Origin of the sequence: Janthinobacterium sp. GMG1 (assembly GCF_034427795.1) — a bacterium.
Taxonomy (GTDB): domain Bacteria; phylum Pseudomonadota; class Gammaproteobacteria; order Burkholderiales; family Burkholderiaceae_D; genus Janthinobacterium.
Genome location: NZ_JAXQNT010000003.1, coordinates 1 through 55278, shown reverse-complemented (window position 1 = coordinate 55278; position 55278 = coordinate 1). Strand labels below are relative to the sequence as shown.

General features: G+C 61.4%; 56 protein-coding genes (1 of these 56 only partly in view). 27 read left to right on the top strand and 29 right to left on the bottom strand.

Annotated features, from left to right (window positions below):
- Positions 1-460: the end of a low temperature requirement protein A gene (locus SJI03_RS09175; protein ID WP_099376790.1), read on the top strand. It extends 731 nt beyond the left edge of the window; the window shows 460 of its 1191 coding nt (coding positions 732-1191); its start codon lies off the left edge, out of view; it ends in the stop codon at positions 458-460.
- A gap of 13 nt (positions 461-473) precedes the next feature.
- Here SJI03_RS09175 and SJI03_RS09170 read toward each other — a convergent pair whose 3' ends face one another.
- Entirely contained in the window at positions 474-1004 is a 531-nt protein-coding gene (locus SJI03_RS09170; protein ID WP_322426934.1) for an N-acetyltransferase family protein, read from the bottom strand.
- Between the two features lie 91 nt (positions 1005-1095).
- Here SJI03_RS09170 and SJI03_RS09165 point away from each other — a divergent pair, with 91 nt between their 5' ends.
- On the top strand, positions 1096-1668 hold the full coding sequence (locus SJI03_RS09165) for an XRE family transcriptional regulator (RefSeq protein WP_322426933.1): 573 nt from the start codon (positions 1096-1098) through the stop codon (positions 1666-1668).
- Here the strand turns inward: SJI03_RS09165 and SJI03_RS09160 are convergent.
- Positions 1665-2540: a LysR family transcriptional regulator gene (locus tag SJI03_RS09160; RefSeq protein ID WP_322426932.1), complete on the bottom strand. Its 876-nt coding sequence runs from the start codon at positions 2538-2540 to the stop codon at positions 1665-1667. The two genes, SJI03_RS09165 and SJI03_RS09160, sit on opposite strands and share 4 nt — an antisense overlap.
- Positions 2541-2624: 84 nt before the next feature.
- Between SJI03_RS09160 and SJI03_RS09155 the strand changes: the two genes are divergently transcribed.
- From SJI03_RS09155 to SJI03_RS09145, 3 genes are all read left to right on the top strand, one after another.
- On the top strand, positions 2625-4121 hold the full coding sequence (locus tag SJI03_RS09155) for an MFS transporter (RefSeq protein WP_322426931.1): 1497 nt from the start codon (positions 2625-2627) through the stop codon (positions 4119-4121).
- Between the two features lie 92 nt (positions 4122-4213).
- Positions 4214-5782, top strand: coding sequence for an EAL domain-containing protein (locus SJI03_RS09150; RefSeq protein ID WP_322426930.1), 1569 nt, complete (start codon positions 4214-4216; stop codon positions 5780-5782).
- On the top strand, positions 5779-6132 hold the full coding sequence (locus tag SJI03_RS09145; RefSeq protein WP_322426929.1) for a hypothetical protein: 354 nt from the start codon (positions 5779-5781) through the stop codon (positions 6130-6132). The genes SJI03_RS09150 and SJI03_RS09145 overlap by 4 nt, the downstream gene beginning before the upstream one ends.
- Before the next feature lie 3 nt (positions 6133-6135).
- On the opposite strand, the gene SJI03_RS09140 is transcribed toward SJI03_RS09145, so the two are convergent.
- Positions 6136-7488: a serine hydrolase gene (locus SJI03_RS09140; protein ID WP_322426928.1), complete on the bottom strand. Its 1353-nt coding sequence runs from the start codon at positions 7486-7488 to the stop codon at positions 6136-6138.
- Between the two features lie 136 nt (positions 7489-7624).
- Positions 7625-8548, bottom strand: coding sequence for a VirK/YbjX family protein (locus SJI03_RS09135; protein ID WP_322426927.1), 924 nt, complete (start codon positions 8546-8548; stop codon positions 7625-7627).
- Between the two features lie 182 nt (positions 8549-8730).
- On the opposite strand from SJI03_RS09135, the gene SJI03_RS09130 reads away from it, so the two are divergent.
- Genes SJI03_RS09130 through SJI03_RS09105 form a run of 6 tightly spaced genes read left to right on the top strand, consistent with a single transcriptional unit; the run spans position 8731 to position 11495 of the window.
- Positions 8731-9330: a hypothetical protein gene (locus SJI03_RS09130; RefSeq protein ID WP_322426926.1), complete on the top strand. Its 600-nt coding sequence runs from the start codon at positions 8731-8733 to the stop codon at positions 9328-9330.
- A gap of 29 nt (positions 9331-9359) precedes the next feature.
- Complete coding sequence (locus tag SJI03_RS09125; protein ID WP_322426925.1) at positions 9360-9794, top strand: DUF1801 domain-containing protein; 435 nt, start codon at positions 9360-9362, stop codon at positions 9792-9794.
- Positions 9791-10342, top strand: a complete 552-nt coding sequence (locus SJI03_RS09120) for a hypothetical protein (RefSeq protein ID WP_322426924.1) — start codon at positions 9791-9793, stop codon at positions 10340-10342. Before SJI03_RS09125 ends, SJI03_RS09120 begins: the two co-directional genes overlap by 4 nt.
- Before the next feature lie 21 nt (positions 10343-10363).
- A complete protein-coding gene (locus tag SJI03_RS09115; protein WP_322426923.1) occupies positions 10364-10807 on the top strand; it encodes a GNAT family N-acetyltransferase in 444 nt (147 codons plus the stop codon).
- Positions 10804-11319 (top strand): DUF3592 domain-containing protein, encoded by a 516-nt coding sequence (locus SJI03_RS09110; RefSeq protein ID WP_322426922.1) that lies wholly within the window; start codon positions 10804-10806, stop codon positions 11317-11319. The genes SJI03_RS09115 and SJI03_RS09110 overlap by 4 nt, the downstream gene beginning before the upstream one ends.
- Complete coding sequence (locus SJI03_RS09105; protein WP_322426921.1) at positions 11316-11495, top strand: hypothetical protein; 180 nt, start codon at positions 11316-11318, stop codon at positions 11493-11495. Before SJI03_RS09110 ends, SJI03_RS09105 begins: the two co-directional genes overlap by 4 nt.
- Before the next feature lie 156 nt (positions 11496-11651).
- Here the strand turns inward: SJI03_RS09105 and SJI03_RS09100 are convergent, their stop codons facing one another.
- Positions 11652-12668: a DNA-binding protein gene (locus tag SJI03_RS09100; protein WP_322426920.1), complete on the bottom strand. Its 1017-nt coding sequence runs from the start codon at positions 12666-12668 to the stop codon at positions 11652-11654.
- Between the two features lie 257 nt (positions 12669-12925).
- On the opposite strand from SJI03_RS09100, the gene SJI03_RS09095 reads away from it, so the two are divergent.
- Positions 12926-13909, top strand: a complete 984-nt coding sequence (locus SJI03_RS09095; protein ID WP_416208742.1) for a tyrosine-type recombinase/integrase — start codon at positions 12926-12928, stop codon at positions 13907-13909.
- Between the two features lie 55 nt (positions 13910-13964).
- Here the strand turns inward: SJI03_RS09095 and SJI03_RS09090 are convergent, their stop codons facing one another.
- The 4 genes from SJI03_RS09090 to SJI03_RS09075 form a co-directional block, all read right to left on the bottom strand.
- The gene (locus SJI03_RS09090; RefSeq protein WP_322426918.1) at positions 13965-14297 is read right to left on the bottom strand and encodes a hypothetical protein; all 333 of its coding nucleotides are present in this window, start codon (positions 14295-14297) and stop codon (positions 13965-13967) included.
- A 162-nt stretch (positions 14298-14459) separates the two neighbouring features.
- Positions 14460-14912 carry a PaaI family thioesterase gene (locus SJI03_RS09085; RefSeq protein WP_034748275.1) on the bottom strand — a complete coding sequence of 151 codons (453 nt, stop codon included), beginning with the start codon at positions 14910-14912 and terminating at the stop codon, positions 14460-14462.
- 33 nt (positions 14913-14945) lie between these two features.
- Positions 14946-15437, bottom strand: a complete 492-nt coding sequence (locus SJI03_RS09080; protein WP_322426917.1) for a MarR family winged helix-turn-helix transcriptional regulator — start codon at positions 15435-15437, stop codon at positions 14946-14948.
- Between the two features lie 45 nt (positions 15438-15482).
- The gene (locus SJI03_RS09075) at positions 15483-16655 is read right to left on the bottom strand and encodes a citrate synthase family protein (protein WP_322426916.1); all 1173 of its coding nucleotides are present in this window, start codon (positions 16653-16655) and stop codon (positions 15483-15485) included.
- 100 nt (positions 16656-16755) lie between these two features.
- Between SJI03_RS09075 and SJI03_RS09070 the strand changes: the two genes are divergently transcribed.
- Positions 16756-17301 carry a GNAT family N-acetyltransferase gene (locus SJI03_RS09070; RefSeq protein ID WP_099376772.1) on the top strand — a complete coding sequence of 182 codons (546 nt, stop codon included), beginning with the start codon at positions 16756-16758 and terminating at the stop codon, positions 17299-17301.
- A gap of 18 nt (positions 17302-17319) precedes the next feature.
- Positions 17320-18384, top strand: coding sequence for an FAD-binding oxidoreductase (locus SJI03_RS09065; protein WP_322426915.1), 1065 nt, complete (start codon positions 17320-17322; stop codon positions 18382-18384).
- A 3-nt stretch (positions 18385-18387) separates the two neighbouring features.
- On the opposite strand, the gene SJI03_RS09060 is transcribed toward SJI03_RS09065, so the two are convergent.
- Positions 18388-18846, bottom strand: coding sequence for a hypothetical protein (locus tag SJI03_RS09060; RefSeq protein WP_322426914.1), 459 nt, complete (start codon positions 18844-18846; stop codon positions 18388-18390).
- Positions 18847-19994: 1148 nt separating this feature from the next.
- On the opposite strand from SJI03_RS09060, the gene SJI03_RS09055 reads away from it, so the two are divergent.
- The 5 genes from SJI03_RS09055 to SJI03_RS09035 all read left to right on the top strand — a co-directional run bounded on the left by SJI03_RS09055 (position 19995) and on the right by SJI03_RS09035 (position 25451).
- Positions 19995-20180 (top strand): hypothetical protein, encoded by a 186-nt coding sequence (locus SJI03_RS09055; protein WP_158301091.1) that lies wholly within the window; start codon positions 19995-19997, stop codon positions 20178-20180.
- 153 nt (positions 20181-20333) lie between these two features.
- On the top strand, positions 20334-21074 hold the full coding sequence (locus SJI03_RS09050; RefSeq protein ID WP_322426913.1) for a CPBP family intramembrane glutamic endopeptidase: 741 nt from the start codon (positions 20334-20336) through the stop codon (positions 21072-21074).
- A gap of 18 nt (positions 21075-21092) precedes the next feature.
- Positions 21093-21308 (top strand): hypothetical protein, encoded by a 216-nt coding sequence (locus tag SJI03_RS09045; RefSeq protein ID WP_099376767.1) that lies wholly within the window; start codon positions 21093-21095, stop codon positions 21306-21308.
- A gap of 657 nt (positions 21309-21965) precedes the next feature.
- Positions 21966-23273: an HlyD family secretion protein gene (locus SJI03_RS09040; protein WP_322426912.1), complete on the top strand. Its 1308-nt coding sequence runs from the start codon at positions 21966-21968 to the stop codon at positions 23271-23273.
- Between the two features lie 42 nt (positions 23274-23315).
- Positions 23316-25451, top strand: a complete 2136-nt coding sequence (locus tag SJI03_RS09035) for a peptidase domain-containing ABC transporter (protein ID WP_322426911.1) — start codon at positions 23316-23318, stop codon at positions 25449-25451.
- A gap of 37 nt (positions 25452-25488) precedes the next feature.
- On the opposite strand, the gene SJI03_RS09030 is transcribed toward SJI03_RS09035, so the two are convergent.
- Positions 25489-26370, bottom strand: a complete 882-nt coding sequence (locus SJI03_RS09030) for a LysR family transcriptional regulator (RefSeq protein WP_322426910.1) — start codon at positions 26368-26370, stop codon at positions 25489-25491.
- A gap of 97 nt (positions 26371-26467) precedes the next feature.
- On the opposite strand from SJI03_RS09030, the gene SJI03_RS09025 reads away from it, so the two are divergent.
- Both SJI03_RS09025 and SJI03_RS09020 read left to right on the top strand, forming a co-directional pair.
- A complete protein-coding gene (locus SJI03_RS09025; protein WP_322426909.1) occupies positions 26468-27052 on the top strand; it encodes a GNAT family N-acetyltransferase in 585 nt (194 codons plus the stop codon).
- A 128-nt stretch (positions 27053-27180) separates the two neighbouring features.
- Entirely contained in the window at positions 27181-28665 is a 1485-nt protein-coding gene (locus tag SJI03_RS09020; protein ID WP_322427328.1) for an MFS transporter, read from the top strand.
- 4 nt (positions 28666-28669) lie between these two features.
- On the opposite strand, the gene SJI03_RS09015 is transcribed toward SJI03_RS09020, so the two are convergent.
- From SJI03_RS09015 to SJI03_RS09005, 3 genes are all read right to left on the bottom strand, one after another.
- Positions 28670-29713 (bottom strand): alpha/beta fold hydrolase, encoded by a 1044-nt coding sequence (locus tag SJI03_RS09015; RefSeq protein WP_099376760.1) that lies wholly within the window; start codon positions 29711-29713, stop codon positions 28670-28672.
- Between the two features lie 28 nt (positions 29714-29741).
- Positions 29742-31181, bottom strand: coding sequence for an alpha/beta fold hydrolase (locus SJI03_RS09010; RefSeq protein WP_322426908.1), 1440 nt, complete (start codon positions 31179-31181; stop codon positions 29742-29744).
- 85 nt (positions 31182-31266) lie between these two features.
- Complete coding sequence (locus SJI03_RS09005; RefSeq protein WP_322426907.1) at positions 31267-33540, bottom strand: heavy metal translocating P-type ATPase; 2274 nt, start codon at positions 33538-33540, stop codon at positions 31267-31269.
- A 99-nt stretch (positions 33541-33639) separates the two neighbouring features.
- Between SJI03_RS09005 and cadR the strand changes: the two genes are divergently transcribed.
- Both cadR and SJI03_RS08995 read left to right on the top strand, forming a co-directional pair.
- Complete coding sequence (cadR, locus tag SJI03_RS09000) at positions 33640-34071, top strand: Cd(II)/Pb(II)-responsive transcriptional regulator (RefSeq protein ID WP_034787498.1); 432 nt, start codon at positions 33640-33642, stop codon at positions 34069-34071.
- Between the two features lie 10 nt (positions 34072-34081).
- On the top strand, positions 34082-35164 hold the full coding sequence (locus tag SJI03_RS08995; protein WP_322426906.1) for a hypothetical protein: 1083 nt from the start codon (positions 34082-34084) through the stop codon (positions 35162-35164).
- Here the strand turns inward: SJI03_RS08995 and SJI03_RS08990 are convergent.
- The 5 genes from SJI03_RS08990 to SJI03_RS08970 form a co-directional block, all read right to left on the bottom strand.
- Positions 35161-36711: a methyl-accepting chemotaxis protein gene (locus SJI03_RS08990; RefSeq protein ID WP_322426905.1), complete on the bottom strand. Its 1551-nt coding sequence runs from the start codon at positions 36709-36711 to the stop codon at positions 35161-35163. The genes SJI03_RS08995 and SJI03_RS08990 overlap by 4 nt on opposite strands.
- A 69-nt stretch (positions 36712-36780) precedes the next feature.
- Positions 36781-37248 (bottom strand): cache domain-containing protein, encoded by a 468-nt coding sequence (locus SJI03_RS08985; RefSeq protein WP_322426904.1) that lies wholly within the window; start codon positions 37246-37248, stop codon positions 36781-36783.
- Between the two features lie 239 nt (positions 37249-37487).
- Positions 37488-37925, bottom strand: a complete 438-nt coding sequence (locus SJI03_RS08980; protein ID WP_322426903.1) for a hypothetical protein — start codon at positions 37923-37925, stop codon at positions 37488-37490.
- 13 nt (positions 37926-37938) lie between these two features.
- The gene (locus SJI03_RS08975; protein ID WP_099376755.1) at positions 37939-38325 is read right to left on the bottom strand and encodes a hypothetical protein; all 387 of its coding nucleotides are present in this window, start codon (positions 38323-38325) and stop codon (positions 37939-37941) included.
- 103 nt (positions 38326-38428) lie between these two features.
- The gene (locus tag SJI03_RS08970; protein WP_322426902.1) at positions 38429-38980 is read right to left on the bottom strand and encodes a DUF4142 domain-containing protein; all 552 of its coding nucleotides are present in this window, start codon (positions 38978-38980) and stop codon (positions 38429-38431) included.
- Positions 38981-39271: 291 nt separating this feature from the next.
- Between SJI03_RS08970 and SJI03_RS08965 the strand changes: the two genes are divergently transcribed.
- Complete coding sequence (locus tag SJI03_RS08965) at positions 39272-39442, top strand: hypothetical protein (RefSeq protein ID WP_322426901.1); 171 nt, start codon at positions 39272-39274, stop codon at positions 39440-39442.
- A 104-nt stretch (positions 39443-39546) separates the two neighbouring features.
- Here SJI03_RS08965 and SJI03_RS08960 read toward each other — a convergent pair whose 3' ends face one another.
- Positions 39547-40197, bottom strand: a complete 651-nt coding sequence (locus tag SJI03_RS08960) for an SMI1/KNR4 family protein (protein WP_099376752.1) — start codon at positions 40195-40197, stop codon at positions 39547-39549.
- A gap of 3 nt (positions 40198-40200) precedes the next feature.
- Positions 40201-40593 carry a MerR family DNA-binding protein gene (locus tag SJI03_RS08955; RefSeq protein ID WP_322426900.1) on the bottom strand — a complete coding sequence of 131 codons (393 nt, stop codon included), beginning with the start codon at positions 40591-40593 and terminating at the stop codon, positions 40201-40203.
- 71 nt (positions 40594-40664) lie between these two features.
- On the opposite strand from SJI03_RS08955, the gene SJI03_RS08950 reads away from it, so the two are divergent.
- Positions 40665-41456, top strand: a complete 792-nt coding sequence (locus SJI03_RS08950) for an SDR family oxidoreductase (protein ID WP_322426899.1) — start codon at positions 40665-40667, stop codon at positions 41454-41456.
- Between the two features lie 6 nt (positions 41457-41462).
- Here SJI03_RS08950 and SJI03_RS08945 read toward each other — a convergent pair whose 3' ends face one another.
- The 3 genes from SJI03_RS08945 to SJI03_RS08935 all read right to left on the bottom strand — a co-directional run bounded on the left by SJI03_RS08945 (position 41463) and on the right by SJI03_RS08935 (position 45966).
- Complete coding sequence (locus tag SJI03_RS08945) at positions 41463-42764, bottom strand: divalent metal cation transporter (RefSeq protein ID WP_322426898.1); 1302 nt, start codon at positions 42762-42764, stop codon at positions 41463-41465.
- A gap of 83 nt (positions 42765-42847) precedes the next feature.
- Positions 42848-44845 carry a c-type cytochrome gene (locus SJI03_RS08940; RefSeq protein ID WP_322427327.1) on the bottom strand — a complete coding sequence of 666 codons (1998 nt, stop codon included), beginning with the start codon at positions 44843-44845 and terminating at the stop codon, positions 42848-42850.
- Between the two features lie 209 nt (positions 44846-45054).
- Complete coding sequence (locus tag SJI03_RS08935) at positions 45055-45966, bottom strand: LysR family transcriptional regulator (protein WP_322426897.1); 912 nt, start codon at positions 45964-45966, stop codon at positions 45055-45057.
- Between the two features lie 101 nt (positions 45967-46067).
- Between SJI03_RS08935 and SJI03_RS08930 the strand changes: the two genes are divergently transcribed.
- On the top strand, positions 46068-47504 hold the full coding sequence (locus tag SJI03_RS08930; RefSeq protein WP_322426896.1) for an amidase: 1437 nt from the start codon (positions 46068-46070) through the stop codon (positions 47502-47504).
- 19 nt (positions 47505-47523) lie between these two features.
- On the opposite strand, the gene SJI03_RS08925 is transcribed toward SJI03_RS08930, so the two are convergent.
- The 3 genes from SJI03_RS08925 to SJI03_RS08915 form a co-directional block, all read right to left on the bottom strand.
- Complete coding sequence (locus SJI03_RS08925; RefSeq protein WP_322426895.1) at positions 47524-47946, bottom strand: DUF2061 domain-containing protein; 423 nt, start codon at positions 47944-47946, stop codon at positions 47524-47526.
- 238 nt (positions 47947-48184) lie between these two features.
- The gene (locus SJI03_RS08920; RefSeq protein WP_322426894.1) at positions 48185-49537 is read right to left on the bottom strand and encodes a chitinase; all 1353 of its coding nucleotides are present in this window, start codon (positions 49535-49537) and stop codon (positions 48185-48187) included.
- A 269-nt stretch (positions 49538-49806) separates the two neighbouring features.
- A complete protein-coding gene (locus SJI03_RS08915; protein WP_416208737.1) occupies positions 49807-51387 on the bottom strand; it encodes a M28 family peptidase in 1581 nt (526 codons plus the stop codon).
- Between the two features lie 203 nt (positions 51388-51590).
- Between SJI03_RS08915 and SJI03_RS08910 the strand changes: the two genes are divergently transcribed.
- Positions 51591-52229: an SDR family oxidoreductase gene (locus SJI03_RS08910; protein WP_322426892.1), complete on the top strand. Its 639-nt coding sequence runs from the start codon at positions 51591-51593 to the stop codon at positions 52227-52229.
- A 290-nt stretch (positions 52230-52519) separates the two neighbouring features.
- Here the strand turns inward: SJI03_RS08910 and SJI03_RS08905 are convergent, their stop codons facing one another.
- Together SJI03_RS08905 and SJI03_RS08900 are read right to left on the bottom strand one after the other, a co-directional pair.
- The gene (locus SJI03_RS08905; RefSeq protein WP_322426891.1) at positions 52520-53815 is read right to left on the bottom strand and encodes a hypothetical protein; all 1296 of its coding nucleotides are present in this window, start codon (positions 53813-53815) and stop codon (positions 52520-52522) included.
- A 425-nt stretch (positions 53816-54240) separates the two neighbouring features.
- On the bottom strand, positions 54241-55146 hold the full coding sequence (locus SJI03_RS08900; protein ID WP_322426890.1) for a hypothetical protein: 906 nt from the start codon (positions 55144-55146) through the stop codon (positions 54241-54243).
- Positions 55147-55278: the final 132 nt, after the last annotated feature.

Sequence of the window (55278 nt, the reverse complement as noted above, 5' to 3'; positions counted from 1 at the left end):
GGTGGGCAGCATCGCCATGTGGTGGATATATTTCGACACGGGCGCCGAGGCGGGCCACCACCGCATCGCCCACTCGAAGGATCCGGGCCGCATCGCCCGCAAGGCTTACACGTATATCCACGTGCTGATCGTGGGCGGCGTGATCGTCAGCGCCGTGGCCGATGAACTGGCCCTCGTGCACCCGGATGAAGCGAGCTTCGCCGGCATCAGCGCCTTGCTGGGTGGCCCGATCCTGTATCTGCTGGGCAATGCATTATTTAAATGGGTGAGCAATGACCGTTCCACGCCGCCGCTGTCGCATCTGCTGGGCATTTTGATCATCCTGGCGCTGATCCCGATGGCCTACGGAAGGCTGTATGCGCCCCTGACCCTGGCCTGCATCACCAGCTGCGTGCTGGTCCTGGTGGCCGTGTGGGAACATATGGCGCTGCGCCGTCCGCCACCGGAGATCGATCCTTGATGTCAGTTTGACCTTAACCGGGCGGCGCAATGCCGTCCGGATCGCTGCGCGTGTCGAGCTGCAGCTGCAGGAACGCCAGGTCCAGCCAGGCGCCGAACTTGGTGCCGACTTGCCGCATCAAGCCCACTTCCGCGAAGCCCAGCTGCTTGTGCAGAGCGATCGAGCCGGCATTGCCCGCCTCGATGCCCGCCACCATCACGTGCTTGCCCAAGCCGCGCGCCCGCGCGATCAATTCCCCCATCAAGGCCTTGCCGACGCCGGCGCCGCGACTATCGGCGCGCACGTACACGGAATGCTCGACCGTATGCCGAAAACCCTCGAACGGGCGCCAGTCGCCGAACGAGGCGTAGCCAGCGACAGTTCCTTGCGCATCGATGGCGACCAGCACGGGATAGCCGGCCTTTTCGCGGTCGGCCAGCCAGGCGGCGCGGTTGGCCGCATCGACCGTCCGTTCATTCCAGATGGCCAGGGTATGGCTGACGGCATCGTTGTAGATGGCCGTGATGGCCTCGATATCGGCCGCGTGGGCATCGCGTATCTGCATGTTGCTCTCCTTGCTAATCGTCTACTATAATGGACAAATCATAGATTGCCGCTCACGCCTTGTCCAATAAAATCCGAATGGAAGCTGAAATATGTCCACTAAACCAGACGAATTGAACCAGCGGATCGGCGCCAGGGTGCGCCTTGAGCGGGAAAACCTGGGCTGGTCGCTGACGGACCTGGCGGCCCGCTCGGGCGTGTCGCGCGCGATGGTGCACAAGGTGGAGCGGGGCGACTGCAGCCCCACGGCCACCTTGCTGGCGCGGCTGTCGGGCGCCTTTGACCTGAGCATGTCCGAACTCATCGCCCGCGCCGAAATGCGCGCGGGGCGCCTGCTGCGCCAGCTTGATCAGCCCGTGTGGGTCGATCCGCAGAGCGGCTATGTGCGGCGGCACGTGTCGCCCGCGTCCGACATGCCGCTCGACCTCGTGCATATTACCTTGCCGCCCGGCGCCGTGGTGGCCATGCCGGCCGCCGCCTATGCGTCGCGGCGGCAACTCATCTGGTCGCTCAGCGGCAGCCTCGTGTTCATCGAAGGGGCGACCCGCCACGTGCTGGACGAAGGCGACTGCCTGGAACTGGGGCCACCGGCCGACTGCGTGTTCCGCAATGAAACGGCCACCGCCTGCACCTACGCCGTGGCGGTATTGAAGAACCGAGATTAAGCCAGTGCCGCCGCGCGCAACTGGGCAATGAAGGCGCGCGCGGCGGGCGCCTGTTCGTGGCGGCGGAAGGCCACGGCGATTTCCGAGCTGATCTGCGGCCCGTCCAGCTCGCGGAATACGACGCCGGGCAATTGCACGCTGGCCATCACGGAATGGGGCACGATGGCGCAGCCCACGCCCAGCGACACTTCCGTCAGCACGGCCACCAGGCTGCCCGGGCGCGACACCACCTGCGCCGCAAAACCGCCGCGCCGGCTCACTTCCAATGTGCCCAATTCCTGTTCCGGCACGATGAACGCCTGCTGTGCCAGCGCGGCCGGCGCCGCCACATCAAACAAAGCCGACGGGCTGTCCGCCTGCACGGCCAGCACGAAACGGTCGCGCAGCAAGACCACGCTGTCCAAGCCGTCCGGCAAGTGCAGGGGCGGGCGCACGAAGGCCAGGTCGACCCGGCCCTGGTCCAGCAAGGCGGGCAGGGCATCCATCGCGTATTCGCGCGCGCTGATGTGGATGCCGGGGTGGCTGGCGCGAAAGCGGACAAACTGGCCTTGCAGCACGCCTGAGTAGGCAGCCGAGGCCACGTAGCCGATTTCCAGCCGTCCCAGTTCGCCCCGTCCCGCTCGCCGCGCCACCTCCTGGGCCTGCGCCAGTTGCCCCAGCGCGCGCGCAGCCTCGATGACGAACAATTCTCCGGCGGCCGTCAGGGACACGGCGCGCTTGCTGCGCTGGAACAGCCGCGTGCCCAGCAACTGTTCCGTTTCCTGCACCTGCTTGGTCAGCGCGGGCGGCGAAATGCCCAGTTCCGCAGCGGCCCGCGCAAAGTGCAGGCTGCGCGCGACGGCCAGCACGCAGCGGAAATGCCGCAGTTCCATGTCTTTATCTGTATTCACCATCAGTGAATTATAAGGCGGCTGTCTTATAACAGGAAATAATACAAGCCTGCTTACAATCGAGGCATGAAGAATACTAACTGGACCTTATATACCTGCTCGGGCGTCTGCGCGCTGATCATGCTCGACACCAACGTCGTGGCCGTCTCGCTGCCGTCGATCGCCCGTTCGCTGAACGCCAGCTTCGTCGATGTGGAATGGGTGGTCAGCGCCTACATGTTGGCGTTCGCCTCATTTCTGCTGCCCGCCGGCAGTATCGCCGACCGCCTGGGACGGCGCAGGGTGATGCTGTTCGGCTTGGCCGTGTTCGCGCTGGCGTCGCTGCTGTGCGGCCTGGCGTGGACGCCGTTCGTGCTCAACGTGGCGCGCGCCGTCAAGGGACTCGGTGCGGCGCTGCTGCTGACGTCCGCGCTGGCCGTCATCGGCCACACCTTCCATGCGGAAAAGGAGAGGGCGCGCGCCTGGTCCGTGTGGGGCGCGGCCATGGGCGTGGCCATGACCGTGGCGCCCCTGCTGGGCGGCCTGATCACGAGCGCCATCAACTGGCGCTGGATTTTTTATCTGAACCTGCCCGTTGTCGCCATCCTGATGTGGTTGGTAGGCAAGCACGTGGACGAGTCGAAGGATGTTTCCAACGCCAGTTTCGACCCGCTCGGGGCGCCGCTGTTCTCCGCCGGCCTGTTCTGCATTATCTGGGGCTTGATCGACGCCAGCGTGGCGGGCTGGTCCAGCCGCGCCACCATGCTGCGCTTTGTGGCTGGCGCGGCGCTGCTGTTGGTCTTCGTGCTGGTGGAACGGTGCCAGCGCGTGCCGATGGTCGATTTGTCGCTGTTTGGCCGGCGCGTATTCGTCGGCGCCGTGCTGGGCATGTTCGGCTACGCCACCGCCGCGCAAGTGATGATGACCTTTTTGCCCCTGTATTTGCAGAACGCCTTCGGTTTTTCCGCCGTGCTGGCCGGCTGCGCCATGCTGCCGTTTGCCGTCGCCATGGTGGTGCTGTCGCGGCTGGCGCCGCGCGCCATGCGCCACCTGGACGACCGCGGCATCTTAGTGACGGGCTTGCTGATTGTCGCTGTCGGCAACGTGGCCACGGCCCTGGCCGCCGCCAGCCTGCAGTACGGCTGGGTGGCGGCCGGCATGCTCGTCACGGGAGCGGGAGCGGGATTGCTCAACGGCACGACGCAAAAGGCCATCCTTGCCTGCATTCCCCGCGAACGCACGGGCATGGGTTCCGGCATCAGCACCACGACGCGCTTTGTCGGCATCGTGCTGGCCGTGGGCGCGCTGGGCGCCGTGCTGGCCATGCGCACGGCCGCATCGTTCAACGAGCTGGCGTGGCTGCACGGCTTGAAGGCCTCGCCTGAAATGATCGGCCGCATCGTCGCCGGCAACGCGGCCGAGGCCTTCGGCCAGTTGCCGCCCGCGATGCAGGCCGTGGCGCAGGAAGCGGCGCGCCACGCCTTCATCGATGGCTTTGCCAGCGTGCTGTACCTGGCTGGCGGACTGGCGGCCGTGGTGGCGGCGCTGGTGTTCGTGCTGGCCAGGCCGCCGGGAAAAGTGTAACTGTTCAGCAAGTTCCGCGTGCGCGGCCAGCACATGTAATATGATGCCATCGAGAAATACATGGCATTCATATAACTACCGCAGGGAACTGTATGCGCAGAAAACGCATCATCATCACGAGCGTGCTGGTCGCAGTCATCGGCGTGGCTGCTCCACTGAGCCTGGCCTTCTACCTGTCGTCGGTGCGCGCTGAGCAGGGTGAGCAGGAACGCCTGCGCCTGCTGGCCGGCTACGCGCTCGAGCGGGCACACCGTTCCATCGCTTCTGCCAGCGCCGCCCTGCGCAGCGCCGATGCGCTCGACCTGGCGCCATGTTCGGAAGCGCATATCCAGCAACTGCGCCGCATCACCATCACCACGCGCAGCATCGACGATATCGGCTATGTGGAAAACGGCTTGCTCAAATGCACGTCCACGGGTATCGAAGAGGCGCGCATCACCGTCACGCCCGCCGACTTTACCCTGGACAATGGCATCGGCCTCGATTTCAACCTGCGCCCCGTCGTCAGCGGCGGCAAGCGCATGGTGGGGCTGTCCTACCGTGCCTATAAGGTGCTGATCGATCCCGTGCGCTTTTCCGACGTCATCGTCGACAGCGATATCCAGATGGCCGTGGCCATCGGCAAGGAAGGCGTGCTCGACACCTTGCACCATCCGGACCCCGCACAAGTGCAAGCCTTGCTTGCCGGCACACCCATGGCGAGCGACATCAGGCACGATGGCAGCATCCACGCGATGCTGTACCGCGACGGCTTGACGGCCGTCATGATCGAGCCGCGCAGCAAGCTGAACGACAGGCTGCGGCGCGAGCAGTTGCTGCTCTTGCCGCTGGGCCTGCTGATGGCGGCATTCATCGTCGGCATCGTCGTGTGGCTGTCGCGCCGTCGCCTGTCGCTGATGGGAGAGTTGCGCATCGCCATCGACCGGCGCGAATTCTTTGTCCATTACCAACCCATCATCGCGCTCGACACGGGCGTGTGCGTGGGCGCCGAGGCGCTGATACGCTGGCGCCGTCCCGACGGCAGCATGATACGGCCCGACCTGTTCATCCCCGTGGCCGAGGAAAGCGAACTCATTTTGCCCATCACCGACCAGGTGATCGCTTGCGTCATCGCCGACATGCGCGCCGCGCTGCTGGCCGACCGCGAACTGCACATCGCCATCAACCTGTGCGCCAGCGATATCGAAACGGGCCGGGTGCTCGACGTGCTGGAACGGGCATTGGCCGGCACGGGCATCGAGGCGCAGCAGATCTGGCTGGAAGCGACGGAGCGGGGCTTCATCAACGTGGAAGCGGCCCGCGCCACCATCGAAAAGGCCAGGGCACGGGGCCATGCCGTGGCCATCGACGACTTCGGCACCGGCTATTCCAGCCTGTCTAGCCTGCAAAACCTGCCGCTCGACGCCCTGAAAATCGACAAGTCCTTCGTCGACACCATCGGCACGGACGCGGCCACCAGCAGCGTCACGCCGCACATCATCGCCATGGCGCGCACCTTGAACATGCTGATCGTCGCTGAAGGCATCGAAACGCAGCAGCAAGCCGACTATCTGCTGGAACGCAACGTGGAATTCGGCCAGGGATGGCTGTTTGCCAAAGCGCTGCCAGCCGCGGAATTCCTTGCCTTTTACCGGGCGCGCCGCGCGCCATCTTCCACATGAAGCAGCCACGCTTTCCCTACCCATTGCAGCCGCTGCGCGTACCGGGCGGCTGGCATATCACCGTCAATACCCTGTTCGAAGTGGAGCCAGGTCCCGAGACCATGCAATGGTTCAGCAGCGCATTGCTGCTGTGGGGCAGCTGCCGCGACACCGGCTACTGCTTCAATTCGCACTTCGAGCCGGAAGACGATCCGCAAGGCGAATTCGTGCTGGAGATGGGCAAGGTGGCATACGACCGCCACGGCAAGATCGTCCAAGGCAGCGATGCCTTCCTGGGCGAGTTTCGCACGCGCAGCAAGGCGGAATTTGTTGCCCGGGTCGAACAGTTCATGCAAGACCCGGCAGCTTGATTTTTACGGCTTGCGCGGCAGGACCACGTCCTGCCCGCCTTGCTTGAGCACGGCGCTGGCGACCTTGCCCGCGGCATCGCGTGTAAAGGCCAGGTCCGCATCGATGGCGCGGAAGAAAAATTGGTCTTTCGCGCTGGCAAACAAGGGCGCCGATCCCATGCCCGTGCCGGCCGCTTCCAGTCCCTGCTTGCCCAGGGTCACCGTCAACGTGAAATCCTTGTCCAATGGATACTCGCCAACGTACTCGGCCAGCGCGGCGCGCGGTACTTCGATGGCGGCCTGCGGCTTTTTCAGCGGCGGCAGGGGCGTGCCGGGCAGTAAGGTGGACAGGCCCAGCGCATCGACATCGCGCGCCGTATTCGTCAGCACCATCACGCCCCGCTTGCCGTCCGTGGTAAACGCCGCATAGCTGGCGTAGCCGCCCGTCTGGCCGCTGTGCCAGGCGTAGCTGCGGCCCTGTTGCTGCTCCAGCAGCCAGGACAGGCCGATTTTCGTGTCGCCGTCGGGTGCCAGCGGGCGCTGTGGCTTGATCGCCAGCGCATACGGGCGCAGCGGCTTGAACATGTACGCTTGCAGGTAAGCCACCATGTCGCGCGCGCTCGAATACACGCCGCCGGCCGGCGCCACCACGTTCAAATCCCAGGCCGGCGTAGGCTCGCGCGACAGCAGATGGCCGGGCGCCAGGCGCGCCAGCATGCCGTGCGTGGGCTGGTTCGAGGTGGAACGCATGCCGAGCGGCACGGCGATGCGCTTTTGCAGCAGTGCTTCATAGCTGCTGCCGGCCTGTGCGGCCAGTGCCGTGCCCAGCACGGCGTAGCCGATGTTCGAGTAGTCAAATTTCGTCCCCGGTGCGTGGGGCAGATGGTAGGCGGCGAGAAACTGCCGCTGTCTGGCTTCCGTGTAGTCGGCATACGGGTTGGCCGGGTCCTTCGGCGCGAAGTTGTCGGGCAGGCGCGGCAGCGAAGAATAATGCGTGGCCAGGTCGAGCAGGCTGATCTTCTTGCCGTCGAAGGCGGGCAACGTATAGCCCGGCAATAATGTGGCCACCGGCTCGTCGAGTTTGACCTTGTTTTCGGCGACGGCGTCGGCCAGCAGCAAGGCCGTCATGGTTTTGGTGACGGAGCCGATCTGGTAGACGGTGTCGGCGCCCGGCTTGATGTTCTTGCCGGCATGCACGCTGCCAAAGCCGTACACGGCGCTGTGCTTGCCGTCGATCACGGCGATGACGATGCTGGCGTGCATGCCCGTGCGCGTGAGTTCTTCCGCGCGCTGGCGCACGGCGTCATCGAGTGCAGGGGCGGCCAGTGCAGCGGTGCCGGCGAGACAAAGGGGGAGGAGGGCGAAAGTGGGTGTCATGGGAAACCTTGTCCAGGGTGGGCCGAATGCACGCCAGTGCCTGGATAAGGTCTCTGGCATGTCAAGTGAAGGATACGGCGCCAACATGAAGGCTGCCTGAGTTTTATGGCTCGGGCATGGCAAGGCTTGCGCTGGCTCAATTTTCAGCCATCGGCGCTTCCAGCAAGCCCGCCAGTTGGGCGCGCATGTCGGCGGACATGCATTGCAACAAGTCGCCGCGCCGGCGCGCATCGGCGCGTTTCTTTGACGGCACGTCGGCCAGGTCCGGCGCCCGGTAGGGCGCACAGGGCAAGTGATAATTACCGTCGCGCATGCGCAAGGCGTGCAATTCCTGCCACGCCAGGTCGTAGTCGGCCGCGATATGGCGCCGGCGCCGCGCATTCAGGGCGATGCGGTTGTCATTGCTGATCAAAAACACGTTATTGCAGGCAAAAAAATCACCGAAATCGCGCAGGGCTGTCACCATCAGGTTTTTCGGACGGCAACCGTGCAGCGCCCGCGTAGCCGCCTTCACGGCTTGCGCGCCCGCTTCCGAGCGCAAGCCTTGCAGCGCGCCCAGCTGCAGGGACACGCCGTCGGCGCGCGGCAGGAACAAAAAGCTGGCCAGGTAGAAAGGCTGGCCGTCGCGCGTCAGGCGCAGGCACAGTTCGCCTTCGCGGTGGCTGTCGTGGATGGCCGTCAGCTGCAGGCGGTACAGCGCCCCATCCTTGCCTTCGAACGCGGCCAGCACCACGGGCTGGCGCGCGGCCAGTTCGACCAGGGCGCGCGCGCCCGCTTGCCACAGGAAACGGTAATGTCCTTCCAGCAAGGCCAGGCGATCCGTGCAACCGAGATGGCGCGAGGCGTACGGGCGGTAAATCTTGAAGCGCAGACAGGGATGCAGCTGCGCCAGCGAGCTCAAGCCGGGCATGCTGCCCAGGAAGGCTTGCCAGCGCGTGCGCTGGCGGGGAAAGAAGAGGGCGCCCAGCGCCGCTTTCAGGCGGTGTCCGCTGGCAGGCGGTGGTCGCACGGCGGGTGGCACGGCGGCGCCGTGGCGCAAGGTTAAAGCGATGTCATTCATGGTTCAGCCGGTGAGGGCAGGCGCTGCACAATGAGAGCCTTGCCAAGCTGAATGCTACGTGGACCAGGTGAAGTTCATATTAAGAAGCTGTTTCCATTTAGAGGATGACAACTAAACATTTGCCTTCTGGCAATACGGACGGTTATGCTCGCCGCATCCTGACTCGATCACTGACGCCTTTCATGCACCATCGCCAATTGCTTGCCATTCCCCTGCTCGTTGCCGCTCTGGCCGCCCAGGCGCAGGACCGCACGGCCGATCCCTTGGCGCAATGCATCAACCGCAGCGCGTTCCAGTTCAGGCAGCAGGACCGCTTGCCCGCGCAGGTGACGACGCGCAGTGTCAAGCTGGCAACGGGTGAAGGGCAGGTATCGGTGGCCGACGGCTATCGGCTGATGTTGTTCCACAAGAGCAGCTTGCCCTTCGTGAATCTGAAAATCGAACGCAGCGCCGAAGGCAGGTTTGCCGCCGACCGCGACACCATCGTGGCACAGCTGCAGCAGATGGCGGCCAACAGCAAGGCTCCGCATCTTGTGTCGCTGGAAACGGACACGCGCCAGGGCGTGGAAGTGCTAGGATTGAACAACCCGAATATCACGCAATCGGCCGGCGTGATCAGTCTATACACCTTGCTGCAGGCCGCCAGCGGGACGGTCGCCACCGCCTATCTGCTCAACCAGCCGGCAGATAAACGGGAATTCGCGACGGATGCGCAGTACCTGGTCTTGCGCGACCAGTTCATCGCTGCGCTGGCCGCCTGCATGGCCGATGCGGCGCAGTAATGCGTGTATGCATGAAGGAGATGCCAGCCATGAAAAAAACAGCACCGGGCACGCCACCCGATGATGAAGCGGCGAGCAGCGCCTCCGCCGCCAGCCTGATCGATGCGAAAATCGCCTCGCTGGCGGACTGGCGCGGCAAAACCCTGGCCAGCGTGCGCGCGCTGATACGCCAGGCGGACCCGGACGTGGTCGAAGAAGTCAAATGGCGCGGCGTACCCGTCTGGTCACATGCGGGCATGATTTGCACGGGCGAAACCTATAAACTGGCCGTGAAACTCACTTTCGCCAAGGGCGCCGCCTTGCCCGATCCGGCCGGCCTGTTCAATGCCAGCCTGGACGGCAACACGCGCCGGGCCATCGACCTGCACGAAGGCGCGCACCTCGATACCGCGGCATTCAAGGCGTTGATACGCGCCGCCGTGGCGCTAAACACGACGCCGAAACCAAAACGGACGACGACTTGAGACAATATCTGTATATCTGGCACGACCCTGCCGAGCGCATGCTGATCGCTTCCGGCATCGAATTCAAGGATTTTCTTCCGGCCCTCGGCGAGTCCGGCGGCATCGTGCTGCGCAGGGGCAGCGCCGGCACAATCAAAAAGCCTGCCGCATGGCAGACCTTGGCGGGGCAACAATTGGCGGCCCTGGCCCAGGAAGACCTGCACGCCTGCGGCAGCCATGCCTGGGCCGATTGGCAAGGCGCAGCACCCGCTGTGCATGAAGTGGAAGTGGCCGCAATGCTCGACCACCGTGGCGCGCTCGCGCCGCTGCCTGCCTTGCGCGGCCGCTTCCTCGCCTTTGCCCATGACGACGGCTGGTATCTGAAACTGTTTTACGGGGAATGGGACGACGCGGCCGCTTTGCTCGCCGGCGCCATCCCGCCAGGCTTGGGCACGCTCGACCTGGAGGCGCTGCAACAGGGTGGTAACGGCTACTGGCTGCAAGACGGCATGGTCGACCTTGAACTGACAACCCACGACATCGACAGCGTGCTGAACCGCCGCCTGTAATGAATGAATAACGCGCCAGCCATGTGCCTGATTCGGTCCTTTACCAGCGCGGACACGCCGTTCTGCACCGCCATCCTGGCCCTGGCCGGGCGCGACGCCTTCGGCCCTGTCGCCGACAGCGCCGTTTTCACGGCGGCCACGCAGGGCGAAGAGATCCTCGTTGCCGAATCCGATGGCAGCGTCGCCGGCTTTGCCGCCGTGTACACGGGCGATGCCCCTGATTATTTCCTGCACCATCTGTACGTGCACCCGGCGCACAGCGGCCTGGGCATCGGCGCGCACCTGCTGGCGGCCGTCGTGGCCCGTTTCGGCCCGCACCTGAGCCTCAAGACGCAGCTGGCCAACACGGGCGCGCGGCGTTTTTATGCGCGCGCGGGCTGGATCGAGGACGAAGGCGACGGCGGCATGGACCGCCTCGGCGCGTGGATACGTGTGCGCTGCCAGGCCGGGGCACCTGTGCGATGAAGGATCCTGGCGCGATAGACCCGGCCCTGGCGAGAATGATGGGCTGGTTCCTGATCCTGCTTGCCATTCCGGCAGGCTATTTTTCCTTCTGGCGCGCGTACGACAAGCTCACATCGCCCGCCTGGCCCGTGACGAGCGCCGAAATCGTACGCAGCAGCATGTATCAGCGCACGGGCAAGTCGCAGGACTGGTGCGTCAAACTGAGCTACCGCTACAGCGTGGAGGGCGAGGCCTACCGCAGTTCGCGCATCGGCGTCTCGCGCATCGGCAACGCCGGCTGCCACCGCGACCAGTCCGTCACCGCGTGGCGGCTGGCCAGCATGGCGCCGGGCGCGCGCATCCGCGTGCATTACCGGCCGAGCGACCCGAACGAGACCGCCGTGTTTCTCGCCGGCCTCGATTTCCTCGATTATTTTGGCGTTGCCGTGGCGCTCGTCCTGTTCGTGGTCGGCGTATCGGAAGCGCGCAAGCGAGAGCCAGCCGCTGACCCGCTCCGACAAGGCCGGTCATGATACCGGGCGCATCGGCAACGACCTGTTCGCAGATAGGCAGCGATGTCTGTCAGCATGCCGTTGTTGCCACCGTGGCTGACAAGGATGCGCAAGGCAACCATGGCGCTTCGCAAGCGCGCAGCACGCCGTCAGGCAGCGGTTCCTGCCCCGGCAGTTCCTGGAACGCGGCCGTGTAGCAGGGGCGCCGGCGCTAGCGTGCGCCAGCAGCGGCGCGCCGATCGGCGTCAAGGTGAAATGTTGCGCATACGCAGGCGAAATAGTGGGACGAACCCTGGAAACTGGCGATGCCCGTCCGGGGGCCATCATAGATATCCCAGGCCATGTAAACGGGTTCAGACATCGCGTTGCTCCTTGGTGTGCAGCGCCAGGCGCGCCGCCATGCCGGCGTTGTCGCGCAACAAGCCGTCGCGCTCCTGCGCCAATGCGTCCATTTTCTGCTGCGATAGTTGCCCATGCTCCGCCAGCATGTCGAGCTGGCGGTCTTGCGCGGCCAGGGCCACCTTGGTATCGTTCAGCGCCAGCAAGGCCGTATCGAGCTTGGCCAGCAGGGCGTCGGCGGACGCGGCGGCCTGCAAGTATTGAAATTCGAACTGGTCGCGCTCCGGGCGCACGGTGGCCAGCGCTGTACGGTCGGCCGCCGCGTCGTCAGCCAGGCGCGCGTGTTCCGTCTGCAGCTGGTTCAGGCGCATGTCTTGCTGCACCAGCGTCGCTTGCTGGCCCTGCAAACGCTGCTGCAGCTGGGCGTTGTCCTGTTCCAGCCGGCTGATCCGTTGCTGCGCCTGCGCCCGTTCCTCGCTGCGCTGGGTGGCGGCCGCTTCCTGGTAATGGTCGAACTGCGAACGCACCTGCGCCAGCTGGCGATTCAGCGCCGCGATTTCCTCGCCCCGGTCGGCCAGGCGCTGCGCCAGTCCCGCGTTATCGCTGTGTAAGGTGGCCAGCGTAACGGCGCGAAAATGGTGCTCTTCTTTCAGTTGCGCCAGCGCATGCTGCGTGGCGCGCAATTCCTGGGTGAGGGCGGCGCGCGCCTCCGTCAGTTTCAAGCGCTCCGTTTCCGTCTTCTTCAGCTTTTCCAGCGCCGCATCGAGTTCGGCGCGGTTTTGCTGCATGCCCGTTTCCAGCTGCTGCGCCACGTCGCGCTGCTGCTTGTCATACACGCCGCGCATCGCTTCCATCAGCTCGGCCGGCAAGCCTGCCTCCGTTTTGACGGCCCCCGCGCCCTGGAACTCTTCCTTCCAGCGCTTGAGCAGGGGGGCGATGGTGCTCTTGCTGCCCGTGCTGCCCAGCGCTTCGCGCACGCTGTCGACCGTGGGATTGCGGCCATCGGCAGCGACGATTTGGGCTGCTTTCATAACATCAGAGTACAAAATGCCGGTGCGGGCCATAAAATCACCTATGAACGAAATTTAGTAACGTATTACATGATACGTAATATGAAATAATATTACGATATAAATTTTCGAAATTTTTTCAAAATATAAGTCGCGATAAGATCGCTTATCGCGTGTTATGGGGGTGGTTTGCATGCTATTCTGTGACTCTCCCAGTACAAAACCGCGATTTCGCCACCGCCATGCCCGATTTGCCCCTCTCGAAACGCCGTGCCGCCATGCCCAAAAGCACCGCCGTCGCCGCCGCGCCATTACATGGCGCCCTGATCGATGCCGAGCTGGCCGCGCGCTATCATGCCTTTTTAGCCGCCGCCACGTCCGATAACACGCGCCGCACCTACCGTTCAGCCATCCGCCACTTCCAGGCCTGGGGCGGAGCGCTGCCCGCCGACGAGTCCACCGTCATCCGTTACCTGATGGCGTATGCGGACAGCCTGAACGCGCGCACCCTGGCCCTGCGCCTGACGGCCCTGTCGCAATGGCATGTGTACCAGGGCTTCGCCGATCCCGCATCCACGCCCACCGTGCGCAAGACCCTGGCCGGCATTGCCCGCCTGCACGGCAAGCCAAAAAAGAAGGCCAAGGCGCTGCCGCTGGAAGACCTGGAAACGATCGTGTCCAGACTGGCCGCGCTGGGCAACGTCAAGGCCTTGCGTGACAGCGCCTTGCTGCAGCTGGGCTTTTTTGGCGGTTTTCGCCGCAGCGAACTGGTGGGATTGAGGGTGGAAGACGTGAGTTGGGAGCCGCAGGGGATGGTGATCACCTTGCCCCGCTCGAAAACGGATCAATTGGGGGAGGGCATCGTCAAGGCGATCCCGTTCGGCGACGGCGTCTGCTGTCCGGCCACGGCCTTGCGCGCCTGGCTGGCCGCGGCGCATATCCGCACGGGGCCGCTCTTGCGCAAGGTGAACCAGTGGGGCCATGTGAGTATGAAAGCGCTGCACGCGAGCAGCATCAACACGATACTGGAAGGCTGCGCCAGGCTGGCGGAGCTCGATTACGTGCCGGAACTATCGAGCCACAGCCTGCGTCGCGGCATGGCTACCAGCGCCCACCGGGCCGGCGCCGATTTCCAGGCCATCAAGCGCCAGGGCGGTTGGCGCCACGACGGCACCGTGCATGGCTATATAGAGGAGGCAGGGCGTTTCGAGGAAAATGCGGCCGGGAGTTTGTTGAAGGCGAAGAAGAAGGCGGCGGGCTGAAGCGCCCGACGATACCTTGCGGCGGACCGCCGGTTGACCGACTGTTATCCCACATTCAACTGATGACATACCCGAGCAAATACAGTACAACCGTAAAGACTGCCAGCAGCAAGAGTCTGCTCAGTTTTTTAGATGTGGTAACGCCGGGCCTTGCGCTAAGCCATCCCGTCACCATAAAAATGAACGATGGGCCAAGAAGATAGGCGACAAGCGCGGCAGTGACCCACCAGGATACCGAACACGGCCCTATTTCGTAGCAAGCGCTGGAGTCGTGGCGCAACAGCTTGACATGAAACCAGAACGGCAGGTGACTGCCGGCGACCATTGCAGCCCAGCTTGTTAGCAGTCCAGCAATAAGAAACCCTAGTGATAAGCCAATACGTTTCACTTGACCTCCAAACCAATCAGGGGTGTTGCTGCTTGTAGAGAAACCAGGTCAAGACTGCCATGATAAACAGCGAGAATAGCGTGCTGATACACACTATCCACGTTGCGTGATGCTTTCAAGCCTGCAGCACGCGTCAGACTTCTGCAATGGTGCCAGTGTGGCTCATGCGGCCGCCTGCTCCCGGGGGCGGATGATCATGCAGGTGGCCGTCGCGTGCGCGTACACTTTACCGGCTTCGTCGCGGATCGTGCCTTCGGAAATGACCAGGTTGCGTCCCGCATTGATGACTTTGCCTTCGGCGTAGACCGTCACGTTGAAGGGCAGGGGACGGCACATCTTGATGTTCAGGTCTGTCGTGCCGTAGCTTTCGCCGGCCGGCAAGACTGTGTGCGTGGCGCAGCCCGTGACCGTGTCGAGCACGGTGGCCGCGAAACCGCCGTGCACGCCGCCCATGGGATTGGTGTGCGTTTCATTCGCCGTCGCCGTGAAGATGACACGGCCATGTTCGACCGTGTGCGCATCCATGGGCATGGTCTTGGAAATGCCAGGCCGGGGGAACAGGCCTTGCGCGAAAGCTTGCATCAGTTGCAAGCCGGTCATGTCGTTCGGGTGCATGGGTAACTCCTGTGGTGGTGGTGTGGGGGTGGGTCAGACGTCCTGCGCAAAACGCAGGCGCGAGGCGTGCAGCAGGAAGCGGGCGACGACGGCCAGTTCTTCCTCGCTGAAACCTTGCTTCAGTTGTTCATTCAGGCTGTCGAGCAGGGGCAGGGCGGCGGCCAGCACCTCGCCGCCCCTGGGCGACATGTGCAGGGTGCCGGCGCGCGCATCGAGCGCCGACTGGCCGCGCACGATCAGGCCGTTTTCTTCCATGCGCGCCACGAGGCCCGTGACGGCCGAGTTTTTCAGTTGCAGCGCCCGTCCCAGATCCTTGAGTTGGCAGCCTTCCTCGCCCTTCAGGGCGAACAGGGCGACCACTTGTGTGCCGGAAAAACCCAGTTCGCTGGTAAAGACGGCATCGGCCGAGCGGAACAGGTTCTGGCGCGCCAGGTTGAGCAGATTGAACAGGCGCGGCGAACGCTCGCCCAGCGGGCAAGCGGCGGCATCGGGAACGTCTGTGGTAGAGGGAGTATTGGTACGCATGCGAAGTATACTACTACGTATGCGTAATAAATCAAGTGTCAATTGCTAGTCGCGCTGGTGGCGTCCGATATAGCGGGCGCGTGGCCGTATCAGCGCCGCGCTGGCGGCTTGCTCGGCGGCATGCGCTATCCAGCCGGCGGAGCGGGCCAGGGCAAACACGCCCATGCCAGCGCCCTCGGGCCAGCCGAACGCCAGCTCCATGGCCGCCAGCGCCAGGTCGGCGTTCGGACGCGCATCGAGCAGTTCGCCCGCCACCGCGCACGCCGCCAGGATGGCGCGCAACTGCGGGTACCCATGCGACAGCGCCGACAGATGGTCCAGCAGATACGCGGCGCGCGGGTCGCCCCGCGGATACAGCGGATGGCCAAAGCCGGCGAATTCCGGCGCAATGTTCTTGTAAAAGGCATTGATGTTATCCCTGGCGTCTGGCGCGGCCAGCGCCTGCGTCAACATGCACCGGGCCGCCGCGCTGCCGCCGCCATGTCGGTCTCCGGACAATGCTGCCAATCCTGCACTGAGCGCCATGGGAAGGCTGGCGCCCGTCGAAGCGACGCAGCGCACGGCAAAAGTGGACGCATTCAATTCATGGTCGGCCAGCAGCACGAGGGCGGCACGCAGCAATTCCGCCTGTTCCGCGTCAGCCTGCCATGCCAGCGCCAGTTGCAGGTGCAGCGGCAGGGCGGATGGCGCCGTCTGCAGCAGGGCGGCGGCCAGCAGGCGCATCAAGGCGGGGCCGGACTGCAGTGAGTGCGGAATGGCCGCTGGTGTCAGCATGGCCATGGCCAGCATGGCGCGTGCCAGCGGCTTCGCATCGGATGCGCAGGCCAGTCCTGGCGGCAGGGCAGGCGCGTCTTGCTGGAAATAGTCGCTCGCGTTATCGTCCCACAGCAGCCCGGCGGCCGCTTCCAGGGTCGCGTGCCGGGCCAGCGCTGTCGCATCGCAGCCCCGGTACAGCAGTCGGCCGTCGAGAATGTGGGAAATCCGCGTTTCCAGCACGGGCAAGCCCCAGTGCATCGCAGCCACGGCCGTCTGGCCACCGCGCTTCGCGTCATTTCTACGGGCCGCCAGGCGCAGCACGTCTTCCTGCGGATAGCGCTTGCCGCGCGATGCTCCATTGCTGACGGAAGCCAGCAAGCCCCGGCTGACATAGGAATACAGGGTGGGCAGGCTGACGCCCAGGAGGCGCGCCGCCTCAGAGGCGGATAAATCGTTGTTCATGGCGGCCATTGTAGCGTTTGTCACTTTATATTGATTGATGGAATCAAGATTGACGGGCCGGGCCGCGCCTCACTAGACTCATGCCTTTCCAGGAGTATCCATGAGCACACACACCATTCGCACCCTGCGCCCGGACGACGCCGGGTCCCTGCTGGCTTTCGAGCAAGCCAACCGGGCCTGGTTCGAACGCCATATCGACCGGCGTCCGGACGCTTTTTACAGCATCGACGGCATCAAGGCCCACGTCGCGCAATTCCTGGACGAGCACGCACAGGGCCGCATGCACCCCTGCGTCATCGTCGACGAACACGGCAAGCTGATCGGACGCGCCAACCTCAAGGACATTGACCGGCAGCAAGGCGTGGCCGAAGTCGGCTACCGCATCGGCGAGCAGCAAGCGGGCAAGGGCCTGGCCACGGCCGCGCTGCACCACCTGATCGCCTTGGCGCAAGACGAGTGGCGGCTGGCCAGCCTGTGCGCCTACGCCATCGACGGCAATGCGGCATCGATCCGCGTGCTGGAACGCTGCGGTTTTGTGCAGGGAATTGCCGTGCCCGATATTGCCATCGTGGCAGGCAACGTTGTCGATGGCCATGCGTATGCGCTGGATTTGCGGGCGGCTGGGGTAGACTCTATCCTGTTATAAAAAACAAAGTTGTCAAATATGAATCGTGAAGTCCCAAAACGCCCAAAACACATCGTCGTCATCGGCGCCGGCATCGTCGGCGCGTCGCTCGCATACCACCTTGCCAGCAAGGGAACACAAGTTACCGTGGTGGAGGCGGACGGCATCGCTTCCGGTGTGACGGGCACCTCGTTTGCCTGGATTAACACGTCCTGCGCCGGGATTGACCCCATTGCGGCCCTGCGCGGCGGCGCCATCGCCGCCTGGCGCCGGCTGGAAACGCAGGTGCCCGGCTTGACGGTGCGCTGGCATGGCGCCTTGTCGTATGGCACGCAGGATGGGCGCGTGTCGCCCGAGTCCCTATTGATTGACCGCTCGCGCATCGCCCAGCTTGAACCGCAGCTGCGGCAGCCGCCGGGACAGGCCGTCCACGAGCCGGAGCAGGGCGCGCTCGACGCCGTTGCCGCGACGCATGCCTTGCTGGCAGCGGCCCGGGCGCTGGGCGCGACGGTCCTCACGCATATGCCCGTGCTGGGCTTTGTGGTCCAGGACGCGCAGGTGACGGGCGTGGAAACGACTGCTGGCATCATTGAAGCGGATGTGGTCGTGCTGGCGGCAGGCACGGGTACCGCCGCGCTGGCGGAAAAACTGGGCGCCAGCCTGCCGATTCTCGCCTCGCCCGCCATCTTCCTGCGCTACCAGGCACCGCCTGGTCTGGTGCGCGGCATTATTTCCAGTCATGCAATGGAGGTGCGGCAGGGTGAGGATGGCACCGTGCTGGCAGCGGAAGACTATGTGGACGACGCGCCGGACAACCAGCCCGCCGCCATGGCGCTGCGCACGGCCAGAGCGATCCGCAACGAACTTGCGGGCGCCGACGCCATCGCGCCGGAATTTGCCGCTGTTGGCCTGCGGCCCATGCCCTTTGACGGCGTGCCCGTCATCGGCTATTTGCTGCAGGTGGGAGGCGTATATGTGTGCGCCATGCATCCGGGCGTCGTGCTGGCCGCCATCGTGGGCCAACTTGCCAGCGAGGAAATCGTCACTGGCGAGCCAGCATCAGCCCTGGAGGCTTGCCGGCCTGCGCGCTTTCTTGCGTCCTGATTCTTAAGGCACAGGTATTACAAACACGGGCAGGATGAACGGCGCCGGCTCCTGCTCATCGCCTTCCTCCGGCGGAGCCTGCATATAGTGCTCATTGCGCCAGTCCCCGTTCACCACGCGGTCGGCGATCAGCGCCAGATCCTGCGTTTCGCGCAGCTCGCAGCGAAACGGCAGCCGGCCATGCGAGCGTGACACCAGGCTGTAGCGCAACTGGCGGCATTGCGCATCGTGCCAGCAATAGAACAGCATATCCTCGCCAATGAGCGCGCTGCTGCATGCCGCGATCAACTCTCCAATGAATGCAACGATGTCCGCCGCATGGATCTGCGGCGTTTCCTCCTCCGTCGGCGAAAAGCTCCACATATTGGTGTTCGCTTCGTGATTGATGTCGTCGGCATCAACGAGCACCTCATCGCTTCGCGCCATCTCCAGCCAGGTATTGACTGTCTTGCAATTCATCATGTCATTGTTCCAGTAAGTAATTCAGTAAATAACTCAGTAAGTCTCCACGCATGGCTTCGATCCCCGCCTCCAGCACGTCGCCAGCACCGCCTGGCGTTCCGCGCCCTTCGCGCACGGGAGGACAGGGGGCATCAGTTTAACGTGCTATCGCTCTTCGCGGCAGTGAGGTGGCGTCTCGGCGAGTGGATGGACATGTCCGATTTCTTGAGTACCGCGAGTGGAACCGCCTGGCGCGCAGCTTTTGGATGCATCCAGGCGTTGCCGCAAGACCCCTGAGAAAATTTTTAGGACCAATCTTATATACGGTGGAAATGATTGGTTTTACGATAAAAATATAGCAAGACACTTGCGTAGTTGATGACTTATTTTTTGGGAGAACGGTGAAGCACGGCGTTGTTTCTGCCGGCATGTGGGCGACGGGCGCTTTGAGCGATATTGGTTACTTTGAAAGAACCCGAGTACCGATGGACAAGCGCTAGCGTGAATATTTATAAACATCAAACACTCTTGATGATATATGAGAAATATTGATAAATGTGAAATAATTTCAGTAATTTTTTTCGTGACATCGATTGCCTTGCTATATTTTTTATTGAGTAAATGCGTATTGATTTCCTATTGGCTGCTTGATTTCTCAATGCGCCATCCTTTTATTTTTCACGGAATCATCATATCTTCCATCTTCTTGACTTTTGTTTTTTTGTATATTTACAAGTCAAGAAAGGGAGCAGTTGAAAAGATCGAGAAATGCAACTAGGGAGCCGCTGATTTACTCGGATTTTCGACCAACACTCGTATGTAATTCTTTGATTTTCAATGTGATGAATTTCCGAAAATTGAATTAGCAAGCGCTTCTCCAGGAATGTAATGGTTGATGATTAATTTTCCGTCTTTAAGAAGTTTCGAATGGTTATTGATTAGATCGTGAGTTTTTGTCATTGCATGTTTATAGCATTAAAAATTTTTATATTCCACGCATTATTTATGATGAAAAATTCTTAGGAGTGACTAACAATATATGATATGCGTTACAAAAAATTTTTACCAAAAATGCGTTAGGTAGAATGTTTCGCGCGGCATGAGCGGGCGCCACGCGAGATGGCGGGGGAGCTGAACGTATTATTCAGCTAATTTATTGAGGAGATTTGATGCAAATTTTGACAATGGAAGAAATAGGATTGATCTCTGGTGGCCGACCTATTCAGCAAGTCGTCATCAGAGCAAACAAGATGAGTCAGGAAGAAAAAGATCAGTATGATTGGGATAATAGTTGGTATGGAAGTGCTCTTAATAAAGGCCTGGAGTTTCTCTTTAGTGATTGGAATGAACATTGATTCAATAGTATTTTCTTGGTAATTTCGTCAAAAAATCAGTCGATTTTCAATAAATAGGAGGGGGCTAATGTCTCCTCTTATTTTTTAAAAATATGTTTTTCAAATAAAAGATGCAGAATGGCGGAGCATTGCTAAACGATTACCGGAGAGATAATGCCAAGTAAAATTAATTTTTATTATTTCGCGTTTAGTGCAACCATGGCGCTGCTCTATTTCTTTTATCGACTTTACCGTGAAAAATCGAGGCTGTCGATAATTTTGTTTGCCAGGCAAACAGCTAAATCATTTTTTTCTGGAACTTTGACAGCCTTTTTACTTAAAATCGTCATTTTCATATTCTGTGCGTTAATCGGTGGCTTCAAATTCATCGGATTTGACATGAATGTATATTCGGCATTCTCGGTCATTCTCTATTCATTAACGGCGGCATTATTTGAGGAGATAATTTTCCGTGGAATTTTAATGTCAGCTCTCCTGATTTTGTCGCAAAAATTCGTTCCTCGCTACTTTGCAGTTATTGTGCAGGCATTGTTTTTTTCCGGGCTACATCTGCAGTCATCATTTCAAATCAATCCGTTTATTCTGTCTACGTTTATCTTTTCCTTATGGATGGGACTTGTTGCGATTCGAACAAAAAATTTATGGTGGCCAATCGGATTTCACTTTACCTGGAATCTAAATCATCTGCTTTTAATGGGTAATAGATCGGAATTTATGCCGAAGTTTGGCCCTATATTTGAGTTTCAATATAGGCAATCAGTCTTCGGTTTATTTTTTATCAGCGCGGCTTTAATTTTCTATTTTATTTTTCTTATTTTCAAGGATGCTATTTTCATGAAATCAATGGGATTTTCTGACCGAATTTTCAGAAAACCGACTGTTTCATCTGAGTGAATATGGCAAGAACTTACCATGATGGAAATTGATGAAGTCAATGGCGGTAGAAAAATGGTCTCTTGGGACTGGGATGGCATGGCCTCAGGAGCTATCGGTGGTGCCATCGCGGGCACCATAGGTGGCGCATTTTCCGGTGCCCCCGGTATGGCTGCGGGTTTCTTGGGCGGCTTGGTTGGTGGAGCTGTCGCCGGCGGTCTGAAATTCTCCGATAACGGCTCTTATTGTAATTAAATCGCTTAAAAAAAAGGAGCCTCTATGGCAAAGAACTTATTAATGGCTTTGGTGGCAACTTTGATTTTTTCTTTTGTGTTTCCATTGATCTACCCATTGGTGAACGGCGCCGATGGGAAGGCATCGTCGGTAGTAATTTCGTCTGTGTTCTTCTTCATCGCGATGATGGCTGCATTCACTCTTTACTCTCGTAACAAAAAGTAGTTTTTAGAGCGTTCGGGGTTCAATTCGAACGCTCTATTATTTTATATATCAAGAACTTCCTAGTTATAGATGCGTTTAAAGAATAAATTCGGCTTCTTCTCCTGCCATATTTTCATCGCCTGAATCAGTATTTTATTATCCAGGGTGTGTTGGGGGATTTTGTAATTTTCTATTTTCAGATAGTTTCGTCGCGTCGATTCCAGTTCGCCCCTAAGTAACCCCCACTAAATTATTGTGATTTCTGACTTCCATAACCGGCGCTCTGCGGCGTTGCCCGCTGCTAGCAGTGCTCGCACTGCGTCGCAGCGGGCGCCTTGCATAGCATCTGGTTCTGTTCGTCATAATTTCACAATAATTTCCTGAGGATTACTTAGAGCCGAAACGGGTCTGATTGACAATCTCGCTGATACGGCCATTGAAGCACTCAACCATGCCATTGAAAAGTTCATTATTTTGAATGACCAGTTAATCTCTTCAGCTATTGTTGCGGCATCCGCCCACACAATTAAGCCCCTGTTCCGCCAGCAAGCAATCGAGCATCTGGGCAACAAGCAATACGGCACGGTGCTGCTGGCGCGGCCCGTCAGCCATCTGTTCCTGACCTGGCTGTTCCTCGCCATCGCGCTGGCCATCGTCGCTTTCTTTATCTTCTTCAGCACCACGCGCAAGGCGCAGTCGCAAGGTGTGCTGTTGCCGACCAGCGGCGTGATCCGCGTCATGCCAGGCCAGGCTGGCGTCATCGCTGGGGTGCGCGTCAAGGAAGGGCAGGCCGTGCGCGCGGGCGAAGTGCTGTTCGTGCTGTCGGGCGAGCGCAGCAGCACCAATGCGGGGGCGCCCCAGCAGGTCGTATCAAGCCTGTTGAAAAGCCGGCGCGACAGCTATGACGCGGAATTGCAGCAGTCGCGCCTGCAATCGCGCCAGCGCATGGCGGCGGGACAGCGCCGCGCCAGCGACCTGGCGGCGGAGATATCCCGCATGGATGACCAGATCGCGCTGCAGCAGCGCCGCATCAGCCTGGCGGAACAGTCCTACCAGCGCTATGGCGAGCTGCACGCCACCCATTACATTTCGTCGGCGCAGCTGCAGGATAAGCAGGCCGAGCTGCTGGACCAGCACCAGCGCCTGGCGGAATTGCAGCGCATCAAGTCGGCCAGCGGCCGCGACCTGGCCACCACGCAAGCGGACGTGCGCGACTTGCAGGTGCAGGCGCAGCGCGACACGGAAGGTTTGCAGCGCAATGTGTCCGCCATCGAGCAAGACCTGACGGAAAACGAGGCGCGTCGCGAAATCCTCGTGCGCGCGGCGCAGGATGGCATGGTCACGGCCATCACCACCGAACTGGGGCAGACCGTGGCGGCCAACAGCGTGCTTGCCTCCGTATTGCCGCAAGGCGCCCAGCTGGAAGCGGAAATCTACGCGCCGTCGCGCTCGGTCGGCTTCATCAAGCCGGGCATGACGGTGCTGCTGCGCTACCAGGCCTATCCGTACCAGAAATTCGGCCAGTATCCGGCGCTGGTGCGCGAAGTGGCCAGCACCTCGCTGCGGCCCGAAGAGCTGGCGGTGCCGGGCGCCGTCAGCGGCACGAATGGCGAACCCTTGTACCGCATCCGTTTGAGCTTGCAGCGCCAGAGCGTGCAGGCGTATGGCGAAACCCTGCCCCTGAAGTCGGGCATGCTGGTCGACGCCAGCGTGCTGCTGGAACAGCGGCGCCTGTATGAATGGGTGCTGGAACCCCTGTTCAGCATTTCCGGGCGGCTGTAAGCCCCCATATTGATTTTCCACAATACTTTACGTCTGCGCTTCATGCACCTCCCTGATCTCGCCCACCTGTCCTTCTGGCGCAGCCAGCGCCTGCCCGTCCTGCTGCAAACGGAAGCGGCCGAATGCGGCCTGGCCTGTCTATCGATGGTGGCCAGCTACTGGGGCCACCAGACCGATATTTCCAGCATGCGCCGGCGTTTTTCCGTCTCCCTCAAGGGCGTCACGTTAAAAGGGTTGATGGCGATGGCGCAGGGGCTGGCCCTGCATACGCGGCCCTTGAAACTCGACATGCAGCATTTGCCCGAGCTGAAGCTGCCCGCCATCCTGCATTGGGACTTGAACCATTTTGTCGTGCTCAAGTCCGTCTCCGGCAGCCATGCGGTGATCCACGATCCGGCCGTGGGCGAACGGCGCCTGCCGCTGGCCGAAGTGGCGAAACACTTTACGGGCGTGGCGCTGGAACTGACGCCCACCGCCGAATTCAAGAAGGCCGAGGAAAAACAGCAGTTCTCCCTGCTGTCGCTGATGGGGCGCGTGGTGGGCCTGAAGCGCGGCTTGCTGCAATTGCTGGTGCTGGGCCTGGCCTTGCAGGTGTGCGCGCTGGTGGCGCCGTTCTACATGCAGTGGCTGGTCGACGAGGCGCTGCTGGCCGCCGACCGCGACCTGATCACCGTGCTTGGCTGCGGCTTCTTGCTGCTGGTGCTGGTGCAGACGGCCATCGGCGCCGTGCGTTCCTGGATCGCCACGGTGCTGGCCACCAATCTGAACTTACAATGGCTGGGCAATGCCTTTGCCCATCTATTAAAGCTGCCGCTGCCGTACTTCGAAAAGCGCCACACGGGCGATATCGTCTCGCGCTTCAATTCGATCCAGACCATGCAACATAGCCTGACGACGCAATTCGTCGAAGGCGCCATCGATGGCGTGCTGGTGCTCGCCACCCTGGGCATGATGCTGGTCTACAGCCCGCTGCTGGCGGGCGTGGCCTGCATCGCCGTGCTGCTGTATGTGTTGCTGCGCTGGGCCCTGTTCAAGGCCATGCGCGAAGCGACGGCCGAACAGATCATCCACGCGGCCCGGCAACAGACGCATTTCCTGGAATCCGTGCGCGGCATCCAGAGCATCCGCCTGTTCGGCCGCGCCGCGGAACGCCGCGCCAGCTGGACCAACGCGCTGGCCGACCAGTTCAATGCCGACCTGCGCATCGCCAAGCTGTCCGTGTCTTACCAGACGGCCAATACGTTGCTGTTCAACGCCGAGCGGGTGATCGTCATCTGGATGGCGGCGCTGGCCGTGCTGGACAACCGCTTTTCAGTGGGCATGCTGTTCGCCTTCATCAGCTACAAGGACCAGTTCAGCCAGCGCATGGCCAGCCTGGTCGACAAATTGTTCGAGCTGCGCATGCTGCGCCTGCATGGCGAACGGGTGGCCGACATCGTCCTGACGGACGCGGAAGAAGACGGCAACGATGTCGAGGTGGACATGGACGATATCTCGCCGTCGATCGAGATCCGCAACCTGACGTTCCGCTATGCCGATGGTGAGCCGGATGTATTGAGCGGCTTCAATCTGCACATTCCCGCCGGCCAGTGCATCGCCGTCACCGGCCCGTCCGGCGGCGGCAAGACAACCTTGCTCAAGCTGTTGCTGGGCTTGTTGCAGCCGACGCAAGGCGATATCCTCATCGGCGGCATCCAGCTGGGCAGCCTGGGCTTGACGAATTACCGTCAATTGCTGGGCACAGTCATGCAGGAAGACACCCTGTTTGCCGGCTCGATCGCCGATAACATCAGCTTCTTTGCCCCGTCTCCGAATGACCGGCAAGTGCAAGCCTGCGCGCACCTGGCCGCTGTGCATGCGGAGATCGCCGCCATGCCGATGGGCTTCAATACCCTGGTGGGCGACATCGGCAGCGGCCTGTCCGGCGGCCAGAAACAGCGCATCCTGCTGGCGCGCGCCCTGTATAAAAACCCGAAACTGCTGGTGCTCGACGAAGCGACCAGCCACCTCGATACGCACAACGAGCAAGCCGTCAACGCCGCGATCCGGAAAATCCAGCTCACACGCGTGATCGTTGCGCACCGCCCGGAAACCATCGCCATGGCGCAAAGGGTAGTGGTGTTGCAGCAAGGGACAATCGTTGTGGATGTCATGCAAGAACCACCGGATGCCTCATGAAAGTCTGAGCAACAAGTCCACTACATCGCAGCGACAATCACCCCCGCGGCCCATCCAGCAGCAACTCCGCCAGCCTCGTCGTCAGCCACAAACTGGTCTCGCTGAGCTTTTTGCCATGTATCGATAGTCTGCGCACAGGCAGGCGTGACAAGGCCAGCGCGGGGCAGGGCACTTCCTGCAGGTAACCCTTGTAATTGTCGTAGTTGGCGATGTTCAGGGGCAGGATGGCCCAGCCCAGCTCGTCCGCGACCATCTCGGCAATACTGTAAAAACTGTCGGAAAACCAGACGGCGGGGCTGAAGGCGTGTTCGCGGTTCAGTTCGGAATCCATGATCAGCTGGCGGTAGCGGGTCAGCTCGTTGCGGCTCACTTCCTGGCCGTGCGCCATGGCATGGCCTTTTGCCACGAACACGCCTTGCGCCACGCTGCCGATGTGCTGCTGTTCCAGTATGGGCGAGATGGGGCCGCGGTCGAAGTGGAAGGCCACGTCGGCTTGCTGCTGCTCCACGTATTGCGCCACTTCCGACGCCGTGGCGTTGAGCATCACGAGTTCCAGCGCCGGGTAGCGCGCCGCCAGTTCTTTCACCAGGGTGCCGATGGCCAGGTAGGGCAGGGCTTCGTCCAGCGCCAGGGTCAGCTGGGCTTCGGGCGCCTCGCTCAGCAGTTGCGCGCGCAGTTGCAAGCGCTCGGCCTGGCGCAGCAGTTCGCACGCTTCCAGGTGCATCACCTTGCCCGCTTCCGTCAGCACGGCGCTGCGGCGCGAGCGGTCGAACAGTTCCACGCCGAATTCCGCTTCCAGTAAACCAATCGAGGTGCTGACCACCGATTGCGCGCGACCCAGCCGGCGCGCCGCGCCCGAGAAAGAGCCGGCCGCGACAGCCGCTTCAAAGTAGCGCATTTGTTCCAAAGTCCATTGCATGGCATCCACCTATCTGTTTTACAGATGGATTTTAACTTGAATGCCATTCAGGGCCGACATAAAATGCCTTTACATTTTCAACAACACGAGATCCGCCATGAAAAACGCCCAGGCCAATTCAACCGCCATCAGCTTCAGCTGGTGTCACGACGCCACTGCCGAAGATACCTTGTGCAAGTTATATCTTGATAACGTCAGCGCCGACTATATCTCCCATTCGGAGCTGCAGGGCGAGCGCGCCGACGCGCCGGGCAACTGGCGCGCGGACTTGCCAGAGGTCATCCGTGGTGAAATCCGCGCCGCCCTGTCGCATGACTGGGCACATGGCGATTCAACCCTGCTGGCCGTTGCCACGCAGGATGATGCCATCGTCGGCATGGCCTTGGTTTCCATCGACACGCGCCAGCGCGCTTCGAAATCGTTCGCCGCGCTGGACGATCTGGTCTTGCTGCCTTCCGTGCGCGGCAGCGGCATCGGCAGCCAGCTGGTGGAATGGGTGGCCGACGAGCTGCGCAACCACGGCATCGCCCGTTTGTTCCTCGAATGCGGCGCGCATAACCTGACGGCGCAACAATTCTTCCAGGGCCGCGGCTTCAAGCAAGTCTCCGTCGTCATGCTGCGTGAACTCGACGTGCCAGAAGTGACGGCCGCCGTGGATGACAAGGATGGCGACCGTGGCTGACGCCCGCCGCCCCCGACCAGCCCAGGCCCGTGGCAGCCTGGAACGTAAATATTTGCGCAGCACCAAATTCATCCAAACCGATAGTTGTTAAAAGTTACACTAAAATCCATGAGTTGTTTATGCATCCAATGAAAAAATGGCTGACGCTGGCCATCGTCTCCAGCGCCTTGTTCCTGATCGTGGTCGACATGACCGTGCTCTACACCGCCTTGCCCGCGCTGACGCGCGACTTGCAAGCGACTTCTTCGCAAAAACTGTGGATCATCAACGTGTACGCGCTGGTCGTCTCCGGTCTGCTGCCCGGCCTCGGCACCCTCGGTGACCGCTTGAGCCACAAACCCGTTTTCCTTGCCGGCCTGGCCGTGTTCGGCATCGCCTCGCTGTGCGCCGCATTTTCGCCCGCGCCGGAGTGGCTGATCTTTGCCCGCGTGCTGCTTGCCATCGGTGCCGCCTTGATGATGCCGGCCACCTTGTCCATCATCCGCCTGACCTTTACGGACAACCGTGAGCGCTCGTTCGCCATCGGCGTGTGGGCGGCGATCGCCTCGGGCGGCGCCGCGTTCGGCCCCGTGCTCGGTGGTTTCCTGATGGAACATTACTGGTGGGGTTCCGTCTTCCTGATCAACGTGCCCATCGTGCTGCTGACCCTGGTGCTGGCCGCCGTCGTCCTGCCAAAACGGGCCGGTAACCGCGACAAGCCGTGGGACTTGAAGGGTTCCCTGCAAATCATGATGGGTCTGCTTGGCGGTGTGTATGCGATCAAGGAGCTGGGCAAGTCGCAGCCGTCGTATGCGCTGGCCGCCGCGTCGTTCGCCGTGGGCGCCTTCTTCATGCTCAAATTCGTGCGTCGCCAGAAGCGCCAGGCCAAGCCGCTGATCGACTTCGCCCTGTTCCGCGAACTGCCGTTTTCCAGCGCCGTGGCCGCCGCCATGGTGGCGTCCGCCGCCCTGATCGGCATGGAACTGGCGCTGAGCCAGCACATGCAGCTGGTGCGGGAACTGTCGCCGCTGGAAGCGGGTCTGCTGCTGCTGCCATTGCCGCTGGCGTCCGTGTTTGCGGGGCCGCTGACGGGTTTCATGCTGCCGCGCGCCGACAAGGCCAAGGTGTTGTGGGGTTCGCTGCTGCTGTCCGGCATCGGCATGGCAGCGTATCTGGTGCTGCATGACGCCGCGGTCTCGGCCCAAGTGGCCAGCCTGGTAATCCTTGGCCTGGGCCTGGGCGCCGTCATGACGGCCGCATCGAGCGCCGTGATGCTGAACGTGGCGCCGCAACAAGCCGGCATGGCCGCCTCGATCGAAGAAGTGTCGTATGAACTGGGCGCCGTGATCGGCGTGACGGTGCTGGGCACGATTTTGTCGGCCGTCTACAGCGCCACCCTGGTGATCCCGGAAAGCGCGGGTCTGCTGCCGAACGCCCATGACACCCTCGATGCGGCGCTGCTGGCCGCCGAGCAATTGCCGGCCGAACTGGGCTTGCAAGTGTCGGAACTGGCCCGCTCGGCCTTCGACAAGGCGTTTATTGTCGTGCTGGCAACGGCTTCCGCCATCCTGATGGCGGCCGCGGCCACCATCCGCCACCTGCATCTGCGGGCGCGCCGGGCGATCTCGATCTAATGGATCAGCGCTTCAGCAGCGGCGCCACCTTGTCGCGCAAGACGGTCCATTGGGCGTCGTGCACAGCCTGGTTGGGGTCGTGCCCGGCCCGTTTCACCACGTTAAAATCCTTGGCCGGCGCGGTGATGCTGTCAAAGTAGGTGCGCGCGATGATGGGCGAGGTCAGCAAGTCCGCTTCGCCCATGATGAAAAACACGGGCAAGTCAAAGCGCGTGCCCAGCGCGGGCAGGTCGACCTTGGCAAACATGCCGTCGCCGCGCAGGCCGATGAACTGGATGTACGAGTAGTCATCGGCCGCCTCGGCATCCGCCAGGGCTTGCGGCGTGGCGTAGAACGGCGCCGGCTGCCACCAGTGTTTCGGTGGCGCATCCGTTGCCAATCCTTCATATTTGCGGTCGAAGCGGCGCAAGATGCCGAAGTTGCGCGGGTCCGTCCATGGCGGCGCACCGAGCGCCGTCAGCTTGTCCACCGTAGTGGTATCGCCGGCCGCCTGCGCCAGCGCAAGCACTTCCCGGTACATGCCGCTCTCGTTGGCCCGCGCATTGACCACCTGCGCCGTGCCGATATACGCGTGGAACAGGTCGGGGCGCGCCTTGGCCATGTGCACGCCCAGTATCGATCCCCAGGAACTGCCCATCAAAATGACTTTCTGCTGGCCCAGATGCTGTTCGATATAGCGCGCCACGGCGATGCCGTCGTCGCGCATCTGCTCTACAGTCAAGGGCACGTCTTCTGTTGGCTGCTGTTTCGCATACGTCATGCCGGCGCCGCGCTGGTCCCACTGCACCAGGGTGTAGTGGCGTTCCCAGCCGGCGTAGATGGCATCCGCGTAGGGACTCAGCGCATTGCCGGGGCCGCCATGGATGAACAGGATCACGGGATTGCCGCAGGCGGCGCCCGTGACCGTGATCCATTGCTCGATGCCGTTGATGGGCACATAGCCTTGTTCGCGCACGGCTTGCGTGGGCGAGGCACACGCAGGTACGGGAGCCGCTTGCGCCGTGTTGAAACAAGTTAAGAGCAGCAATGCCAGGCCTGTGATGCGCATATTGTCCTCTTCTATATAGTGGGGGGAACTACAGCGTGCAATCCTGCGCTGCCTTGCCGGCAATAAAACGGGTGCTGGCCTGTTCAAAACAGGCGGGCGCCGTCCACAACAGGAAATGCGGGGCCTTGCGCACGGTAGACAGGACCACCTTGCCGGCCTTGCTCTGCGTCAAAGCCTGCACTTGCGCCTGCGCGCCCGCATACGGCGTCTTCGGGTCCAAGGTTCCCTGCAGCACCAACGTTGGCGGCATTTTCGCCGGCAAGGCGCCGAAATAGGCGTCGCGTGGGTAGGTCGGCAAGCCGCCGCCAAGCAGGATACGGGGCAGGGGACTGGTAAACAGCAAACTCTCCTCGTCGCGGTCGATGTCGGCGGCCGTCCAGCCGGGGCGCAACGATGGCTGCAGATTGTTTTCCGAATTGCTGATGATGCTGACCAGCGGAATCGACAGCGGCGACTGGGAATAGCTGCCCAGGCTGGCCGCCGCCTGCGTCAAGGTGGCGCGCACGGCCGTCAGTTCCGCCTCGCCCCCCTGGTCCAGCTCGCGCAGCAGATACGGAATGCGGACGCGGGCGGACGGCACGTCGAGCATGCCGCCCAGGAAGTTTTTCAGGTTCTTGCCGGGGATCTTCGCCAGCAGGGCGGGATCGGCTTGCGCCTTGTCCAGCACGCGGCGGTACAGGCTTGCGGCCGGCTCGCCCAATGCCGCATGGCAAGCGGCATCCGCGTCGCATTCGGCCAGCACCTGCATGCCGACCGTGTTGACCACGTGCGAACGCTGGCTCAAGTCCCGGTGCGCATCCGTTTGCGGCGGCACCAAGGAGTCGAGGATGACGCCCTTGACGGGCAGCGGCCCCAGCTGCAAGGTGCGCAAGACCAGCTGCGTACCGTAGGACACGCCATAGACATAGACCGGCGGCTTCCTGCTACCCCGCTCGCCTTCGATCAGGGCCTTCAGATCGCGCGCGGCCATCGTGATGGAAAACTGCGCCGCGTATTCCGGCATCAAGTTGATGCCGGCAAAGCAGCTGCCCCATTCCGCACCGGACAGGGCGCGCCCGCCGGGACTTTCTCTGGATTCTTCCACCTTGCACAGGCGCGAAGAATTGCCCGTGCCGCGGTGGTCGGGGATCAGGAATTCAAAGCCGGGAAAGCTGCGGCGCAAGGTGGGCAGCAAGCTGTAGAACGAGGCGCCCGATTCGCCGGGGCCGCCCGCCACCAGCCACAGGGTGCCCCTGGCGGGCTTGCCTGCAGGCACGTCGGCAGCAAACTTGCGCACGAAGACGTGCATGGCGTCCCTGTCGCCCACAGCGCGGCCCTGATCATCGTAGCTGCCGGGCACGTTCAAGCCCGAGCACAGGCTGCCGGGCATGGCCGTATCGGAGCAGGGGGTGAAGTACATCGGTTCGGCATGCAGGGAGGTGCCAGCCAGCAGAGTGGCCAGCAGGGTCAGGCGGGGCAGAAAGGTCATCGGCTACTTTGGCGAAGGTGGAGATCAGCCGCCAAAGTAGCGTTTTTTACAGCAATTGTCCAGATTGAAATATTTCTGGCAGGATTTAGTTGCTTTTGCTGCCACGCAGCAAGCGGAGACCGTTCGCCACCACCAGCAGGCTGGCGCCCACGTCCGCGAACACGGCCATCCACAAGGTTGCCGTGCCGGCCAGCGCCAGGCCGAAGAACACGGCCTTGATGCCGATGGCAAAGCTGATGTTTTGCACGAGGATGCTGCGCGTGCGGTGGCTCAGGCTGATGAATTCAGGCAATTTGCCCAGTTCATCATCCATCAGGGCCACGTCCGCCGTCTCGATGGCCGTGTCGCTGCCGGCCGCGCCCATGGCAAAGCCGATGTCCGCCTGCGCCAGGGCCGGGGCGTCGTTGACGCCGTCGCCCAGCATGGCCACCACGCCGAATTGCTGCTGCAAGGCCTTGATCTCGTCCAGTTTATTCTCTGGCAGCAATTCCGCCTTGACCAGGCTGACACCGACCTCGGCGGCAATACGCTGCGCCGTCAGCAGATTGTCGCCCGTCAACATCACGGTGGTCACGCCCAGCGCGTTCAATCTGGCGATGGCGGACGCCGCCGTCGGGCGCAGCACGTCGGCCACGGCGATGACGCCCAGCGCACCGGCCGAGGTGGCCAGCACCATGGCCGTATAGGCTTGCTGTTCCAAGCGCGCCAGGACGGCTTGCAGGGCCGGCGTCAAGACCTGCAATTCCGTCATCAGGCGGGCATTGCCCAGATAATATGTCTTGCCGTCGATATGGCCTTGCACGCCGCGGCCATGCAGGGCGGCAAACTGGGTCACGGGCAAGTGGCTGCCGGCAGGCGGACCGGCCTTGACGATGGCGGCGGCCAGGGGGTGGGCGGAGTTCGCGTCCAGGCTGGCGGCCAGCAGCAGGATGGTATCGCGGTTGCTGCCGTCCATGGCCACCACGTCCGTGACGGCCGGTTTGCCCATGGTCAAGGTGCCCGTCTTGTCGACGGCGATGGCCTTGATGCGGTAACCCGTTTCCAGGAATTGCCCGCCTTTCACCAGGATGCCGCGCCGCGCCGCCGCCGTCAGGCCGCTGACGACGGTGACCGGGGTGGAAATGACGAGCGCGCACGGGCAGGCGATGACCAGCATCACCAAGGCCTTGTAGATCCAGGCCATGAATGGCTGGCCCAGCAGCAGGGGCGGCAGCACGGCCACGAGGATGGCGAAGACGACGACGGCGGGCGTGTAGTAGCGGGCGAAATTGTCGACAAAGCGCTGCGTGGGCGCCTGCTTGCCCTGGGTTTCCTCGATCACCTTGACGATCTTCGCCAGGGTGCTGTTGCCGCTGTTGGCCGTGACGGTGACGTCGAGCAAGCCCCGTTCATTGATGGTGCCCGCGTACACGACGTCGCCCACGGCCTTGTCCACCGGCATGCTTTCACCGGTGATCGGCGCCTGGTTGACGGACGATTCGCCGCTTTGCACGATGCCGTCGAGGGCGATGCGCTCGCCCGGCTTGACGCGCATCAGGGTACCGATGGCTACCGTGGCGACGGAGACTTGCTGCCAGGCGCCGCTGGCGTCGGCCACTGTCGCCGTATCGGGCGCCAGTTGCATCAGGCTGTGCACGGCGTTGCGTGCCCGGTTCAGCGACAAGCCTTCGATCAGTTCGGCAATGGCGAACAGGAAGATGACCATGGCCGCTTCCGGCCACTGGCCGATGGCGATGGCGCCAAACACAGCCAGGCTCATCAGGAAATTGATGTTCAGGGTGAACGTTTTCAGGGCAATCCAGCCCTTTTTCAGGGTTGGCCAGCCGCCCGTGGCGATCGACAGCAGGGCCAGCGCGATGACGAGAGGGGAACTGTCTTCATGCGTGGTCCACGCCAGCGCCTCAGCGCCGGCCGCAGCCAGGCCGGAAACCACCAGCAAGCCTTTTTGCAGGCCGGACAGGCTGCCTTCGTTCGGGTCGCGCGCGACGACGGCGTCCGCCTCCATGGGAATCGCCTGCATGCCGATGCCGTGCAGCGCCGCTTCCACCGTGGCCAGTGTAGGCAGGGTGTGGTGCACGTCGAGTACGCGGTTCATCAGGTTGAAATCGAGGCCCACGACGCCAGCCATCGTGGCCAGCTTGTTGCGGATCAAGCGTTCTTCCGTGGGGCAATCCATGTTGGCGATGCGGTATTTGGCCGTGTTGGCGCCGGCGATGGCAGCGCTGGGCAAGGCTGGGCCGGATGGGGCGGCAGGCGTGGACGAGCACGCGTGCTGGCTGGAGCAGCAGCTGGCCGCCTTGGGGGCATGCTCCTGCTTGTGGTCGTGCTCGTGGGTATGATCGTGGCTATCGTGCGGCATCGCATTCGTCCTTCCGGTTTCGTGTATGCTTCCATTAGAAACCCTGTAGCCGCTACAGGGTCAAGCGGAATTTGCATGAAAGAATGAAAAGGGGATGCCATGCGTATCGGAGAACTGGCCAAACGGACAGATTGTGACGTGGAAACCGTGCGTTACTATGAAAAGGCGGGCTTGCTGCAGGAACCGGGCCGCAACAGCGCCGGCTACCGCGAGTACCGCGAAGAACACCAGGAACGGCTGCAATTCATCCGCCATTGCCGCTCGCTGCAGATCGGCTTGACGGATATCCGCGCCTTGCTGGAATTTAAGAACAACCCGGCCGAAGGTTGCCAGAGCGTCAATGAATTGCTCGACCATCATATCTTGCGTATTGCCGAGCAGATGGCGAATTTGCAAACCCTGCAGCAGCAACTGGTGACCCTGCGCCATCAGTGCGACCAGCCGCAGCCGTCGCAAGACTGCGCGATTTTACAAAACCTGTCCGAGGCGGCCAGCGGCCACGACTGCGCCTGCCATACCGAACTTCATTGACGATTGCTACATGCTGAAACTGTTGCCTAAAAAAACTTTACTCACCTTATCCCTGCTGTCGCCACTCTGCCATGCTGCCGATGCGCCTGCCGCAGCCGGCCACTACCTGACCTTGTACGCCGCACCCGGCGTGCCGCAAGACGATGACCCGTACACCTGGAGCACGGTTGGCGGCAAGCAGCTGAGCAAAGGCGTAACGAAGGCGGACGGCCGCGCCTATGTCAAGGCAGAGGAGGGCGAAGAAAACTACATCCTGAAAACCGTCAGCATGCGCTGGCAGCTGAAGGTCCCCGCGCAATGCTGGCTGGGCGCTCCTGACGCCTTCCAGCAATGCATGCAACTGGCCAAAACCACGAGCCGCCATGATGAAGAGCAGGATGCGCTCAAGCTGGCTGAGCAGCAGAAGGAAGCCAAGATGCAGGCCAGGATCGCCGCCTACGCGGTGGAGGCCCAGGCCAACGACGATGCGCTGGCCTGGCTGGGGCGCTTGCCTTCGAGCTGGACAATAGAGAGCTATGGCACGCGCCTGCTGCGCATCGGCGACAAGGTGGCCAAACAGATTGGCGACGCGCTCAAGGATGGCGGTCCCGACGCGCGCCAGTTCGTCTGCCGCGCGCCCGACTACTACGGTCCCGTGCCGGACCAGGCCGCTGTCGACGCCTGGATAGGCGCACCGCGCGCCGTGCGCAAGGTGCGTACCGGTCCCGCCTGGGATGCGCTGGTGGCGGCCGGCGAAAAGGGCAACTGGATGGCCCGATTGGAACTGTATTACACCTTGTCCAGCGTCAATGTCGGCGAATTGAGCCTGCTGGAACAGTACCGCATCGTGCAATTGATGGAATGGCTGCACAAGAAACAAATCGGCGGACTGTATGGCTACTTCAGCGCCGGCATACCTGTCACTCCCGGCAATATGCCCAGCGCCACCTGGCGCAAGCAGGATCAGGCTTCGCTGTATGCGGCCATGCTGGGCAGTTACGAGGATCAGAACAGCCGGGGCGAGGTCTTGCAGGCAGACCCGGACACCGCGCTGGCCGAGGCGGGCAGGAAAATGCTGGCCTGTGCCAAGGCCGCCATGCCGCAACGTCACTAACGCGGCAGCAAGGGCGGGCCGCCATCACCCAGGCGGAAGGCGTCGACCACGCGCAATAGATCGTGCGCCTGGTCCTGCATGCTTTGCGCGGCGGCGGCCGATTGTTCGACGAGGGCGGCATTGCGCTGGGTCAATTCGTCCATTTCCGTGATGGCATTGTTGACTTCCTCGATGCCCTTGCTCTGGCGCTGGCTGGCCGCCGTGATGTCGTTCATGATTTCCGTCACCTGCTGGACGGAGGCGACAATATCTCCCATGGTGCGCCCGGCGCTGTCGGCCAGCTCGCTGCCCGTTTCTATGCGGGCCACGGAATCCTCGATCAATTGCTTGATTTCGCGCGCCGCCGTGGCCGAGCGCTGCGCCAGGCCCCGCACTTCGGTGGCGACGACGGCAAAGCCGCGTCCCTGTTCTCCCGCGCGCGCCGCTTCCACGGCCGCGTTCAAGGCGAGGATATTGGTCTGGAAGGCAATGCCGTCGATGACGGCGATGATATCGACGATGCGTCCGGAACTGGCCTTGATCGAGCCCATCGTCTCGACCACCTGGCCCACCACGCGGCCGCCTTCCAGTGCCACGTTCGACGTCGACAACACCATCTGGTTGGCCTGGTGCGCGTGGCTGGCATTTTCGCGCACGGTGTCCGTCAAGGCATGCATGGAGGTTGCCGTTTCTTGCAAGGAATGAGCCTGCGACTCCGTGCGGGCCGACAAGTCCGCATTGCCCAGCGCGATTTCACTCGCTTCCACCGTGATGGTGGAGCCCGCCTGGCGTATCTCGCCCAACAAGGTGTTCCAGTTCTTCAGCACGGTGGCCAGCGCCCGCGACAGCTTGCCCACCTCATCGTCGCCCCGGGCGTCGATGCGCGTCGTCAGGTCGCCGGCGGCCAGCGATTCGGCGGCGCGGCACGCCTCGTCGATGGGGCCCACCACGGAGCGCGCCACCCAGGTGGCGATCAGGGCCAGCAGGGCAAAGCCGATGGCCATGGTGCCCAGCGACAGCCAGCCGGCGCGCTGGCCCGCATACTTGGTATCCTGCAGGGCATCGACCGTGCGGTGGTCGAGGTTGAGCAGCACCTGGCGCAGCTGTCCGCGCACTTGCTGGTAGTGTCCGGCGGCATTTTGCATCGCGGCCACGCCCGTATTCGGGTCCATCGAAGCCAGATCCAGCGCCTGCGCCACGCTGGCGCGGTAGCGCTCGACACCGGGCAGCGCCTGGCCCGCTTCCGTGGCGGCGCCCGAGAATTTCTGCAATTCCTTCAAGCCTTGCGCGATGGCGTTCAGCTGGCCATCCGTTTGCGCGCCGAATTGCTTGAACTGTTCGTCCGACAGGCTGGCCGCGATGGCGATCTTCGCATACACGTCGGCGTGCACCTGGCCCAGGGCAATAGCTTGCTGGTTCGCAAGCCGTTCGGCCGTCAGGGTGACGTCCTTCAGTTCGTGCATGCGCTGCTCGTTCTGCTGCATGGCGAAGTAGGACAAGGCCCCCATGGCCAGCAGGCAAGCCAGCGCGACCACCGGGACGATCAACATCTTCTGTGCGATTTTCATCGGAACCCATATCGTCAAGAGAGCGGAAAACCATCGCGGCGCTGGCGGCGCTGGCGGCGCGGCGGCTGGCTACAGGTAGATGCCGCCGCAGACGACGGTCTCGGCCAGCTTTTCGCAGTACATCACTTTCGGCTCGATTTTCTTGGTTTCCGGATTCGTGAACTTGTATTCCTGCCAGAAGGTGCCCTTGCTCTTGGCCAGGTCGACGCGCTCCTTGACGAAGGCCTTGCCATCGATATCTTTCAGCTCGATCAAGTTCTTGCCCACCATTTTCGGATTGGCGCCATGCGCCGCCACCGCGCCGTCGAGCTTGTAGACGACCAGGTACAGGTCATGCAGGATGAATTGCGGCGACTTGGCCGTGATTTCGCCATACGCCTTGGCGTCGCCGGCGCTCTTGATGTAGGACACGCCTTTCTTGACCATGGCTTCGGCGTCGGCGCGCGTGGCGCCGCCTTCGGCAGCGCTGGCGATACAGGGTAGCGTAGCGGCGGCAAGCATGAGCGACAGGCACATGGCAGGGGCGAACTTGGGCATGAGAATCTCCTTCACATTGCGGCAGGGAAATCCGGCGGGGGAACCGGTGCGGTAAGGCGGCGCCTATCGAAGTGCCGACGGTTCATGGTAGCGCGATGCCAGTGGACATGCGCTGGTGCAACAGATATTTTTTCAGACGGGCGTTTTTGCAACGTCGCGTGCACATTGCCGCAATAGATATTTCATAGGGAAAAGGAGGGCGCAGCCTATCGAGTCGATAGTGTGGCGCCGGTGCCGCGCTACCAGCTGGCAGGGTCTTCCGCCGCCGCGCGCACCAGGTCCTCGCGCCAGTCCTGCTGCACCAGGCGGTAAATATCGGCAAAGAAGGCGCGCGGGTCAGCCATCTCGTCCCACAAGGCGGGCAGGGCATAGGTACTCTCGGGGTCGTGCTCGAGGATGGCCTGGAAATCAAAATCAGGGTCTTGCAAGGCCTGCGCCAGCACGGCCACCAGCGCATGGCGGTGGCGGTAGCTGAGTTCCTTGTATTGCGACGTGATGTCGCGGCGTATCAGGGCCGCGCGCTGGGCTGGATCGTTCATGTTCCAGGCTTCGAGCTCCACGCCCAGGGTTTCTTCGCGGTCATACACGTCGAAGGGGCCGAGGAAATGGTACAAGGTGGGAACGTAGAGAGCGTCGTTCCAGGGGCCGCGCAGGCCCTTTTGTTTTAGTTCTTGCATGATGGTTCCCCGTTCAGGCGCATACAGGCAAGGTCCAGCCTTCATCCCCGAGGTCGGTCGGGTAGATGGCGCGGGTCTGGTTCTCGCCCCAGCGGGCATGGTCGAGGATGCCGTCTTCATGCATGTCCAGCACCCATTCCGTGCTTTCCAGCAAGGTGCCATCCTTGTGGTACACGCGGAAGAAGGTGGACGTGCTCAGCGCGCGCACGATGTTCTGCGGCACGCCGTTGCCGTAATGCGGTACATAGGTCTTGATCACGCATGTGCCCTGGTCGTTCCACTGCTGTGCATAGACGGTGGCATTGCGCGCCGCGCTTACCTTGATGAAGAGCCAGCCTGCCAGCAGGAAGATGAGCAGGACGGCGGCGGCGATCAGGCCGGTTTTCTTGAGTAGCTGCATGAGGTCATGGCATGGCCGAAAACGAAGTTGCGGCATTGTATGTCAAGAGCAGAAATACTTGCTGTACAGCACGTACGGCAAGTATTTCCCCGCGTATGGCTGTCTATTTCGCCAATGCCGCCTGCAGGGCGTTCGACATCTCCAGGTGATGTTGCAACGCTGGCAAGGTCTTCCTGGCAAAAGCCTTGATATCGGGGTCGCTGGCTTTCTGGCTGGCATCCGTAAACAATTTCACGGCTTCCTTGTGCGCGGCTACGCCGATGCTGACCGCATATTCCTTGTCGAAGGCCGGGCCTTCCAGGCGGCCCAGCTTGTCGATCTGCGCCTGGTGCTTGGCGCCAGGCTGGTCGCTGACCTCGATCTGCTTGCTGCTGGCCAGCTGTTTCAGTTCCTCTGCCACTTTCGTGTGATCGGTGACCATGGCATCGGCGAATTTCTTCACCTCGGGATTGCTGCTCTTGCTTTGCGCCACTTTGCTGGCGGCAATTTCCGTGCTGCCCGCGTCGGCGGCCTTGCTGAGGAATTGCTTGTCATACGCGCCCGGCGCGGCGGCCGCGATGCTGTTGATGGCGATGCCGCTCAACAGCGCCACGGCAGCGCCGATGGCCACGTTTTTCAGGGAGGGGGTACGGGAAGTGGTGGTGGAGATAGGCATAAGAACTCCTTTCGTGTATGGCGCAGAAAATCGAATGACATTCGTGGTCATGCCGCCAAATCGTGCGTGATTTTTTTGCAAGCTGATTGGAATGTTAATCCAGCCAGTCACACACACCCATAGGACACGAACGATCTTCTCTGTAGGATTGATCCTGTTCGCCGGAGAAGGTTCGAAGAGGGCGGTCGTCAGATTGCTGCGACAGCAAATTTAAGAGGAGTCTGATATGCAGGGCGAATCACTATGCATAGTATTGGATTGTTGATTCTTAATTGCCATGGGGAAAGTAACATGCGTTACTTAAAAATTCTGTCGTTTGGCACCTGCGGTGGCCTGATCGCATGGGCAATGACGTCTCCATCAAGCTTCAATGACTGGAATCTGCTATCGAGTGTAATCATTTTTAATGCAATTGCATTTGCCGCTTCCTTGTCTCCGCAACGGCGTAAAAAATCCCATTGATAGCGTTTCGTGAAAAGGCAGTCTGCAAACCGATGCTGTTCAGCCAATACTGAACAGCATTTTATCTTGCCAGTCTTGAGGCCGCTGTCGCACGCCTCACAGGACTAGTCCTGTTCGTTGGCGCACAATTCGACTTGTTTAAGAGCAAACAAGGCGGCGATGCCGGCATCGCGGCGCCAGGCGGGCATGCCGATATCGAGCCATTCCGCCAACGCATCCAGGTGCGATGGCTCCGAGACGCTGTGTTCGAGTTCGTCGAGCACCGTGTCGCGGTCGATATACAGGCTGTCCAGCCAGGCGTCGAACGAGGGCGCCAATTCCATCAGGCCGTGGGCGCGCTTGCCCGTCCAGTCCGGCAACTCCTGCACATAGGCCAGCACGCGGCCGGCGCCTTCTTCCGTCAAGTCCAGGTAGACCATGGAATTGCCGCCATCGCGGGCGAACGGCAGGATGCGCGCCGGCATGTCCGTATGTTTGCGCGCGGCGCGGATCTCGCCCACCAAGGTTTCATCGCAGAAATCTCCCTCGTCGGCACTGAAAAAGGTATTAAAACCCATTTTTTCCACGCCACCATTACCGTCCGGCACATCGCTGGTGTAGTCGAACCAGGCGCCGTTGGCCACTCGCAAGAACGCCAGGAAGGCGGGCGGCAACGGTGCTTCCAGCAAGGCTTCGATGGCGGCGATCTGCTGCGCCGTGGGGGCAGGCTTGGCGCCCTCGAGCGCAAGGTGGCGGTATTGCGTGTAATAAGTCATTGATTATCCTTGTAAATTTTTTTTGACCGCCACGCCGTCCTCGCAGCCCGTCTCCACCTTGGCCAGCGCATCGACGAGGCCGGCCCGCAGCACAGCCATCGAACGGGCCTTCTCGTCGATCTGGGCAATTTTCGTTTCCAGCATAGCTCGTTTGGTCTGCGCATCGAGCGCATTTTCCTGCCAGACGACTATGACTTCGGCGATTTCCTTCAAGGTAAAGCCCAGCGCCTTGGCGTGACCGATCAGCTCAATGCGCCGCAAGGCTTGCGCCGAATATTCCTTGTAATTATTCGTCAGGCCCGGCTGCGGCGCTTCGTCCAGCAAACCCTGGCGCTCGTAGAAACGCACCGTGTCCTTGCTGACGCCCGTCAGGCGGGTAATTTCTCCGATGCGCATCGTTTTCCCTTGACCGTGGACTAAAGACCGCAGTTTACAGTAGAAACACTTTCAACTACGACACTTTTGCCATGCTCCCATACGACTATACCAAGCAGACCGTGCTGATCACGGGTGCCTCGTCCGGCATCGGCCGCGTCTTTGCGGAAACCCTGGCCGCGCGCGGCGCCCATTTGCTGCTGCTGGCCCGTTCCGGCGCCGTGCTCGACAGCCTGGCCAGGGACCTTTCCCAGCGCCACGGCATCCGCGCCCACGCGCTGGTGGCCGATCTGAGCCTGCCCGGCGCCGCTGCACAAGCCCATGCGCAGGCGTGCGCGCTGGGCATGCCGCCCGATGTGCTGATCAATAACGCGGGTTTCGCCACGCATGGCCGCTTCGAAAGCATCGACCTCGCGCGCCAGGCGGCCGAAGTAACCGTCAATTGCACGGCCCTGATGGAACTCACGCACTGCGCCTTGCCGCACATGCTGGCCCAGGGGCGGGGCGCCGTCATCAATGTCGCGTCCACGGCGGCCCTGCAGCCCGATCCCTACATGGCGGTGTATGGCGCCAGCAAGGCGTTCGTGTTGTCGTTCTCGGAAGCGTTGTGGGCGGAAAACCGCCAGCGCGGCGTGCGCGTGCTGGCCCTGTGCCCGGGCGCCACGGAAACGGCCTTCTTCGACGTGGTGGCCGCGCCCGAGGCGGCCGTGGGCAAGCGCATGGCGCCGCAAGCCGTCGTCGATGAGGCGCTGCGGGCGCTGGACCGGGGCCGCAGCAGCCACGTGGCGGGCCGGCCCAACCGGCTGCTGGCCTGGCTGCCGCGCTTGCTGCCCCGCCAGACCGTGCTGGGCATCGTGGAAGGCATGCTCAAGCCACGGACTTGATGCGCATCAAAACGCCATGGTGGCGAACATGGCCAGCACGGCCGTCGCCATGACGATGGTCGACAGCCAGCCCAGCGCCCGCAGGCGGCGCGAAATGGTCAAGGTGCCCATGATGGTTGGGCGCGACGCCATCACCATCATCAGGGCCATGATGGGTACGGAAATGACGCCATTGATGACGGCGCTCCAGTACAGGGCCTTGATGGGGTCGAGCGGCGAAAAGCACAGGGCCGCGCCGATCACCGTGGCCGTGACGATGATGCCGTAGAACTTCTTGGCCGCCCTGGGCGCCAGTTCCAGGCTGTTTTTCCAGTGAAAGGCGCCGGCCATGGCGTAGGCGGCAGAGCCGGCCAGCACGGGAATGGCCAGCAAGCCCGTGCCGATGATGCCCAGGCTGAACAGGGCAAAGGCGAAGTCGCCAGCGATGGGGCGCAGGGCGGAGGCGGCCTGGGCCGAGGTGTCGATATGCGTGATGCCTTGCGCGCCCAGGGTCACGGCCGTCGTCAGCATGATGAAAAACGCCACCAGGTTGGAAAAACCCATGCCGATGGCCGTGTCCATCTTGATGCGCTGGAATTGCCGCGGCGCCTGCTCGGGCGTGCGGCGCAAGGCTTGCGCGCCAGCATCGGCCTGCAAGTCTTCCACTTCCTGCGATGCCTGCCAGAAAAACAAGTATGGACTGATCGTCGTGCCGAACACGGCCACGATCATGGTCACCGAGGCGGTCGACCAGGTGAACTGGGGCCACACGGTGCGCAGCACCACCTCGCGCCACGGAATGTGGATCGTCAGCACGGTGGCCACATAGGCCAGCAAGCCCAGGGTCAGCCATTTCAGGATGCGCACGTATTGTTGATAGGGAATGAACACTTGCAGCAGCAGGGATAGCAGGCCGAAGCCGACAGCGTACAGGTGCGTGGGACCGCCTATGATCAGGGTCAAGGCATCGCCCATGGCGGCCACGTCGGCGGCGATATTGATGACATTGGCCAACAGCAGCAAGCTGACGATGGCGTACAGCAAGGATTTCGGATAATGGCGGCGGATATTCGTCGCCAGCCCATGCCCGCTGACCCGGCCGATCTTGGCGCTGATCACCTGGATGCCCAGCATCAGGGGAAACGTCAGGCACACGGTCCACAGCATGCCAAAACCGAACTGGGCACCCGCCTGCGAATACGTGGCGATACCGCTGGGATCGTCGTCGGCCGCGCCCGTGATCAGGCCCGGCCCCAGCTTGCCCAGCCAGGTGTCGGATGGGTCCGCCTGCTGGCGGACGGCCTTCGCGCGGCTGCTGTCAATCTGCATGCGTCACTCCTGTGTGGTGGAGCGAGCAGCGTATCACAGGCGGGCGGCGGCCAGAAAGGGCGCCGCCCGGGAAAACATGCGGCTCAGTAGCGCGCATCCTTGGGCTTGCCGCCTTTCGGCCAGTCCTTGACCTTGTCGGGGAAGTCCGGGCGCGGCATGTGCGTAAAATATTCGGCCACGTCAACGGCGTCCTGGTCGGACAGGTTGCCTTGTCCCAGCGGGAATTTCTGGCCATGGCCCATCACCATGTTCGCCTTGACGAAGCCGGCCGCCGTGTAGGTGCGGGCCATGCCGGCGCCGATATTGAACGAGCGCTCGCCCCATAGCGGCGGGAAGGCCACTTCGCCGCCAGTGCCCCGGATGCCTTCGCCATTCGCGCCATGGCAGACGGCGCATTGCTCGGCATACACTTTTTTGCCGTGCACGGGATCGGGCAGCAGGGCGCGGGATATCTTCGCCACGCCGCGCCCTGGCACCTTGTCGTTCGCCTGCGTGGCGCCCTTCATCCAGTCGATGTAGGCGACCATCGCCTGCAGGTCGGGGCCGTCCACGGGCAGCGGCTTGCCGTGCATGGAGCGGCGGAAGCAGCCATTGATACGCTCGCCCAGGCTGATGACCTTGCCCGCGCGCGGCGCTTCCGCCGGGAAGAAGGCGGAAATGCCGAGGAAGGGCGAACCGTTGGCCACGGTGCCGCCGTTCAGGTGGCAACTGCTGCAGTTGAGGTCGTTGCCCACGTTTTGCGGCAGGCGGGCCCGCGTTTCCGTCATTAGCTGCATGCCGTGGATCAATTGGCTGGCATTCGGATCAGCCGTCAGGGCGGCGAAGCGGGGCGTGACAAAGCCGCCCGCGTCCGGGGCCTTGAGCTTGAGCTCCTTGCGCACCCTGGCGATCTGCGCAGGCGTGACGGGCGCGCCTTGATTCCCCCACTTGCCGCGCACAAAGGTGAGGATTTCCGCCAGTTCCGTGTCGGACAGGCGCTCATACGCGGGCATGCCGAACGAGCGGGGCGACTGCTGCGTGACGGCCGACTGCCAGCCCGTCAGCGCAATATGGATGACGGAAGTGGCATCCTTCGATTGCACCGAGTCGTTCTGCGCCAGCGGCGGGAAGATGTTGTCCACGCCACGGCCGTCGCGGCGGTGGCACGTGGCGCAAAACTGCAGGTAGCCGAGGCCGCCGCGCGTGTTGTACAGCGCATCGTTGCTGGCTGCGACCGAAGGCGCCGGTTTTGCCTGCGACACTTGCGCGCCCGGTTTGGCCGGCAAGCCGTGCAGGTAGTGCGCCAGCGCATCGAGGTCGCCATCCGTGAAGTATTGCGTGCTGTGCGTGATGACTTCCGTCATGCTGCCCGCGGCCGTGCCGAAGCTGTTGCGACCTGTCTTGAGCAATTGCACGATGTCGCCCGGTGTCCACAGATTGCGCAGGTTGACGGCATGCCAGCCGTCGAAGGTGAAGCCGGACAGGTAGTGTTTGCCGCCGCTGCCATCCTGGCCCATGGTTTTTTCCTGGAAAGCCACGCCGCGCGGCGTGTGGCAGGAGCCGCAATGGCCGAGCCCCTGGGCCAGATAGCTGCCCCGGTTCCACAGGGCAGACTTCGCGCTGTCGGGCTTGAACGGTGCGTCGTCGAGGAAGACGGCGTTCCACAAGGACAAGCCCCAGCGCATGCTGAACGGCCATTTCATGTCCGTTTCGCGGTTTTGCTGCGCCACGGGCGCCACGCCGCGCTGCAAATAGGCGTACAGCGCCTGCATGTCGTCGGGCGTGATCTTGGCGTAGGAAGGGTAGGGCATGGCCGGATACAGGTTGTGCCCGTCCGCCGCCACGCCCTTGCGCATGGCGCGGTCGAATTGCGCGAACGTGTACGTGCCCAGGCCCGTCTTCGCGTCGGGCGTGATGTTGGTGCTGTAGATGGTGCCGAACGGCGTTTTCAGTTCCAGGCCGCCGGCCATGGCGGCGCCGTTCGGGCTGGTGTGGCAGGCCACGCAGTCGCCCAGGCGGGCGACATACTCGCCGCGCTTGATCAGCTCGGCCGACGCCGAGGGTGCAGGCGCAGCCACGGCGCTGGCGCAGAAGGCCAGCATCCCCAAGAGCAGCAGCCAGGTCGTGATGGGAAAGAGGAAGGCGGGAGGGCGGCGCGAACCGCGATGCAGGATGGAAATGGCGTTCATGGTGACCCTTTATTATCAGGGCCAAGCTTACGCAGTCGTCGCCACGGCGGAAATTGGGAATTTCTTTCGATTAACTAGGTAATCTTCCCTAGTGTTTTCGCCTGAAAAATCGTGTAGGCAGCCTACAAGCTGGCCATGATGCGCTCGCGCAGCCAGCGGTGCGCCGGGTCCAGGTGCATGCGCTCGTGCCACACCATCGCCATCTCGTAGTCGGGCAGGGTGACGGGCGGCTCCCACGTGCGCAGGGCGCCCAGCGCGTTTTTCAGCAGGCGCGACGGCAGCAGGGCCACCATGTCGGACGCCGCCAGCAGGGGCGGGACGATCAGGAAATGCGGCACGGACAGCACCACCTTGCGCGTTCGGCCCAACAGTTCCAGCGCCGTATCGACGTTGCTGCGGAAACCGCCGCCGTTGGGCGAGACGACGATGAATTCCAGCGCGCAAAATTGATCGAGGTCGGGCGGCGTTTGCAACAGCGGGTGGTCGCGGCGACCCGCCAGCACATAGTGCTCGGTGAACAGGGTGCGGTGGCGTAAGCCGGGCGGCGATTCTTCCCGGGCCAGGAATCCCAGGTCGACCTGACCGCTTTCCAGCTCGTGCGCCATACGCGCCGGCACGGCTTCGAACACGGCCATGCGCGACAGCGGCGCCTGCGCGCGCAGAGCGGGCAGCAGGGGCAGCAAGATCGCGTATTCCGTGGCGTCGGCCGCCGCCAGGTTCCAGCGCACTTGGGCCGTGGCCGGGTCGAACGCCGACTCAGGCTGCAAGACTTGCTCCAACTGGGCCAGCACGGCTTGCAAGGGCGCCAGCAGGGCCAGCGCGCGGGCCGTGGGCAGCATGCCGCGCGGACCGGGCAAGAGCAGTGGGTCATCGAAAGCGGCCCGCAGCTTGCCCAGCTGCACGCTGACGGAAGGCTGGCTCAGGTGCAGCCGCGCCGCCGCCCGCGTGACGTTGCGTTCAATCAACAGGGCGTTCAAGGTCAGCAGCAGGTTCAAGTCCAGCTTGTGCAAATCCAGCTTATGCAAATTGTTCATGGCTATACCTTGTATATCAACTATTCATTTCCACTATGATAGCGCAAGCCCTAGAGTAGTTCCTGTGATATCCATTCTTCATCCATTACAGGAATAAACCGATGCAACTCCATGAATATACAAGCTTTGATGGTCTGGGACTGGCCCAGCTGATGCGCGATGGCGGCGTTTCCGCCGCCGAATTGCACGATGCCGCCATGCGCGCCTGCGCCGTCGTCAATCCGCACATCAACGCCGTGGTCGAGGTATGGCCGGCCGATGTCACGCACATCGACCACGCGGCGCCGTTCGCCGGCGTGCCATTCCTGATCAAGGATGTGGCCGTCACCATGGCGGGCCAGCGCAGCGAAGCGGGCAGCCGCCTGGGCGCCCGCCATGTTGCCACACTCGACTCCCACCTGATGACGCAGTTTCGCCAGGCGGGACTAATCACCTTTGGCCGCACCAGCACGCCGGAAATGGCCTTTGCCACCACCACGGAACCCGTGCTCTACGGCGCCACGCGCAATCCCTGGAACCCGAACTTGAGCGCGGGCGGCTCCAGCGGCGGCGCGGCGGCGGCCGTGGCGGCCGGCATCGTGCCGCTGGCCCATGCGACGGACGCAGCCGGTTCCATCCGCGTGCCGGCCGCGTCGACGGGCCTGTTCGGCTTGAAACCGAGCCGGGGACGGGTCTCGAACGGCCCCGCCATGGACGAGATCTTCAGCGGCCTGGGCGTGCAGCTGGGCGTAAGCCGCACGGTGCGCGACAGCGCCGCCTTGCTCGATGCCGTGCAAGGCGTGATGGTGGGCGAGCCGTATGTGACCGGCGCACCCGGCCACAGCTGGCTGTCGCAGGTGAGCCAGGAACCGGGCCAGCTGCGCATCGCCGTGCAGCGCGCCGCCTGCAATGGCGCCCATCCTGTGGCTGCCGTGAATAGCGCGCTGGACGCCACCGTGCGCCTCCTGGAAAGCCTGGGCCACCACGTGGAAGAAGTCTCGCCCGCGCTGGGCGTGTCGTGGGAAGCGTTCGTGCACGCGAATGCCGGCATCTGGTGCGCCAACCTGGTGCCGTGGATCGATGGCCTGGCGCAGGAGAGCGGGCGCGGCGTGTCGCTGGAGACCCTGGAAGCGGCGACCCTGGCCTGTTACCGCCATGGCAAAACGGTCTCGGCGGTGGACTTCGTTGCGGCCCTCGACGTGCGCAACACGGTCACGCGCCAGGCCGGCGCCTTGTTCGGCCGGTACGACGTGCTGCTGACGCCGACCATGCCGGATGTGCCGTGGCAGCTGGGCCGTTATGGCAAGGACGAGGTACAGCTTGATGGGCTGGGCTGGACGGCGCGCCTGTTCGAGCATTCGCCCTACACGCCACTGGCCAACGTGGCGGGTTTGCCGGCCATGTCCGTGCCACTCGGCATGTCGGATGACGGTTTGCCGATCGGCATGCAGTTCATGGCTGGTTACGCCAGGGATGGTGTGCTGCTGCGCCTGGCTGGGCAGCTGGAGCGGGCGGCGCCGTGGGGACAACGGCGACCGCCCGTGTGGGCAGGTAATTAAGTAGGGGAAAGGCGGAGGACTACAGGGCGGCGAGGCGGGCCGCGCCACGGCTTTCCAGGCGAAAGCGGGCTTTTTCCCACAGCCGGTCGTGGAAGGGCAAGACGATCACGTTGCAGATCGGCTCGACCACGGCCAGCAAGCCGCCGAAGGCCATGGACCCCGTGGCCCAGTACATGACGCCGAAGGCCACGCCCATGTGCAGGGTCGTCTGGCTGAGCTTTTCGCCGGCCAGGGCGGCAAAGCCCAGGCGGCTGGCGGCGTAGCGACGGCGAATCGCGTGCCAGGCTTTTTCATGCCAAGGCAACAGGGCCACGTTGATGATCGGTTCGATGATTGCGGCCAGGCCACCGAGCGCCAAAGACCCCGTCAGCAAGTAGGCGAGGCCGAAGGCGATCGACATGTGCGTGCAGACCTGGCTGAATGTTTTGATGGCGGTGAACAAGGGAGGCTCCTTTCTGTTGAATTCGCTTATCCTTGATTTAGATAGTAACGATTCTCATTTACAAAGGGAAGTAAAATATTTCAACTGAACCCATAGATTGAGGCTATGGTTTGAGAAATATCAATTGCCCCTGCTGCAGGTACACGCAAGGGGGAGGGGAGGCGCTGCGCCAGGGCATGGCGCGGCGCTGCTGCGCATGTGAGCGGCAAAGCTCGCATGCGCAGTCGGGCCAGGGCTGTTACGGCAGCGATTTCAGCACTGTCTTCGTGGGCACGGAGAAATTATAGTTGTCGTGGCGGTCCCAGTTGATCGACCACGTCATCACGCCGCGGAAGTCCGGATACGCCTGCAGCGGCTTGATGGTGCCGCAGTTGAGCAGCCGCGTCAGGCAATTCAAGGCATTGCTGACGTCGGCATTCGTCGTGAAACCTGAGCCGGCCGAGCTGCGGCCCGACGGCACGCCAAAGCCCACCTGGTCCGGACGCAGGCCTGCGAAGGTATTGCCGCCATAATTGAATCCTTCGATCAGCATGCGCGCCGTGGCCACCAGCTGGTCAGCCGAACCGGCCTTGATGGGGCCGGTGGCGTACGGCGTGTAGATGTCGCCATTGTTGTAATACTGCGGATGCAACACCGTCAGCTCGCTGCGCAAGGCGTTGATGATGGGAATGTAGGCGCCCCAGATACTGCCGTAGCTCGTGTAGCCCCCTTCCACATACACCCATTCCGGCGCCATCGACAGGTAAAAGCTGCTGCCGACCTTGGTTTTCAGGTTTTTCACGGCGATCGGCAGATAAGTCTGGATGGCCGCGCCTTGCGCCACGCCGTTTTCCAGGTCCAGGTCGATGCCGTCGAAGCCATATTTCGTGATGATGGCGTACAGGCTGTTGGTGAAATTCGTCGCTTCGGCCGTGTTGCCGACGGAAACGGAGCCGTTTTGCCCACCCAGCGACAGGATGACTTTCTTGCCTTTCGCACGCTTGGCGGCCACGTCGGCGATGAATTGCGCTTCCGTGCCCGCGCCCGGATCGATGGTCAGACTGACATTGCCGCCGCCCGCGTTGTCGCCGAAGGAGACGACGATCACGTCCCAGTCATCGCTGACCTGACTGATCGGATACGTGGCGCCGCTGGGGTTGGTGAAGTTGTGCCAGTAACCGATCAGCGCATGTTTCGCCAGGCCCGTGGGGGTGGGCGTCGGTGTTGGAGTTGGAGTTGGAGTCGGTGTCGGGGTGGGAGTTGGTGTTGGGGTGGGAGTTGGCGTAGGTGTTGGGGTAGGCGTTGGGGTAGGCGTCGGCGTCGGCGTGCCGCAGTCGCCCACCGCCGTCCAGGGCTGGCCGCTGCCGGCGCCGCCGCTGCTGGTCGACGGGTTATTTCCTTGCGTCCACCAGTTGGCCGTGTAATTGACGTTGTTGTAGCTGGCCTGGCCGCCGCCGTTGTAGGCTGTGCCGCTGTTCCACGGCGTGTAGCAGGCGACCGCTTGGGCCGAGGCGGCCAGCAACTGGCTAGCGCCGCCGCTGGATCCGTCGCCGCTGCCGCCACCGCAGGCGGCCAACGTTCCCCCGAAGAGGGTAAGGATGAGGGTATTCATGACTGTCCGGTTCATTGCGTCTCCTTGTGTATTTTTTTGGCCGGGCGGCTGGACACCGTCCGATTTTTCAGAGTGCAAGCATTGCAGGTGGTAGTCAACTGGTTTTGTTCTTTGCGCAAGATCACAATACCAGTTGCCGTCTTTCCCCATATGAAGGGCGATGCGGGCCAGACCAGTGGCTGTTTTCCAGTGTGCTGGTATGGTGCCAGAAATGGCGCCGGGAGCAGGGCGGGGAAGGGAGGTGGATGCCAGACAAGGTCTTGCGGCGGTTACGGCGCTGTTTCCTCGCGTAAATCGGCATGCTGCACACGCGACAGGTCCAGCAGCATTTGCGTCAAGGCCACGGTCTGGCGCTGCATCAGCCGGTAATCCGCCCGGGTCACGGCGTCGACGCCATAGTTGAGCCAATAGGTCGGTTGCGTGACGTAATGCACCGTAGGAATGCGCCGGGAAACGCGTACATATTGGTCCGCGCCAGGCCAGCAGGCATACTTCGAGCCGGGCTTGATTGGAGGTAATACGAACGCTGGCGCCGCATCGGCCTGCTGCAACATGGCACGGGACGCCTCCATCAGGGCCGGCGTGCGGGGCGAAAACACGGCGGCCGGCTCAAACCTGCCCGTGGGAGCCAAATAACCGTTGCTGTCGGGCAGCACTTCCAGCGCGCCCAGGTTCCCGATGGCGAGCATCACGGCGATGCGCTGCATCAAGCCATCGTCCTCGTGCCGTTCGAGAAACTGTTCGGCGCCTACACCGCCGGCGAGGTCGCCGCTCGTCAGCAACAACATGACGCTGCGCGGCAAGCTGTCCTGCGGCAGGCGCGTCAGGTACTGGGCCATGTCGACGATGGCGTTCGGCCCATTGTCTGCCAGCGCGTTCGTGCCATCCGTGTGGCTACCCAGCACCATCAATTCCTCGGACTTGCCGGGGATGATGCCGATCAGATTGCGCGTCTGCACCTGCCGCACGGTGGCAGCCATGGTCAGCCGCAGCACGGGCGCCGTGCCTGCCAGCACGCTTTCGCGCAGGCGCTGGCCACCGTCGCGGTCGATAAACACGCCGGGCAACTGGCGCACTTTGCCATCGCCGGGCGCATACAGGCCGGCCGCCGTCAATGGCGGCGTATCGAGAATGACGATCACGCCCGCCGCACCGGCCGCCTGCAGGCTGTCCAGCAGGGCGATGAACGGCCCCAGCATCTGGAACTGGCGTGCATACGGCGTGTCCGGCCCCATGGCGTGGTCCGGATCGTGGACGTGCACGGCGGTCTGGTGAAACGCCTGGCCTGTCCACGCCACGGCGGGCATGTCGACGAGCACCAGCTTGCCGGCCAGGCTGGCATCGGGCCTGGCCCCCGGCGCCAGATAGGCGATGCGGCCCGTAATACCAGACGGCGGCGTTACGCCCGAATACGGGATGTAGCCGACCGTGGACAATACGCTAACTCTGTCGTCGTAGAGCAGTTCCAGGCCCCAGTCGTCCATTTGCACCGACCATTGCCGGAAGCTGACGGGCTCGAAGCGCAGTTGTTTGACACCGGCGCGCGCCAGGCGTTCATGCAGGGCGTCGATATACGCTTCATGCCGGGGCGATCCGGTGGCGCGCAGGCGGCGCTCATCCAGGTCGACTTGCCAGTCCAGCAGCTGTTTTCTGGACAGGAATTGGGTGGTGTCGACCGTCACGGCAGCTGATGCAGGCAGGGCGCGCGCAGGCCAGGGACCAGGCTTGCTGGCGCAGGCGGACAAGGCGGCCGCGATGGCCAGCGCGCCGGCGAAGGACAGGAAGCGACGGCAAGATGCTAGCGCAGTGCGTGGATGCGCGTGGGATATGCGAGTCTTGAGACTTCTCATGCGAAATGGTCGGCAAACGATTGATTTCATTGATATTGTAGGAACTGAAAATACACTTCAAGGGCGGCAATTTACCACGAGGCAAGGCGCCAGGCCGACACGCCTGACCGGGCAATGTCTTTTTTCAAGAGTTCCATGTTCCGTTCCGTCAAGAAAACCTGTAACTTCCTGCATGGCAGCGTGCCATGGCGAAAGCGAAAATCATGAAAAAGATATTGATACTGGGTGCAGGCGGACAGGTGGCGCAGTGGGTCATCCGCGCTTTGGCGGGCCGTGAAGACATCGCCTTGACGCTGTACTTGCGCAATCCCGGCAAGCTGCCCACGCCAGTCCCGGCCAACAGCACGGTGCTGGCCGGCGACGTGCTGGACCAGGCATTGCTGCGGCAAACGGTGCCCGGTCACGACCTGGTCTACGCCAATCTGGTGGGCGACGACATGGAAGACCAAGCCAACAGCATCATTGCCGCCATGCAGGCCTCTGGTGTCGAGCGCCTGATTTTCGTCCTGTCGATGGGCATCTACGACGAAGTTCCCGGCAAATTCGGCGCATGGAACAACGCCAGGCTGGCGGAACACCTGAAACCATTCCGCCGCGCCGCCGACGCCATCGAAGCGTCGGGCCTGGCATACACCATCGTGCGCCCAGCCTGGATGACGGACGAGGACGAAACCGACTACGAACTGACGACGCGCCACGCGCCATTCAAAGGCACCGTGGTATCGCGCAAGAGCGTGGCAGACCTGATCGCCAGCATCATCGACGCGCCAGACTTGCACCAGCAAGCCAACCTGGGCGTGAACAAACCGAACACGGACGGGGACAAGCCGTATTTCATGTAGCGTGTTCAAGCGAAGGAATCCAGCGGCCGCGACAGCGACTCGCGGATAGGGAAAATCGCATTTGCGATTGGGGAGTTGGCAAAATGGGGGTTTTACGAAATTCATCCATAACTTCGCATAATTTATATTATGTCAAATCAAGAATTTAGGAGATTGGTACTATTAGTACTAATCCCAGCGCGGCCAACGGTAGTTCCATCGGTCGCGAGACGATCAGTATAACTCCCCTCTCAACTTATCGATCTATTCGCCGATTTTTGCTCCACCATCAGGCTTTTACTCATCGAACGTCAGCGGAACCATTCATCAGCAAGTACGTCGCAATTTTCATCTAGTTCATATTTGGCATCGCGGATAAAAGCCGCTACGTCAGCATCAGGAAAGATAACCCTCACTAAGTGGGAACTCGACACCTCGATTTCTGCGCTAGAATGGTCAGCCTTGACCCTTGGTTCGGCTAAGAGCTTCGTAACCTTCTTGTCTAAAGGAGTATGATTGCCAAATTTTTCCAGCGTTGAACGCATATCTTCCAAATAAAAATTCAGCATATAGTTCATGTTTTCGATTATCCGCAAACGATGGCTGGCCACAACTTCATGAAAATATGGAGATTTTTTGGTAAGACTTTTTTCTATCAATTCTTCCACTTGGTCGTACCGATGCATATCGAGCAATGCTGCGTAAATGGCACTATTAATTGATGAATACATCTGCGTAACCGGCATGTTGTAATCGGCACTGCCAACACCATCCGAATGCTCAACTTGAGAGCTTGAAACCTTCTGATAAAAAGTGCCAGCCCCGTAGCACTGTTTCCCCCATGAAAACTCTCTCTGGACGGCATCTAGTATTTGTGGATATACAGTACTCCACACGCCGCTCGCACCAGGGCCTCGATCTTCCGTAAACATCCGCTTTACTTTGATCAAGGTACACCGATTAGCATTGACTAGTTCGTCTATTGATCGTTTATACTCTGGTTTGATACTTTCCCCATTAGAATCTTCAATCAAAATGAAATGACATTGGTTTAACTCTATTTTTTCGAAAGCCTTAAAAATTTCGCAGATGGCACGACCAGAAATCACGGTGTCAACAAATATGAATTTTTCCGTTGGAAGATCTCGATCCAATGCACCAAACCATGATCGCTTAGCCAGCTTTTCAACGACAACCTTATAAAAAGTAAGATAAGGATCACGGCCATTTCTTCGAACTATTGCGGCAAGTACACGGCTCCAATACTCTCTAATTGCTCCACTCGTTTGAACTCCTTCACTAGGGTCGGCTGAAAATGGCAAGATCAATTGACGCATAAAAGGTGAATTAATCAGTCCGACCTTCCCTGCGAATCGTTCCTCGTACGTTTCCAAAGAATTTGATTTAAGCATGTAGGCTTTTGTAGCCGCTTCGATAAAAGGCAATGCACCTCGACTAGGTACAACAAGATTATTAAAACCTTCTTCATTCAATACTCGAATGTAGTCGGATAAATCTCTCGAAGCTCGGGCATAGTCGATTACGTTTTCAACTGTGAACTCGCTTTGCCAAACAGTAGGCAACGAGTCATTAAAATTAGGCTCCATAATCTTAATCCAAATTAAATACACGCGGTAATTAGGCTACTTCCTATTATATTTTAACTGCAATATTTACGCGTTACCATAAAATACATTTTTAGATATTTGATTGTGTATCAAAATCACCACGTTTGGCTCGCTCACAGATTCCATGGCACCTAAATTTGTCTTTAAAACACCGTTCACATACACGTAAGCGAAGACAATATCGAGCTTCCTGCACAGCCCATTTCGGTACTCCAAGCATGTACATAAAATCGCCAAGCATCCTAGTACGGTTGACAGCACGCCAGTTGGTCCGCCTAGAGTTACGAATAATCCAGTACTGATTGCGGAATTCATCCTCGATCTGCTCAAGTATTCGAAGAGTATTAGCATCAAAATTTCCCATGTCAGTTCCCTCCTCCCCGTCAATCAAGGTGGAGTAACTGTCAGAACGGACAATCGTCCACCACCTGTGGCAACCCCGGTGCCGTCGCCAGATACACGACGCCGAGATTGTTGTTGCACCAGGTCTGCAAGCCGTCCATGCAATGGCCGGAAAGCGCCTGAAATGCGACCTGCGCAGCGCGCAGCATGTTTGTACAAAACGGCACCCGCCATACATCCACTTCCGGCACCATGATGCCCCTCGAGCGGAAGTAGCGTTTCTGGTCAAGCGCTCTGCACTGCATTTCCTTCCCGCAGTATTTCGCTATGTAGCTGGCGATCTTATGCGCCCCGGCCACGCCGAAGCCGAAACGGTGCGGGTCGCGGACGTGGACTTGCCCCATCTGTTCGCCGTTCGGGCCACGCCCCAGGATGCCTTGCCAGATGGAGCGCAGCAGTGCGTACATTTGCCGCCCTGCGACAGCCACATGAAAATGCAAGGCGCCACGGGCCTGCTCTTCAATGACCGCTACATAATGAAATTGTTTATGCTTACCAAGTTTTCGACAAAAGGCTTTCCAGTGTTTTAATGCAAGTTCGCGGTCCAGCATATTTTCTCGGTAGGTCAACGTCACCATGCGATCAGCGCCGATTTGCTTGCAGCAAAGGCGTACATTCTTTTTTGCGCGCCTACCAGCATCGTCGTCATTGGCTTCGCGCTGGCTTGATTCACCGCGTTTCGCTTGCTGTTTCCGCCGCAGCGCTGGATCGATAAAGAAACGTTCCTTGACGACAGTTACTTCGCACTGTCCATCTGGAAATACACGGCGTCGCGCCGTGTATGTATCGTTCCAGGTATTCTTAATACCATCATCGTTCCAATAGCTGGGCCTGCATATATCAATATCTTGCTCAGTAGAAGAGAAATCTATTGACGAAATCGTGCTTTCATCATCTAATTCATTCATTCATTCATTCATTCATTCGGTACTCCTGTGTGGCAGGGTTATCGAAGGCTACAAGCATTTTGCCGATGCTTGGAGTTTTTTTTATGGGAAAAAAGAATTAAGTTCTTTAATGCAAGTGCCGAATCTCCTGTG

Excerpts from the sequence above, each read along its gene's own strand:
- SJI03_RS09170 (WP_322426934.1), bottom strand. The coding sequence starts at position 1,004 with ATGCAGATACGCGATGCCCACGCGGCCGATATCGAGGCCATCACGGCC.
- SJI03_RS09165 (WP_322426933.1), top strand. The coding sequence starts at position 1,096 with ATGTCCACTAAACCAGACGAATTGAACCAGCGGATCGGCGCCAGGGTG.
- SJI03_RS09160 (WP_322426932.1), bottom strand. The coding sequence starts at position 2,540 with ATGGAACTGCGGCATTTCCGCTGCGTGCTGGCCGTCGCGCGCAGCCTG.
- SJI03_RS09155 (WP_322426931.1), top strand. The coding sequence starts at position 2,625 with ATGAAGAATACTAACTGGACCTTATATACCTGCTCGGGCGTCTGCGCG.
- SJI03_RS09150 (WP_322426930.1), top strand. The coding sequence starts at position 4,214 with ATGCGCAGAAAACGCATCATCATCACGAGCGTGCTGGTCGCAGTCATC.
- SJI03_RS09145 (WP_322426929.1), top strand. The coding sequence starts at position 5,779 with ATGAAGCAGCCACGCTTTCCCTACCCATTGCAGCCGCTGCGCGTACCG.
- SJI03_RS09140 (WP_322426928.1), bottom strand. The coding sequence starts at position 7,488 with ATGACACCCACTTTCGCCCTCCTCCCCCTTTGTCTCGCCGGCACCGCT.
- SJI03_RS09135 (WP_322426927.1), bottom strand. The coding sequence starts at position 8,548 with ATGAATGACATCGCTTTAACCTTGCGCCACGGCGCCGCCGTGCCACCC.
- SJI03_RS09130 (WP_322426926.1), top strand. The coding sequence starts at position 8,731 with ATGCACCATCGCCAATTGCTTGCCATTCCCCTGCTCGTTGCCGCTCTG.
- SJI03_RS09125 (WP_322426925.1), top strand. The coding sequence starts at position 9,360 with ATGAAAAAAACAGCACCGGGCACGCCACCCGATGATGAAGCGGCGAGC.
- SJI03_RS09115 (WP_322426923.1), top strand. The coding sequence starts at position 10,364 with ATGTGCCTGATTCGGTCCTTTACCAGCGCGGACACGCCGTTCTGCACC.
- SJI03_RS09110 (WP_322426922.1), top strand. The coding sequence starts at position 10,804 with ATGAAGGATCCTGGCGCGATAGACCCGGCCCTGGCGAGAATGATGGGC.
- SJI03_RS09105 (WP_322426921.1), top strand. The coding sequence starts at position 11,316 with ATGATACCGGGCGCATCGGCAACGACCTGTTCGCAGATAGGCAGCGAT.
- SJI03_RS09100 (WP_322426920.1), bottom strand. The coding sequence starts at position 12,668 with ATGAAAGCAGCCCAAATCGTCGCTGCCGATGGCCGCAATCCCACGGTC.
- SJI03_RS09095 (WP_416208742.1), top strand. The coding sequence starts at position 12,926 with ATGCCCAAAAGCACCGCCGTCGCCGCCGCGCCATTACATGGCGCCCTG.
- SJI03_RS09085 (WP_034748275.1), bottom strand. The coding sequence starts at position 14,912 with ATGCACCCGAACGACATGACCGGCTTGCAACTGATGCAAGCTTTCGCG.
- SJI03_RS09080 (WP_322426917.1), bottom strand. The coding sequence starts at position 15,437 with ATGCGTACCAATACTCCCTCTACCACAGACGTTCCCGATGCCGCCGCT.
- SJI03_RS09075 (WP_322426916.1), bottom strand. The coding sequence starts at position 16,655 with ATGAACAACGATTTATCCGCCTCTGAGGCGGCGCGCCTCCTGGGCGTC.
- SJI03_RS09070 (WP_099376772.1), top strand. The coding sequence starts at position 16,756 with ATGAGCACACACACCATTCGCACCCTGCGCCCGGACGACGCCGGGTCC.
- SJI03_RS09065 (WP_322426915.1), top strand. The coding sequence starts at position 17,320 with ATGAATCGTGAAGTCCCAAAACGCCCAAAACACATCGTCGTCATCGGC.
- SJI03_RS09060 (WP_322426914.1), bottom strand. The coding sequence starts at position 18,846 with ATGATGAATTGCAAGACAGTCAATACCTGGCTGGAGATGGCGCGAAGC.
- SJI03_RS09055 (WP_158301091.1), top strand. The coding sequence starts at position 19,995 with ATGCAAATTTTGACAATGGAAGAAATAGGATTGATCTCTGGTGGCCGA.
- SJI03_RS09050 (WP_322426913.1), top strand. The coding sequence starts at position 20,334 with ATGCCAAGTAAAATTAATTTTTATTATTTCGCGTTTAGTGCAACCATG.
- SJI03_RS09045 (WP_099376767.1), top strand. The coding sequence starts at position 21,093 with ATGATGGAAATTGATGAAGTCAATGGCGGTAGAAAAATGGTCTCTTGG.
- SJI03_RS09035 (WP_322426911.1), top strand. The coding sequence starts at position 23,316 with ATGCACCTCCCTGATCTCGCCCACCTGTCCTTCTGGCGCAGCCAGCGC.
- SJI03_RS09030 (WP_322426910.1), bottom strand. The coding sequence starts at position 26,370 with ATGCAATGGACTTTGGAACAAATGCGCTACTTTGAAGCGGCTGTCGCG.
- SJI03_RS09025 (WP_322426909.1), top strand. The coding sequence starts at position 26,468 with ATGAAAAACGCCCAGGCCAATTCAACCGCCATCAGCTTCAGCTGGTGT.
- SJI03_RS09020 (WP_322427328.1), top strand. The coding sequence starts at position 27,181 with ATGAAAAAATGGCTGACGCTGGCCATCGTCTCCAGCGCCTTGTTCCTG.
- SJI03_RS09015 (WP_099376760.1), bottom strand. The coding sequence starts at position 29,713 with ATGCGCATCACAGGCCTGGCATTGCTGCTCTTAACTTGTTTCAACACG.
- SJI03_RS09010 (WP_322426908.1), bottom strand. The coding sequence starts at position 31,181 with ATGACCTTTCTGCCCCGCCTGACCCTGCTGGCCACTCTGCTGGCTGGC.
- SJI03_RS09005 (WP_322426907.1), bottom strand. The coding sequence starts at position 33,540 with ATGCCGCACGATAGCCACGATCATACCCACGAGCACGACCACAAGCAG.
- cadR (WP_034787498.1), top strand. The coding sequence starts at position 33,640 with ATGCGTATCGGAGAACTGGCCAAACGGACAGATTGTGACGTGGAAACC.
- SJI03_RS08995 (WP_322426906.1), top strand. The coding sequence starts at position 34,082 with ATGCTGAAACTGTTGCCTAAAAAAACTTTACTCACCTTATCCCTGCTG.
- SJI03_RS08990 (WP_322426905.1), bottom strand. The coding sequence starts at position 36,711 with ATGAAAATCGCACAGAAGATGTTGATCGTCCCGGTGGTCGCGCTGGCT.
- SJI03_RS08985 (WP_322426904.1), bottom strand. The coding sequence starts at position 37,248 with ATGCCCAAGTTCGCCCCTGCCATGTGCCTGTCGCTCATGCTTGCCGCC.
- SJI03_RS08980 (WP_322426903.1), bottom strand. The coding sequence starts at position 37,925 with ATGCAAGAACTAAAACAAAAGGGCCTGCGCGGCCCCTGGAACGACGCT.
- SJI03_RS08975 (WP_099376755.1), bottom strand. The coding sequence starts at position 38,325 with ATGCAGCTACTCAAGAAAACCGGCCTGATCGCCGCCGCCGTCCTGCTC.
- SJI03_RS08970 (WP_322426902.1), bottom strand. The coding sequence starts at position 38,980 with ATGCCTATCTCCACCACCACTTCCCGTACCCCCTCCCTGAAAAACGTG.
- SJI03_RS08965 (WP_322426901.1), top strand. The coding sequence starts at position 39,272 with ATGCGTTACTTAAAAATTCTGTCGTTTGGCACCTGCGGTGGCCTGATC.
- SJI03_RS08960 (WP_099376752.1), bottom strand. The coding sequence starts at position 40,197 with ATGACTTATTACACGCAATACCGCCACCTTGCGCTCGAGGGCGCCAAG.
- SJI03_RS08955 (WP_322426900.1), bottom strand. The coding sequence starts at position 40,593 with ATGCGCATCGGAGAAATTACCCGCCTGACGGGCGTCAGCAAGGACACG.
- SJI03_RS08950 (WP_322426899.1), top strand. The coding sequence starts at position 40,665 with ATGCTCCCATACGACTATACCAAGCAGACCGTGCTGATCACGGGTGCC.
- SJI03_RS08945 (WP_322426898.1), bottom strand. The coding sequence starts at position 42,764 with ATGCAGATTGACAGCAGCCGCGCGAAGGCCGTCCGCCAGCAGGCGGAC.
- SJI03_RS08940 (WP_322427327.1), bottom strand. The coding sequence starts at position 44,845 with ATGCTGGCCTTCTGCGCCAGCGCCGTGGCTGCGCCTGCACCCTCGGCG.
- SJI03_RS08935 (WP_322426897.1), bottom strand. The coding sequence starts at position 45,966 with ATGAACAATTTGCATAAGCTGGATTTGCACAAGCTGGACTTGAACCTG.
- SJI03_RS08930 (WP_322426896.1), top strand. The coding sequence starts at position 46,068 with ATGCAACTCCATGAATATACAAGCTTTGATGGTCTGGGACTGGCCCAG.
- SJI03_RS08920 (WP_322426894.1), bottom strand. The coding sequence starts at position 49,537 with ATGAATACCCTCATCCTTACCCTCTTCGGGGGAACGTTGGCCGCCTGC.
- SJI03_RS08915 (WP_416208737.1), bottom strand. The coding sequence starts at position 51,387 with ATGAGAAGTCTCAAGACTCGCATATCCCACGCGCATCCACGCACTGCG.
- SJI03_RS08910 (WP_322426892.1), top strand. The coding sequence starts at position 51,591 with ATGAAAAAGATATTGATACTGGGTGCAGGCGGACAGGTGGCGCAGTGG.
- SJI03_RS08905 (WP_322426891.1), bottom strand. The coding sequence starts at position 53,815 with ATGGAGCCTAATTTTAATGACTCGTTGCCTACTGTTTGGCAAAGCGAG.
- SJI03_RS08900 (WP_322426890.1), bottom strand. The coding sequence starts at position 55,146 with ATGAATGAATTAGATGATGAAAGCACGATTTCGTCAATAGATTTCTCT.